The organism is Paenibacillus caseinilyticus (genome assembly GCF_027533645.1).
Taxonomy (GTDB): domain Bacteria; phylum Bacillota; class Bacilli; order Paenibacillales; family NBRC-103111; genus Paenibacillus_G; species Paenibacillus_G caseinilyticus.
On record NZ_JAQAGY010000007.1, the window covers coordinates 230686 to 288041 of the forward strand.

Below are 57356 nucleotides of genomic sequence, written 5' to 3' on the forward strand. Positions count from 1 at the left end.
CAACGGCCGCAATCCTTTTGCGATTCTCTACAGACATCGTTCCGGCTGTCGGATTATGATAATCTGGAATGAGGTAGATGCCTTTAATATTGTCATTCTTACACGCATATTCCAAGGCAGCCGGACTCATTTCACCGTTCTCTGACTTGATCGGTACGATTTGGATACTAAGCATTGCTGCGGCCGTTTTTAAGCCAGGATAAGTATGAGAATCGGCACCAATGCGGTCTCCGGGCTTACATAGACTAGCAAGTGCCGCCGCCATCGCGTTTTGGCCCCCATTAGCGAATACAATGCAATCGGCCGTTGTTTCAAGGCCGCTTCTTCGGATTAGCTTTACAGCCGCATCCTTTTGCCAGAGGCTTTCACCTGCTCGGCCATAACCAAACCATTGTTCATAATTTGGCTCTTGCAGCATACTTTTCAGTTGCAGCAGCAGCGGTTCGTATGAAGCATGATCCGGCAGTGTTGCGCCCATTTCGATTACATGCCTCGGCTTGGTGTCTTCAAGTAAATACGCATTCGACAACGCATCATACGATACGAATGTTCCGCTTCCGACAGCTGCACTTAACAAGCCCTTTAACTCACACACTTTAAACGCTTTTGAAATGGTACTCAAATTCAAATCTAAATAATCGGCCAGTTCCCGCTGGGAGGGAAGTTTTGTTCCGGGTAATAAAACGCCGTTTACAATATCCTGCTGCAGCTGCCCTGCGAGCGCTTTATAAATAGGTTTTTGGATTTTATCAATCGATGGCTTCCAGCTCATGGGATAGTTATCAAAAGAATTAATCGGCATGATCGGCATCCTTTTTCATATGGCTAGTTTTCTTGAAGCGGTATGCTTTATTATAATCCTTGGACCCTCTATTACAATAATCTCCCATGGGTATGGGTTCCCAAAACGCGCAGCTGCACGCCGAAGCCTCCTTAAAATTTGGATACGCTTATGATATGATAGCCTTGAGACAACAGAGATATAGAGAGATGAACAACGTGGATAGGCAACACTACTTGGTGAGGAGGGCTTCTATGCTGCAAGAGTCGATCATGAACAAGGTACGTCTGGAATCCAAAGAAGGGTTGAACCTTCCCCTGGAGCACTTGGACCGGCTGGCGGATTACAGTCCGTTCGTCATCCATGCCCCCAAAGAACCGGCTTATGTGCTGTTCCGCAGCCACCCCGAATCTTATACAGCGCCCATCGTGAAGGAAGGCGGACGCAGGGTAATCGACTGCTCCCGGCTGAGACCGGTCGGCAAGCTGGAGAACGATCTGCTGCAGTCCATGTACCGGCACCGCATTTATACCCTGTATGCTTTCGCTTTCATGTTCACCTACGAGGACAAAGGCCTCATTCTGCTGTGGTCCCAGCAGCTCGAGGATCCGCCCGCCTTCAACCGGGCACAGACGAACGCCCTGCTCGAAGAAGCGCTCGGCCCCGAAGGCGACAGCTCTTATTTCACCTTATCCCGCATCTTCCACCCGGCCCAGCTCATCGAGATCGCACACGAGAACCAGACGATCTCCACCGCAGTAGGCGGCCATTCGTTCATCATGATCATTCCCGTAGAGAAGAAATGGACGCTGTCTCTGCGCAAAAGCAAAAAACCGCCGGCAGACGACTTTGACCTCCTCCGCAGGCAGCTCGCTGTGTATAAAGACGAAGCGGTGTATCTGCAGCGGTATTTCCAAGAAACGGGTCTGTGGACCGAACCGGCCTCCCTGTAACACGGGAAGCCCTGCACCAAAAAACCGGGAAGTCCCCAGGGACTCCCGGTTTTTTGGCATGCTTCGGGCACATCCCAATATTTGGTTGACAATCCCGCTGTATGAGGGATATAGTACACAAGTAGACGGGTGTATGAATGAGTTAATACACACAGACCAGAACCGTAGTAGGAGTTGGGCCGATGAGAATCACATTCAATAACCGCGACCCGGTCTATCTGCAGGTGGTCCGGCACTTCAAAGAACAAATCGTCACCGGCAGGCTGGCCGCTGGCCAGGAGATTCCCTCCCGCAGGGAACTGGCAGGACTGCTCCAGATCAATCCCAATACCGCGCAGAGGGCATATAAGGAAATGGAGGAACAGCAATTGATCATCACCGAAGGCAATTCCCCAAGCCGGATTACGATGGATACGCACATTCTGCATTCTCTGAGGGAAGAACTGATCCACGAGTCGATAGATGCCTTCATCGGGGAGGTCATCAATATTGCGGTCCCTGCGGAGGAACTGCTGCAGCTCGTCAAAGACAAATACGAAGCCCAATGCGCACGCAGACGGGAGGAAGACCCGCATGATTGACGTTAGGCGCCTCAGCAAAGCATACGGCAGCAAACGGGTGCTGGATGAAGTCTCCTTCACGGCGGCGAAGAGTCAAATCACCTGCCTGATCGGGCTGAACGGCACCGGCAAAGGAAATGCGGCCAAAGTGAATCTGCTCCTGGGCTTATCGCTGGACGCCGATTATGTGCTCATGGATGAGCCGTTCTCCGGGATCGACCTGTTCGGCAGAGAACAGATCGCTGGCATATTCACCTCCCATCTCATCGAAGACCGGTGCGTGCTCATGACCACGCACGAGATCCAGGATATCGAGCATCTGATCGATAAGGCAGTCCTCTTGGGCCAGGGAAGGGTGCTGAAGGAATTCAGCGCCGAGGATGTCAGACACCGCGAGGGTAAATCCGTAGTGGATGTCATGAGGGAGGTGTATCAGCCATGAACCGTTACATGCTGCTGCTGGCCTGGGAGATGGACCGCTTCGGCCGTCTGTATGGGGCGCTTCTGCTCGCGGTGCTGCTGTCGCAGACGGGCGGCGTGCTGTGGTTCGCCTACCGGTATATGAATTCGATTCGTGAGAAGATGGACCGGGACTCGTTAACGGCCGCCGAGTACGCCGTCCGCGCCGGTAGAACGAGCTTCGCCGAGTACACGGCCAGCCTGTGGTTCATGGGACCGATTGCTTTGGTCGCCGCCGCCCTCCTGCTCTACGCGTTCCTGATCTGGTACCGCGAATGGTACGGCAAGAGCACCTTTGTCTGCCGTCTTCTCCTGCTGCCGGCATCACGGATGAATATATATCTGGCTAAGCTCGTCGCCTTGTCGCTGTTTGTCCTGGGATTCGTGGCCTTCGAGCTTCTGCTGCTGCCTCTGCTGAACCTGCTGTTCCATTCGGTCATCCCTGGCGAACTGATACAGCCGTTGACCCTCGGAGAGATTGTAAGAAATCACCCGTTGCTGCCAGAGTTCGTGCCGAGGCACTTCATCCAGTTCGTTTTCTATTATCTGACGGGACTAACGGGAACCGCGGTCTTGTTCACCGCGATCCTGCTCGAACGCAGCTTCCGTCTCAAGGGCGCCGCCGCAGGCCTGGTCTACGCCCTGGGATCGGCCCTGCTCTTCCTGTCGCCCTACCTCGCTGCCCTGCTTGGCTATATGGATTATTTCTACCCGAACGAAATCCTGCTTCTGCTGATGGCTGCAGGCCTCCTGACCTTCAGCGGAGCGTTAGGGCTCGCTTCCTATTTATTGAACAATAATGTGTCTGTCTAAGGAGGAGTCCCATGAAGCGTTATTGGAAGCTGGCTGTCCTCGTGCCTGTGATTGTGCTTGGGATCGGCATGTACTATACGCAAGCCGCCGGCGTGTATCCGGAATTTGAATTAAAGACTTTGAGCGGAGATGGGAAGTTAGCCGCGGATCTCACCCTGCAGGGAATGTACAGGAACGAGGAGATGACGGTCGGACAAGACGGCAGCGAGTTCCTCAGCGAGCGGGGCTTCTGGAACAGCATGGTCCAGCCCTATCTTTACAACAGCTCCCGGTATGAGCGTCTGCTTCAGGAGTATCCGGGCTTCCTGAGAGGCAAGAGCCGCCCGGCAGGCTTCTATGAGCATGATGCCGTGCTCGGGTATGCGGATATCCAGATGAAGAGCCGCCCGGCAGGCGGGCATGAAGACTTCCGGTTCGCCCTATCGGTGTACGATAAGGGGACCCGCCATACGTCGGATAGGCACGTGCCCGTGCCGGACGAGGGTCTATACTATGGCATCTTTATCGACAGCGTGCGCTTCGATGGCGGGGTGCTCCGGGTCTTGACTACGAACTTCAGGAAGGGGCCAGGAATCCCGCCTGCCTACCGCAACCCGGAACTCCATCAGTACTCCCTCGATCCTGGCGCCGATAGGGTAACGGAGGACCGGCTGCTTCTTCCAGCCGGCATGGGAGACAGCCGAGACTTGTTGGTCATCGGGGGATCGGATCCGCTGCAGACCGGCCGGTATACTGTATTCCGGCTGACCTATTACCTTCCGGGGAACGGAGACCCGCGCTTCCCCCCAAGCTCATTGGACCGGCGGGAGATCTATGTGTATGACGCCGAGACCGATCGATTGGAGATCGTGCAGAGCGCAAGCTTCGATGACCTGCTGCGCATTCCTAACGATCCGGGAATCTTCCCGGAGGAAGACCGCTTGTACTTTGTGTCGAGACATCCCACTACCCATGTTCTGAGAGTCGTGCACTATGGGCTGGCGGACCATAAAGTGACGAAGGATTACAGCATTCCTATCGATGAAACCCTAACAATCAATAACACGGTCATAGCAAATCAGCGGCTCTACCTCATTATGAAGTCCAGAACAGACGAATTGTCAGGCCCTGAACTGGCCATTGCCGATCTGAATGACGGAACGATGCTGTACCGGGGCACGGTTGTCCGCCAGGATCATGAGCCGCCTTACGATCTCCGTATTCATAACGTTCTGGTGAAGGAAGGCGGACCTTGACGTCCCCCTTCCCCTGTGCCGTCTAGACCCTAACGTTAGTCTGACATCGGCTGCGTGGCAGCCGTTGTTCCATTTCGGGGAGGGTCCTATCGATGCTTTTAGAATTTCCAGCATTCATCCAGCTCTCTCTTCTGGCGGCGATCGCTATCTTTTGTTTCTTCCGAAGGAGCTCGCGGTTCTCGCTTTTTCGCCTGCTGCTCCTGCTTTCCTTCCTTTTTTATCTGTTTCAGGTGATCGAACTGACCTTGTTTCCTATCCCTCTCTCTCACACGGCGGCTTGGGGAGCAGAAGGACTCGCCTCTAATCTTCAACTCTTTTACAGTATCTACGCAGCTATACGGGACCATAACTATATTCAAGTTGTCGGCAACACCCTACTTCTCTTTCCCTTAGGCTTCTATATTCCTTGGTTTACACCGAAGCGATACCGATTGTGGCAGATTACCGGCATCGGATTCGTATGCTCTCTCGGCATAGAGCTTGCCCAGCTGCTGTTCAATGTTCTATTCGGCAGTTACCGGATATTTGATGTAGATGATCTGCTCTTGAACACTGCGGGCATGGTGGCCGGGTATTATAGTTCTTGCCTCATCTTTATTCTGTTCGCGATCCTCAATGTTCCTTTCAGGTCCATGTTTACCAGGAAATCATAGAGCTGGAATCGGTGTCAAAAATCCATTTCTTATATTCAGGGGTAGGTGTATCACTGAAAAGTGCATTATCTCCTTTAAACCATGCTGTTTTTATTTGATTATCCATAGAATACTCTATTAAGTAATAGTCATCTTTTTTTCTTGCAGCTCTCTCATCAAGTTCTTTAAAGGGAGTATATCTTTTTTCTGTTAATTGAATTGTTATTACCTGACCCCCTTTCCTTTCAATGAATGCAACAATTTCCTTTCTATGCTTCTCGTCCTTAGCTTGTAATATGAATATTAAACAAATGCATATTATTATCACGAATGAAGTAATGAAGAACATTTTTTTACTTTGACTTGCGTTGGATTTAGAAAAATGACGAATTAGTATGACTCCTGATATTGAAACCATTATTAATAAACCCAGAAAAAAAAGCCCATAAAAAGGTAGATTCATTTGCCTTCCTCATTATTTTTATATTTTAAGATGAGTTGTAATTCTATATACTCCAAAAATTATTATGTTTAAGTAAATCACTTGAAAGGCGCCATTTCGAAATATATGATACACATGTATACAAAATATAACAATTGGAGGGTTTTATAGTGAACCGTTTTAAGTCTATCTTATTATCTTCTTTTGTGCTGATTTCGATTTTGAGTGCCTCTACCGCCTATGCCCACCCACTTGTTAACATTCATGATTACAACAGCTATAGCTCATATTTAACAGCGTTAACACAACAATATTGGATTGACGGAAATAATGCTCATGATCAATGGGAGCTTGATGCACAAAATGCTCAATATGATGCTGATATTGCTGCTGCAAAAATATATTTTGGTGTTAAATAAAACGCATTTAATAACATAACAGATCGCTACTGGGTAATGATTAGTAAAACACCTGAGGCGGCGATGTTGGTCTCTAAACCCTTATTATATAAGGGTTTTTCTCATTCGTCGTATGTATTTTATTATCAATTATAATGCCCACAAAAAATCACATTCCGTCGTCCCCAATGCGTCTTTCTGATACAGGATCGTTCCGGTCTCCGATTCAGTTATAATCGATTTCTTTAAAGTATTCATATTTCCAATAGGAGTCACTACCCTTTTCCGAATCACTATTTAGTGAAAGAATCAATGGAGCAAGTGAGGTGCCACCACTATTCTTGGGTGACCATTCCAGGCCATTAACTGTCATTTTAATATCGTGATTTATGTGTGCCTGGATGCTCTCTATGCCTCTAGACCCGGCAGCGTAACACGAAGCACCCAATGCGGAGCTGCAAACATATAGGAGTGCAACTTCCTTAAAATGCAACAACACATCCCCTTATACCTACGTTATTACCAAAAATATGTAAACGAAATTTACACGTTCATTGTTACGATGCAGACCAAGAGAAAAAGCCATCCAACTCAGGCTGGATGGCCTTCTACACTTATCAACCTGCAGCAAATTTCAACTCTGCACGGATATCCCGCCCGCCGAAATACCCGGGATCGGCTCCCCCGCTTCCAGCAGCTCCAGCAGCCTGGCGAATAACCGTTCCTCCTCGGCCTTGAACTCGCCGAGACGCGACTTCAGTACCCCATACAATGCCGCGTCATTCTGGGTGATGCCGTACCGGATGTAGCGGTCCCTCAGCTGCTGGGAGCGGCGGGTCAGCAGATCGAATCCCTCCAGCAGCAGGGGGTCAGGTGCGATCCACCCCATCGATTCCCAGTACCGCAGCCGTTCCGACATCGTCTTCTTGTGCTCCCAGAGCAGGTGAAGGTGCCGGGTGCTGCGTCGGCTCAACAGCGCCGGGTCGCCCTCCTCCTCCGCCTGATAGTACCGCTGGAGATAATCGTAGGTCTCGAGGCCATAGACGAGGTCGTCCGTATTGTAGTTCATGCGGTTGACATGGGTCACGCTGCCGAGATAATCCCTTACCGCGTCAGCCGCACACACCGGATCATACCGGTAGAGCTGTTCGGCATGATACCGGTAGAGGTATGTGCCGTGATCCGATGCCTTGCCTTCCGCGATCAGCCGAAGCATCGAATCGACGGCCTGCCGCAGATCCCCGTACGAGATTGCGACCTCGCGGAAGATCTGCTGCCGGTCGAACATCGTGGCGTAGACGACTTCCTCCCCGTCGTCGTACCCGTGCATCATGAGATGATGCGGGAAAGGATCCCCTTGGTAGGCGGCAGCTGTAGGGAGACGGGATTCGTCCAGGAACACGATCGGGTAATAGCCCTTCTCCAGCTGCCCGCGGACGAAGCCGGTCACGGCCCTGCCGTCCATTCCCGAGAGCACGTCATAGTTCAACGCGGAGGTCAGCAGATACGGATTATTGAAATTGAGCTCGTTCGGAATCCCCCGGAAGAAATCGTAGAAGCATTCTATTCTTTCTTCGAGGAAGCGCTTCGTGCAGCCCATCTGGATAAAATTCGTATAGTACCAAGGCTTGGTTTCCTCGTGGGCACTCGTGATCGCCAGTGTATAGGCCCAGCGCAGGAATCCCTTCAGAGGGGGATTCGATATCGGCAGCTTCACGGAGCTCATACGCTTCCGCCTCCCTTCTTCATCAAGTCAGTCACCGATATGCCAGAGCGTCACGGGAAGCGTCCCCTGCGGCTCCAGTTCACCAAGCAGCACGTGCGCCAATGCCCCGAGACTGTCCGGATGCGGATCGCAGCAGGACACCCAGGAGGACGACTCCGCGAATGGGGCAAGATCTGCCGGGTTGCGCAGCGAGATGACGATCAGCCGGGAGCCGGACTGCTCCAGCGAACGGACCAGCGCATTCTGTTCCGGGTGGTTCTTGGCGTCGTACAGGCCGACGACGGTCTGCCCGAAGGTGCGGCTAAGTGCAGCCAAGCCGGCAATCGCCTTCGGATCCAGGAGCGGCGGATGCGGCCGTTCCTCGAGCGGCGCGTGGAGCCCGGCTGCCAGCAGGCTGCCGAGCGACCCCGTGGCCGTCAGTTCGTTCTCCGAATGCGATACGGCTCCCATCTCGGGCAGCAGAAGGAGCGTGCTCGCGTTAGGGTCGAGGCGCCACCCGCCCGGCTCCGGCCCGCCGGCGCTGATCCCCGCTTCCCTCAGCGAGCGGAGTACGTCCAGGGTATCCGGCTGGCAGAGCCGCAGCCGCACGCTGTCCCACGGCGAGCTCTCGTAGGAGAGGGCCCTCCGCCGCTTCAGGTCCAGAATCCGCCTCAGGCTCTCATCGATACGCGCCTCGGTTACCCGGCCTTCGCGGACTGCCGCTTCTACGGCATTCAATCCGCCGGTCTGCTCCTCGAACGTATGGCTGACGAGCAGCAGATCCACGCCGGCTTCGAGCGCCATCACGCAGGCTTCCCCCACGCCGCGCCCGCGGGCTACGGCTGCCATCTCCATGCAGTCGCTGATGATGACGCCCTTGAAGCCAAGCTGCTCCCGGAGCACCCCCGTAAGCAGCGGCCGGGACAGCGTCGCGGGCAGCAGATCCGGAGCCAGCTGCGGGACGGCAATATGTGCCGTCATGATGGCATCTACGCAGGCCTCCACCGCCCGGCGGAACGGTTCGAATTCGACCCGGTTCAGCCGGTCAGGGCCATAAGGCAGCAGCGGCGTGTCGGCATGAGAGTCGGACGCCGTATCCCCGTGCCCGGGAAAATGCTTGGCAACCGCCGATACGCCCGCCTCCTGATGGCCCCGGATCGAGGCTGCGCCCATCCGGCCGACAAGCTCGGCATCGTCGCCGTAGGACCGGATATCGATGATGGGATTGAGCGGATTCACATTGATGTCGACGACGGGAGCCAGATTCATCCCGATGCCGAGCGCGCGAAGCTCCTCGGCCGTGCCATAAGCGGCCTGGTAGGCCAGATCCTCCCTCCCGGCCGCACCGACGGCCATATTCGAGGGGGCCGGAGAGATGCCTTCCCGGATCCGAACCACCATGCCGCCCTCCTGGTCGGTGCAGACGAGCAGAGGAAGCGTACCCCGGCTGCGGGCTGCCTCCTGCAGGTCGCTCGTGAGGCGATAAGCGCCTTCGGCACTCTCCAGGTTACGGGCAAAATAAATGACGCCTCCGATACGCCCTTCCCCGATCAGCTGCAGGATGCCTTCCGAGGGGACAGTCCCCTCGAAGCCCATCACGAACAACTGGCCGATCTTCTCGCGCAGCGTCCCGCGGTGGAGCAGATCCAGCCCGCTGTCGTCTTCCGTGTTCAGCTCTACAGTCTTGTCCAATCGATCAGCACCCCCATCTCTTCCGTCCCTTTGGCTGACAGCCGTTCGTAGGCGGCTCCGGCTTCCAGCGGATGCACGGAGTCCGTGATGAGATGGTTCATGCGAAGCTTCTTCCGGTGCATCCAATTGAAGATGAGCTCCTCCCGCTCCCGTTCCGTCCAGCCTTCGTAACCATCGATCAGCCGTCCGTGAACGCCGATGATCGAGACGGCGTTGAACACGACCTTGGGGCCCACCGTCTGCCGGGACGTCTGGGTCGTATCTCCTAGCAGCACCACCTTGCCGAACTCCTTCGCCATCATGGTGCAGCAGGAGAGGACCTCCGGATTCCCGGTCACCTCGTATACCGTATCGAGCATCCGGCCGCCGGACTGTTCCTTGACTCGGCCTATCGCCTCCTGCGCTTCCTCGGGAATGAGGTCCGTCGCTCCGCTGAGACGGGCCAGCGCCAAGCGGTTAGATGAAGGCGAGATGGCCGTGATGCTTCGGGCGCCGCTCAGCGCCAGGAACTGGATCACGAGTTGGCCAAGCAGTCCCAGGCCGACCACGCCGGCACGCTCCCCTAGCCGGGTCTTTCCCCGGAGCACCCCGAGCAGGGCTACTTTGGCGAGCTGGACGAACGTGCCTTCTTCCTCGCTCACCGTCTCCGGCAGCCTGCTGGCTTCCCTGCTGTCGATGACGAAGAGCTGTCGGTGTCTTTCCTGGCAGACGATCCGGTCGCCGGCACGGATTCCCACGACCTCGGGGCCGGCCCAGAGGACCTCCGCCGTCATGGAATACCCTGGGTGAAAAGGGTACTGCACCCACGAAGCCCAGCCCGTTCCCGAATCGAAGGTTCCCTTCAGGCAGGCAAGCTCCGTACCGGGCGAGATCAGGGATACGACCGCCCGGCATAACAGGTCGCGCGGACCCGGCTGCCGTACCTCTTCCTCCCGCCATTCCACTTCATTGGGCCCCGTGAACACGCAGTTCATTGACCGTAGTGCCGTGCCTGTGACCATCATGACCTTCCCCCTTGTTATTCGTATGATGTACTTACACTTCGACTACGGCCTGCATGGCGCAGGCCGTATACAGGGCTGCTGCCTTGCCTGCCGGAGGCCGTACCGGCTAACTGCTCGCGCTGCTGTAGCTGCGGACGGCCCTGCGCCATAGCAGGCGGACCAGCACCAGGCACAGCAGCGCCCCGGCTGCCGCCCCCGCCATAGCAAGCGGGCTCAGCGAACCGAGCAGGAACATCGGAGCCAGATTCGTGATGAGGAACACCGGCACGACGAACGTGCCGATCCGCTGCACCCATCTGCCGTAGATCGCCATCGGAAAGTTGTTCGCATCCCACACGGCATGCGCCATGTCCGAGACGGCCGACGAGTTCACGAGCCAGAAGGACAGCAGCGCGGGGATGATCATTAAGCAGTACGTGAGAATCAGCGAGATGCCCATGAAGAAGCCGAATCCGGCCAGATGGCCAGCGGTCAGCGGAACATCCAGCGCATGCCAGCCGATGGCGATCATCGCCCCGCCTGCGAGCAGGTCCGGAATCGGCAGCGCCAGATCGACGTACCGGAGCGATGCCATGAACTGCAGCGAGACCGGCTTGGTGATCATGAGATCCAAGGTACCGTCGCGGATATAGCCCGGGATTTTGGTGAAATTCGTCAGGAAGAGCCCGACATAGAGCCCGGTCGCCACCGTGTGCATGCCGATGAACAAGAGCAGCCCCTCGGGCGGGATGCCGTTCACATGCAGATCCGTACGGAAGACGACCAGCACATAGAGCAGCTTCGCCGCCAGATAGACGGTCTCGACGAGCAGGCTCATGAAGAAGTTCCCCCGAAATTCCATTTGTGCAATGAGGCAGTTGCGGACGAACACACCGTACAGGCGAATGTATTTGCCCAGCAGATGAAACGTTAACAACATACGTCAACCCCCTACCGCCACGTATTTTTTGAGGGCGTGACGCCAAGCCAGATGCGCCCCGAGCAGGAAGATGCCGATCCAAGTCCACTGTACAGCCATCCCGGGGCCTAAGGCGCCGTCTGCGATCTTCCCGTTCAAGAGGTTCACCGGGAAATAGACCGTATACGGAAACGGAGTGTACTGCAGCAGCCGGAATGCCGTCTCGCCGAAGATCTCGAGCGGGAACAAGCCCCCGCTAAGTATCGTTACGAGCAATCCGGTAATGACGAAGAAATAAGAGATATCATGAAGATAGAACGCAATCGCACACAGGCAGTACGCGATCAGGAAGTTCAGCAGCAGGGCGCTGAACAAAGCGGCTGCGAACCAGAGAAGCCTTATCGGATCGAGCTGCAGCACGCCCTGCGCCGAAGCGCCCGATAGAATCGCCGCCAGCAGTCCCGCCGTGATGAGATAGAAGACCGCCTTCTGGCCAAGGAACGTCGTCAGGCGATAGCCGAAGTAGCTCACCGGCTGCACGAGATACTTGTTCAGCCCCCCGTTCTTGATATCCTCGGCGATCCCCTGTTCGAACTGGGTCTCCACCAGCCTCGCGACCAGGCCGGCCAGAATCGTATACAGAATCATCTGGGGATACGTATAGGAGAACAGCGCGCCTTCGCCCGAATGCCGGTAGACGGCGGTCCAGATGAAGTACTGCACCCCCGCAGGCACCGCGCTGCTCAGCAGGCTGAGCGCAAAGTGAAGCCGGTACTCCATCGAATGCTGAACGCCGAGCAGGAACATGCCCCGGTAAAGCGGCCATCGTCTCATCCGGCGGCTTCCCCCCGGTACAGCTGCGCGATCCCTTCCTCGATCGGCACGTCTTCGATCGTCCAGTCCACGATGGGAAACTGGTCGAGCAATAGGCGCGAAACCTCCCGGAGCCGGTCCTTCGGCAGCTCGAGCACCGCCTGCAGCCCGTCGCAGCTTCTCACCCGGCCCAGCGCTTTCAGGCGCCGTTCGGCGACGGTCTCCGAGAACTGCAGACGCACCAGCTTCTGCCCGTCGAGCGCTCCGTTGATGCCCTGAAGCTCGCCGTCATAGAGCAGCCGTCCATCGGAGATCACGAGCGTCCGGCGGCAGAGATCTTCGATATCCTTCATATAATGGCTGGTCAGGATGATCGTTGCCCGGAACCGTTCGTTATAATACTTCAAGAACTGGCGGACCTTCTGCTGGGAGAGCAGATCGAGTCCGATCGTCGGCTCGTCGAGATACAGCAGCCGGGGCTGGTGGATCAAGGCGGCGATGAGCTCCATCTTCATCCGCTCGCCGAGCGACAAGCGCCTGACCTGCACATTCAGCAGGTCCCGCACGTCCAGGAGCTCGGAGAGCTCCTGCAATCTCCGGTGATACACGGCGTCCTCCACTTCATAGATGCACTTGTTGAGGTAGATCGACTCGCTCGCCGGCAGGTCCCACCAGAGCTGGTTCTTCTGACCCATCACGATAGAGAACAACCGCTTGAAGCCGTTCTTCCTCTCCCACGGCGTATATCCGAACACCTGCGCCCCGCCCCCGGTCGGATGGAGAATACCCGAGAGCATCTTCAGCGTCGTGGTCTTCCCCGCGCCGTTCGGCCCGAGGAACCCGACGCACTCCCCCGGCCCGATCTCGAAGGAGATCGGCTTCACTGCCTCTTTCACGAGCGTCCGGCGCACGAACAGATTCTTCAGCGAAGGCAGCAGCCCCGCTTCTTTCTTATAGTATGGATAGGACTTATGCAGCCCCTGCACCCGGATCGAATCCATGGGGTCCTCCCTTGCGTCTGACAGATTCTGTAGAAGTCAAATGCCGTTGTTATACAGAAGCACACACTGCGTGCAGATCGGAGTGAGACCGCAGGCCAGGCTCTCCCGGTGCTTCGTGAAGTCTTCGCCGTGGAACACTTCCTTGACGCTCTCCGTATGCAGGTTGCCGAAGCTGAATTCCGGGAAAAATTTGCACGGGTTCACCCGCCCGTCAGGCATGACGTCCATCCGGTTGGCGATCGAGAGGCACTTCGTGCGGTTCATGGCAGGCTTGCCGCCTCCGGTTACAAAATCCCGCACTTCATGCGGCTCGAGGGCCGGCTGGTAACGGATCCGTACATTCCAAGTGCGCTGGTAGATCCGTTCGATATCCGCGAGCAGCGGTTCGATATTTTCCGGAGCGATCCGGAAGGTGAAGGAATGCCAGCTGTTGTGGTGCCCGTCGGAGAAGCGGGAGGCGAGCCATGGAAAATGGGAAGAGAAGTAGCCGTCCATCCGCTCTGCGGTGGACTCGGGGATGTACCAGGGGAAGCAGAAATAGACGGAATCGACGCCGATCTCCTCGAAGTAGGCCATGAAATCATAGAGCTTGCCGACCATCTGGTCGCTGATCGTCAAAGCGATGGAGACTTTGCCTTTATAGATGCCTTGGGCTTTGAGATCCAGGAGCAGCTTAACGGCATCGATGACTTTCTGGAACGTGCCTTTGCCACGGATCGCGTCGTTCTCCTTCTCGAAGCCTTCCAGCGAGATGAGCATCACGAGATTATGCGACATGCGGATGAGGGCGTCCAGCTTCTCCTCCACAAGAATGGCGTTCGAGCAGATGGTAGTATAACGCTCTTCCTTCGCGAGCAGGTCGGCCAGTTCGTCGAACCGGGAATAGAACAGCGGCTCCCCTCCCCAGAGGAATACCCTGGACTTGTTCTCCCGCGTCTCGACAAGCAGCTTCTCCACCACGTCCAGGTCGATCTCCAGGTTCTTGACTTCCCGCTCGTACCCGTGGTGGAAGCCTTCGGGATTCCATTCGAAGCAGTGCTTGCAGCGCAGGTTGCATCCGTTATTGAGCTTGATGCCGATCTCGTAAGGCAGCGGGGCCGCATAGACGGGGTTCGCCCGCGTCAATCTGCCGGATACCGCCATCGGGGCCAGCGTCCTCTTCATATTCTGGAACGTCAACTTATCGAACGTGACTTTCGTTTTGGGCTGCATACCCTTCTTCACTCCCATAAGGTTTGATGGTCTTGCGGTGGCCGGTCAGCCGTCGGCAGCAGGCCTCAAGCTCCGGGAGGGCATATCCGCCTTCCTTCCAGTCCGCATAGCGCAGACCGAAGCCGCAGGATATCCAATACTGCCGGTTCGCTTCTTCATGGCCGCCGAACGGGTCGAGCAGCAGAAGCGGCACGGCATACGCCAGTGAATCGTTCAGTGTGGCTCCACCCGGCTTGCTGACAATGGCTGCTGCTTCGCGGACCAGCCTGGTATAGGCTTCGTAGCCCGGCAGAGGGATCAGCTCGAATCCGGTCCCCCTTCGCTTCACCTGCAGCATGGGCGGATACGTGTGCCTTCCTCCGGCCCCGGGCGACCAGGGACTCCATCCGGGTTCCGTCATGTAATACCGCGTGGATCCGTCCTCCTCACCCGCTTCCGACGGATCGTACACGATCACATCCAGTTCATATCCGGCTTCCTTCAGCTCCTGCAGGGTGTCCCTGTACGTGCCGATGCCCCAGCCTCCGCCGTGTACGAGGAGCCGTCCGGACCGCTCCTCGTAACGAAGCGGAGCATTGTCGATGCCGCACAAGTAGGCAGCAGGGAGTCCGGCGGCGGCATCATACAAATGGACCTGGCGGTACTTCGCATGCAGGTGGCGGTATACCTTGTAGGAAGGGGTGTCGGCGGCGTCCAGACGAAGGAACGCGATATCGACGGGGAAAGGGGCCTGATCTGCATAGGCTTCCAGAATATCCACCCAGAAGCCCGTGAAGGCGACGAACGTGCGTCTTCCCGCAGCCAGCCATTGTCCGGTCAAGTCTGCAGCGGCCTTCCCGCTCAATACCGCCCCCGCGCTGAGCGGCTTGGCCAGCCGGTGGCCCATGAGCGCAGCAGCAAAATTATCGTGAAACGCCTGCCGGGTCGCCTGGATCTTGTCCCGCACTTCCTCACGGTAGTACGCTTCGAGCACCCGTACTTCGGCGTCCACCCCGCGAGAGCGGAGGTATGTATAAGCGTGCATCGCGGGAATATAGGCTCCGAGCGAATTCCCCGAAGCGAGAAGTGTGACAGGCTCTGACAGCACAGGTTCTCCCCCGATCCGGTTAGTTATATACTTTCAGCGAAAGATGGGTCAGCAGTTGGCGGAGCCGGGAAGAGAGCTCGGCCCGATGGACCGCGTCCTTGCCGACCAAGGTGACGTACAGCCGTCCCTTGGGAAGCGAGAGTGTGCCTTTGGGGGCGGTGCCCGATGCGGTACGGAAGTCCGCAAGCGTACGGTTCACCGTTACGGTGCCCGACGATAACGGAATCATGCCGAAGCCCTTCGTATCCGGGTACAGCAGCTGCGCCTCGGCGAGCCCGGTCATCAGCCGGCTGAAGGTGAAGTTCTGCGGCAGACCGAGCGAGACGGAGAGAAGCATGCCCTGCCGGCCATAGCCCTGCAGGTAACGGTCCAGTGCCGCATTGATCAGTCCCATGGACTTGCGCGCATTAATCTCGACGATCGGAACGAGCTCTCCGCCTTGCAGTACCATCGAGTCGAAGCATACATAACCGGTATAGCCGTCACGGTACAGATGACCGAGGGCATCTTGAAGAATGCCGTAATATCCCTGCTCCTCGAGCCAGTGGCGGAACGGCTCGTCCGCCGACTCGGAACCGCCATAATTCATGCCATCGTTGCGCATCCGCTGTACGGACAGCAGGGTGTTCTCCCCTCCCTCCCCAATGAACCACTGGGAGGAAAAATCATCTCTTTTGTCCAGAAAAGGCTCGGCCAGAAACTCCGTCCGGCGTCCGGCGGACTCCTGCTTCCGCAGATGCGCTGCGATCCGCTCGAGCATGCCCTCGCTGCCGATGAGCAGGTTGCCCTTGCCCGATACGCCGAAGGGGTCCTTGATCAGGAAGGCGCCTGATTCGAGCAGCTGCTTCCCCAGCAGCATTAGCGCTTCCGCGCTGTCGACCTGGACTCCGTACGTCCTCTGTCCGATCCGCTCCAGCAGCCGGTGGGAATACAGCTTGGAATTCACTTCTTTGACCACTTCGAGCTTCGGCAGCGCCGTCGTACCGTCGGTTTGGCTCAGGTACGCCTCGACGCCTTCGGTCACGGCATAGGGCGACAGCCTGCCCCCCAGCGCTTCGGGAGGCAGTGCTTGCGGCCGCTCCGCCGCCAGCTCGAAGATGTCCCGCTTGAACTCCCCTTCGGACCAAGAAGCGTAGATTTGCTCGTCCGATTCGTACATGGAGCGGTGACCAGGCAGCAAGCCGAGCCCGTTCAGGTACGCCTGCAGCCCCTCCTCCATCCGGCACCGGGTGACGAGCAGGTCCGACGGGCCGCACAACGGAAAGAGCAGCTCATCCATGCACAGCACTACCGCTTCGCGGTCCTTGTCGGCGATGGCGGGCAGCACCGCGCACTGCGGGTCCCTCCACCGCGATTCGGGATCGAACGTGCCCATGACCGTGAAGCCTCCCTCTGCACTACCTTCAGTGAACCGGGGCATCATGATGGGCATCTTGAGAGGATGGGCAGCTCTTCAGGAATCCGATGAACGCTTCCATCGACTGCAGATGGATGTAATCGAACTCATCGTAATCGATGGCCACATGGATCCTCTCTTCCACCTGAAGCATGAACTGGATCATCTGCAGGGAGTCCAGCCCGATATCGTTGTTGAGATCGGTCTCCATGGTCACTTCATACCTCAGTTCCGGCGCTTCCGGCTTAATCCCGCATAGAATGTCGACGATCGTTTCGAACATGATTACACTCCTTCTTCCTGAAGAATCTGGTTCTTCCATTGACTGCGATTCAGGGAATCATTTGCCATCCCCCGCTTCCTTTCATTATCCCGGAAAGATCTTTTCCAAGTAAGGGGTAAGTTTCCATTCCATAGGGCGAATATCTTCCATTGCCTCTTGATGTGTTGTCCGCCTCTTTTGCGGCTGGTGGGCCCTAGCTAGGTTCGTCTTGGAAGAGCAGTAATATGATGATGTAATACCATAAAAGGAGATGATCTCATGGGAAGATTCCCCCATCCGCCCGGTCCACCGGGGCCTCCGGGGCCAGCGGGTCCGGCAGGTCCGGCAGGTCCGACAGGTCCAGCAGGTCCAGCAGGTCCAGCAGGCCCGGCAGGTCCGACAGGCCCGGCGGGACCCGGGTGTGTGGAACCGCCGCCGACGGCTACCGCCATCGTCTACGTGAACAAAGCCGGCAATGACGCTGTGGCAGACGGCTCCGAATGTTTCCCATTCTTGACGGTTACCGCAGCCATGGCTTCCATTACGGATGCCTCACCGGTCAAGCGCTATGCGATCTCGATCGGTCCCGGCACTTATACGGAACCGCTCGTTCACCTGAAGGCTAACGTACAGCTCATCGGGGCCAGCACCCTGCTGACGAGACTGGCCATCCCGTTCGATATTAACGACCCTTCCTGGTTCGAAACGGGCTTTGTCAACGATAACCGCTCCGGCTTTGTCGACTTGACGCTGCTCACCGCCCCGCTTACGTTCAACTTCGCCAGCGTGAGCAGCTTCAGCGGCAAGCTCTTTTTCGTCAGCGTCAATCTGACCCCTTCACCTACCTTCACCGCCCTGACCACGTCCGTGAACCAGGTGAATATCCGCGACTCCCAGCTTTCCTCCGGCTATACGCAGAACGGGATCAATATGTTCCTCTTCTCGTCCTTCGTTCCCGCCGGGAATATCGTGATCAACTCGCAGGCCACGACGGACACTCAGGTGAATCTGGTCGGCGGGGGCATTAACGGCAATATTGTGATCAACGTGCAGCCCGGCCATATTCCGATTGATCCGCTCAATATTACGAGTTTCGCCATTACCGAGAATATTTTCACCCCATTCCCGAACTCCGGAAGGCTGATTGTGAACGGAGTGACCGGCGTAGCCACAAGGGTGCGGGCCACCTCAGACTCCATCCCGATCGCTTCGCGCGTCACCTTGACCGGTGGGAGCACCTCCCTCATCCGTGTGAACGATGCCTTCGGCGTGGCCTATACGCCCGGGAATCCGGCGGGCTGGACCCTTCCCCCTCCTACTACCGTACAGGAAGCGCTGGACCGCCTTGCTGCGGCGTTTAACGGCATAGGAATTCTCCCTTAGTTCGGAAACTTACCTTGATTCGAAATTTCAAAATACAGCTCTGACTCCAGCACGAACGGCAAAGAGCAGTCCATTCCTTCCAAGGATGGGCTGCTCTTGCCGTTATATAGCTGGTCCTGTCGTTATCGTCTTACCGTCTCTGCATGATAGAGTCTACTCGTTCCGGGTTACAGCCCGCTGTCACCGGGCGCCCTCCCACAGGCCTGACGGTAACCCGAAGGACTCATGCCTTCGAGCCGGCAGAACACCTTGTTGAAGTAACGGCGGTCGCCGTAGCCGACCATCTGCGAGATCTTCATGATGCTGTGGCCGCTGGCGGACAACAGGAGCTTGGCCCGCTCGATCCGCAGCCGCGTGACATGCTCCAGGAACGTCTCGCCGGTCTGCTGCTTGAACAGCACGCTGAAGTGGCTGCCGCTCATGCCGAGGCGCCTTGCCACTTCGTCGAGTCCGAGGTCGCTGCCGAGATGGTCCGCAATGTACTCTTGGGCGGAGAGCACGAGCTGCTTCGCCGACCGGCGGCTGCCCCCCTCCGGGTACAGCGCTACCGTCTGCCCTGTCCCTTCGGTCACTTGAAGCCGGCGCTGCAGCTGCTTCAAGATCCCGGACAGTTCTTCAATCGCCACCATGCAGGGGCATATGCTGACGCTGACAGTCAAGCGCACATGGCTGCGCACCGCTTCGATCAGCACGGCGGACCAGCGTCGTCCCGCTTCTTCGGACCACGTCGCGGGCGAATCCCCCTGGATGAGCACGCACCATTCCCCTTCCCTGGATTGGACGACGCAGTAATCCAGCCCATATGGCAGCAGCGCCACCTCCAGCACATTGCGGACGGCAAAATAATACAGCTTCCGCTCGCTCCCCGTCCATGTCCCCGCAAGGGCGTCATGATCGTCCAAATGCACGAGAAGGAAGGCGAACTCCAGCGCCGCTTCCGCAGGCTCCCCCCCGTGGAACAGCTGGGGCGGTACCTTCGTGTAGTCCATGAGCACATCATGCAGATACTTCTCGTAGGCGGCATGCTTGAAGTGCTTCCACTGCTCCAGCTCCTTCTGCTTCTCCCGCTTGGTCTGCCGGATCTCGTCCGCCATCCGCGCGATGATGCCCTTCAGTTCTTCGTAATGAATCGGCTTCAAGATGAAGTCCTTGGCGCCGAACTGCAGCGCCTTGCGGGCATAGTCGAATTCCTGGAAGCCCGTGAGCATGATCACATGGCAGTCGTACGGCAGCAGGCTCGTCTGCTCGAGGAAGGCCAGCCCGTCCATCTTCGGCATGCGGATGTCGCACAACACGAGATCGGGCAGCAGTTCTTTGACCATCCCGAGCGCCATAGCGCCGTTCTCCGCTTCCCCGACCACATCGATGCCGTAAGAAGCCCATGGAATCACGGTTCGCAGCGTCTCGACGATCAAGGGTTCGTCGTCAGCTAGTAAAGCCCGAAGGATCACTTCGCATCACCTAACTTTTGTTTGGGAATTACACACCGGATGCGTGTGCCGGCGCCCGGAGCGCTGCAGATCCACATCCCATAGCGGGGACCGTAGTGAATGCACAGCCGGTCGGCAACATTCCTAAGGCCCAGGCCCCCCTCGGAAGCGCCGGGCTCCCGGATCTCCCGCAGGGAGCTTCCGCCTCTCCTGCGGGAGATCCGCTCCAGCACCTCAGGCGGAATGCCGGACCCATTATCCTCCACCCAGAGGGAGATCGCCTCCCCCGTATCCTCGGCACGGATCCGCACCAGTCCCTGATGATCGATATCGTCGAATCCGTGTTGGATACTGTTCTCGACCAAGGGCTGCAGCGTGAATTTCAGGATAGAGTAATCCGCCAGCCCACCCGGCATCTCCAGCTCGTACTCGAACCGTTTCCCGAACCGGATCTTCTGAATCTCAATATAGTGCCGCAGATAGCCGATCTCGGTACCGACCGAGATTTCTTCCCCCTCCCGGAAGGAGATGCGGAGGATCGTGCCGAGCCGGTATACGAGCTGGGAGACGAGATCGCCCCGGTTCTTTACCGCTAAGGCGTTGATCGATTCCAGCGTGTTGAAGAGAAAATGCGGTTTGATCTGCGCCTGAAGCAGCAGCAGCTCGGCTTTGTTCTTGCGGGCCTGCTCCAGCTTCACTTCGTCGATGAGCTCCGCCACCCGTTTCACCAGAGAGTTGAAGCCCCGGGTGAGCACGGTCGTCTCGTCCCGGATCTCCGAGTAGATGCGGGCTTCCAGATTGCCCCGTTCCACTTCTTTCATGACACCCACGAAGCGCAGAATAAACTGCGAGTACCGCCGGATGAACAGCATATGGAAGAAGAACGCCGAGAACAGGATACCCGACACAATCATGCCCGACCAGCGGATCATGCGGCCGGTATCGCTCACGACGTAGTCGGAAGGCGTGACGGAGACGAGCGTCCAGTCTTCGATGCCGAGGTCCTTCATGGGCAGCGGCTGTACGGTGACGATGCTCCAAGACCCGCCGAAGAACATTTTTTCGCTGGAATAGACCTGCCCCAGATCGACCGGCGTCCGGGTATACTCGAAGAGGCTGCCGCCCCCGTAGACCTTCAGATTGTCATACAAGATCGTGCCCTGCCGGTTGACGAGCATATAGTGCGTGTTCTTCTCTACTTCGCTGGAATCTTCTACACTGGAATCTTCTACATTGGAATAAAAGCCGAAGATATCGTCGAGCTCGCCGAAGTTGTATTGAAGATACACGTATCCGATCCGCTCGAGACGGATCAGGTCCGCCACCGTGCGGATCTGGGTGAAATAAGAGTTGTCCCCCGTCAGCTCGGGCGCTTCGTGCGGACCGATCCACGTAGACAACCCGCTCCCCCGGACCACCTTCCCGAACAAGGAATGAGACTCTAGCAGCGGGAACGGAACAGGGTTGAATTCGAGCTTCGTGCGGCTGTACGCTTTCCCGTCCAAGGTGTACAAGGCTACCGTGTCCAGCGGGGCATAGGTCAGGAACGTTTGGTTCAGAATCGTGTAGACTCCCTGCGAATCCTGCCCGGTCTCCGGCGCATTCAGGAAGTTCTGCACCGACGGCGACAGCATCCAGTTATCCGAATAATAGGTGGCTTCCTTGAAGACTGTGGCGATGTTGCGGGCCATGGAGGAGATAACCAGCTTCGACTGTTCGGCATACTTCTTCTGGACCGCCTGCTGGAACAGGATCGAGACGACGGTGCCGACCGCCAGGATCGGGATGACCATGAAAATCAGAAAACCGATGAACCCTTTTTTTCGAATGCTAACCTGGTTCCCCTCCTTCCGGGAAGATTACCCTTTCACGCTGCCCGAGGTAAGGCCGGATATGATCTGATCCTGCAGGAAGACGTAGAGGACCACGACCGGAATGACACTGTACATGGTGGCGGCATAGAGCCCCCCGTAGTTCGTGTTCAAGGTATCCTTGAAGGCGGCGGTGCCCACGGCGAGCGTGCGCAGACTTTCTTTGGAGAGCAGCAGATTCGCCATGATGAATTCGTTCCAGTTCCCGAGATAGGAGATGATGAAGACCGTGACCAGGGCAGGTATGCACAGAGGCAGAATGACCCGGAAGAACAGGCCGTATACCTGCAGTCCGTCCGTCACCCCCGCCTCTTCGAGCTCCTTGGGCAGAGAAGCCATGAAGGCACGGATGATCACTACCGACATCGACAGGCCGAAGGTGATGTAGGGCAGAATCAGCGACAGGTACGTATCATAGATCGGGAACCCGAATATCTCCTGAAAGTTGCGGATGAACGTGTAGAGCGGAACGAGCAGCGTGGCTCCCGGTACCATGATCGCAAGCAGCAGACCGGCGCTGATGACCGCATTCATCCGCCGGAACGGCAGCCGGGTCAAGGCATACGCCGTCATCGCCGACAGCAGTACGGTGAAGAAGCTGGCGGCCATACTGACGAGCAGGCTGTTGAAGAAGAACACGCTGACCTTGGAGCTGTGCCACGCATCGATATAATTGCCTATCGTGAAGCCTTGAATCAGCGCGAAGGGTGAAGTGATAATATCCACATGCCGCTTGAACGAATTCTGGAACGCCCACCAGAGCGGGTACAGCGTAAGCAGCACATACAGGATCAGGATGCCGTGGATCAGGAGGCCGCCGACCCGGTTGTTACTCGACATCAGCCTTCCACATCCTTCAATTTGTTGGTAACGACCCCGCTGATCAGCGTCAGGATCACAATGAACAGGAAGATGAGTATGCCCAGGGTATTGGCATAGCCTGCTTCCATGAACTGAAAGCCTACTTTATACATATAGGTAGCCATGACTTCCGTGAGGCCGGCGGGACCGCCGTTCGTCATGACCATGACGATATCGAGCGTCTTCAGGGACCCGGCTATCGAGAGGAGGACGATAACCGAGATGATCGGGCGGATGAGCGGCACGGTAATATGCCAAGCCCGCTGTATCCGGCTTGTGCCGTCGAGCTCCGCCGCCTCGTAGATCTCTTGGGCGATGCCGTAGATCGCTGCGAGCACCAGGACCACGTAGAAGCCGACTCCGTGCCAGGCATTCGTAATTAAGATCGACAGGAGCGCGGTCTTCTCTTCCGCGAGCCAGGCGACCGCCAAGTGGTCAAGTCCCGCAGCACGCAGCGCATAATTCAGTACGCCGATGTCGGGGTGGAACACGACGAACGACCAGAGGACGCCCGTGACCGGGGTCGACAGGATGCTCGGCAGGAAGAACGTCGTCTTGTAGAAGCTCTGCCCGCGCCGCACCTCCGAGATCAGTACAGCCAGCAGGATGATGAGCGGGATCTGGATGAAGACCGCGAAGCCGGTGAAGACGAGATTGTTGGCCAGGGCCCCCAGGAAAGCTTCGTCCTGGAAGGCTCTGGTGAAGTTATCGAGACCGTTGAACACGGGCGTCGTGAGGCCGTCCCACTCCGTGAACCCGTAACGCAAGATGGATGACAGCGGGACGATATAGAATACCGCATAGAGGAGCAGCGTCGGCACGATGAAGAACGCATAGGCCAGCGGTTTATTCAGCGTTTTGTGCATAGGACCGCCTCTCTTACTTGCTCTTCCGATTTTCGGCTTCCTGGGATTTCTGCAGCTTATCCAGCATCTCTTTCATCGTCGTCTTGCCGCTGAACACCTGCTGCATCCCCGCCTCCAGATCGCTCTTCACCTTGGGCTGGACGATGGCGTCGAACGCCGGGAACGTCGTCAGTCCTTCGGTCGTCTTGTTCATCTCCGCGATGATCGGCTTCACGCCCGTCAGGTCCGTCAGCTTCATGGACGGGAAGTATCCTTCCTCGATGAGCTGGCGCTTCTGGTACTTCTCGCTGAAGAAGACTTTGATGAATTCCTTGATCGCCTGGAGTTCGTTCGCATCCGCCTTCGCCGAGAAGCCGATTCCGTTGGAGAACGAGCCGTTGATCGTGTTGTCGCCCTTGCCCCCGAGATTCGGAAGGTTGAAGAAGCCGAGGTGCTCCGTGATCTTGGATTTGTTCGGATCCGCATATGTGCTGTTCGCCCAGCTGCCGTCGAAGGTCATCGCCGCTTCGCCGCCGGCGAACTTCGCCTGGCCTTCCGAATATTTGAGCCCCAGCGCATTATTCGTGTAATAGCCCTTCTTCGCCATGTCCTCGACCATCTCGAACGCCTTGACGACTTCGGGATCGTTCCATTTCGTCTGCCCCGAGACGAACCCCGGCACGACGCCGGGACCCGCCAGGCGCACCATCAGCGTATTCGGGATCATGTTCAGCGTCCAGGCGTCGATCGCACCGACCGCGAGCGGCGTAATGCCCTTCGCCTTGGCTTTCTCGCAGACCACGAGGAACTCGTCCCAGCTCTTCGGCACGTCTGCACCGAGATCGGCGAATATCTTCTTATTATAGAAGAAACCCTGAATGGACCCCGCCATCGGCAGCCCGTAGATCTTCCCGTCGACCGTGAATTCCGAGAGGTCGAGGAACTTGTCCTTCAGCCCCAGCTCCGTGAGGATCGGAGTGATGTCGAGCATGTTGCCTGTCTTAACGAAGTTCCTCGTATCGCTGCCGCCGAACACCTCGTAGATCTTCGGCGGGTTGCCGGAGGCGAATTCTGCCTTGAGCTTCGTCTGCCGGTTGACGGTACTGTCGACCCCCTCCGGCACGAATTTCAGGCCGGGGACACCGCCTTCGACTTCTTTGAGTATATCCATGAACATGGCCAGCCGCTTCTTGTTATTATCCTTGATGAGCGTGTGGCGGAAGGAAACCTGGAACTCCTTCGCAGGTTCGCCTCCCTTCGTATCAGGTAGGGGAGCATTGCCCGTAGGGGCTGTTCCGCCTCCGCAGGCGGATAGAACCAGTGAGGATGTCAGCGTGACGGCCGAGCAGAGTGCGGCGGTTTTCTTATTCATAGGCAGCCTCCTAAGTGGATATGGATTGGTAGTTACGGCAAGATCTGGGCAAGATAAGGGCAAGATAAGATAATGAGATCCGGTAATGAGATAAGGTATGCGGGCGGTATGTAAAAGCAGGCGTGAAGCGCAAGCGCACTACATCTGGGCCGAAGAATCCCGATCCCTGTCCGCAGAAGGCTGCGTGCGTCTGACCCGCTGCAGCATGAGCAGGAATCCGGCGGCACCGGCCAGCGACATCCACATCCCGGTGCCGTACATGACGGCCGGCCCCTGCTCCTGGAACAGCCAGCCGCCGAAGAGCCCGGCGGCGATGCCGGACAGCCCGCCCCAGGTCAGCGCATAGGCAGCTTGGCCCGAAGAGCGGTAAGCCGCCGGCACCAGACTCGCCGTGAGCTGCGTGCCGATGTAATAATAGCCGCCGAAGGTCAGCGAATTCAGCGTTTGGACTGCGAGCAGCTGGTACGGATGACCGGCCGCGGACATCAGCAGCCAGCGCAGCGCGAAGAGCAGGCTGACCAAGATCAGGCCGGTAACCATCGTGACCGCATCCTTCTTCAGATAACGGTCGAGCAGCAGGAAGACCGGGATCTCGAAGATCGACGACAGGAAGGCCGATAAGCCGATGAGAGACGCGTCTCCTCCGAGCTCGGAGATGTAGATCGGGATGAACGCCGCATTCATGGAATTCGGTATGGAGACCAGGACGCCGATGCCCATCAGCATCAGGAACGGCCGGTTCCGGAACAGCCCCCGATACCCTTGGTTCGAGAAGGAAGCCTTCTGCCCGGTGTCCCCCTTCGGCAGCGAGAGGGCGAATATGATGGCGACCGACAGCAGTGCGCTGTAGACGATCCACAGCCGGCCGATACCGAGCATGCCGATCAGGGGCCCTCCCGCTGCCGCGAGCAGCCCCCAGCCGAGCGAGCCCCACAGCCGGAAGGCGCCGAACTTGTGGCGCGTTCCCTCGATGCTGTTCAGAATCAAGGCATTGCTCTGCGAGAAGAGCGGCATCTGAAAGAAGAAGAACAGGAGCATGAACCCGTAGATCCACAGGTATTCTCTTGATGCGAACACGAGCTGCATGACCGCCAGATTGCCGGCCAGCATGACCAGCAGAATACGCTTCACCTGCTGCAGCCGGTCGCTCCAATATCCCCAGAACGGATTCGCGAAGATGGAGATGAACGGACCGCCGGCGATCAAGGCGCCGATCTCCATCTTAGACATGCCTTGGGACAGCAGGTATAAGGGAAAATAAGAGGTATACACCGCAATGGCGCCGTACACGAAGAAGTTAAACGCTTTGATCGCAAGATGGGCGCGCTGCCTGGATTCCCGGTTATGGTTCGGCATCGCCTGCAGCCCCCTTCCTTCAAGCTCCAGCCGGGGTACGAATGGAGTTCTCCACGGTCTCCACCGCGGTGACTTCGCCTCCCTGCCGGTCGGACCGGTAGAGGGCTTCGCTGATCAGCTGGGTCTGCAGGGCGATCTCCGCCGTCGGCAGGAGCGCTACCCTTCCCTGCAAGGCCGCGATCCAGTGATGCTGCGAGGAATCGTAAGCGTCTTCATTCTTGCGGATCCGGTGCCACCGCAGGTCCATTAAGTCCAGATCCACCGTAGAGTCCATGTCCATGTCGCATACGGTGCTGTGGAAGCTGAACGGCTGCGTCACGCCGGGCGATATCTCGGCTGGCAGCCGAATCCCGCCCTTCGAACCGAAGATGCTGCTTCCTTCGAAGCCGCCCGAGTGCACGGCCCAGGATTCGAGAAGATCCAAGGTGAGGCCCCCCTCGAACTTGACGAAGCCGGCCGCGAGCTCTTCCACATCAAAGCCGCTCCGCTCCCTCCGCTCCTCCAGCATCTCCGTCTCCTGGTAGATCTTGCCCGAGATGCTCCGCACCTCCGGATTGCCGAGCAGGTAGAGCATCTGAGCGATGTGGTATACGCCCATGTCCATCAGAGCGCCCCCCGCAGCCGTTGCCTTGCGGGTGAAGTGCGGCGTGCCGTAGCCGTCCACATAGGGCCGGTTGCGCCGCCGGAAACCGTTCGAGCGCGCATGGTATAAGCGGCCGAGCATGCCGCCGTCGATCAGCGTCATCGCCGCCTTCGTCTCCTTGCGGTAGAGCGTTCCCAGCTGGATGTGCAGCATCCGGCCGGACGCTTCCGCCGCTTCGCACATCGCCTTCCCGTCCGCATAGGTGCCGGCGATAGGCTTCTCGCAGTAGACATGCTTGCCTGCCCTCAGAGCATCGATCGTCACCTGCGCATGCAGATGATTATGCAGGCAGACGTCGACGGCATCGAGATCATCCCGCCCGAGCAGCTGGCGGTAATCCGTATAGCGGTGGGCGATGCCGTGCATCTGGCCGATCCGCTCCACCTCGCCCGCGTTGATATCGCAGACAGCAACTACCTGGGCGCCGGGGATCGACGCATACTGGGCGAGATGCATCATGCCGATCTGGCCGGTGCCGATGAGGCCGATCCTTATCTCCCTGCTCATGCCCTGGCCACCGCCCGTTTTACGCTGGCCACAGCCCACTCCAGCTCGATGTGCGTATGGGCCTTGGCGTTATATTCCACACCCCAATAGCCATCATAACCGGCGTCCTGGAGCAGCCTTACCTTCGATGAAGCCTGCGGATCCCTCGCTGTCTCCGCATCGAAGTGCGTATGGTACGCCCACCGTGCGGTGAGGGCGTCTCCTTGCTCCGGATCCGCCTTCCAGCGGCCCATATGGAGCAGAATGCCGTAGGACGGATGATCGACAGCCTCGGCCAGGCGCTTCATCTCGTTAGGATCGAGCGAAGCGCCCATATGGTTCTCCGGCCCGATCTTGTATCCGCCGGCTGCCGCGCGTTCGGCCAGCGCCCTGTATCCCTTGACGACGAAGTCGAACTGCTCCCCGCTCATCTTCTCGCCGCTCGTATAGGCGCCTCCCGTGTCGATCCGCACGCTCCGGGCGCCTAGAATCTCAGCGGCGCGGAGATGCTCGAGCGCATTCTCGTGAAGCCGCCGGCGCAGATCGGGATCAGGGTCCCATAGGTGCGCGCCGTCCACGGCCAGATTGACGACCGTCAATTCCTTCTCCTCCAAGGCTTCCCTAATTTTGCGGATGTAACTCTCATCGGCCAGTTTCAGCAGCGGCCCGCTCCGGTCGGCGAACAAGCCGTTCCAGAGATCGGCCGTACTGAGCCTGTATCTGAATTTCACCGCCTCCAGATAGCCGAAGATGTCGATCTGGCCCGCCATGTACAAGTTGTTGAACGAATAACCTCCGATCGAGATCTTCATGGTCATCCCGCCTCCCCTTACTTGTTTCGTGTACCGAAGCATTTGTGCTTTGATTATATCCCGGCAGCGGGCCAGGGCGGGAGGTGTTCATTTCTTCGATGAGGGGGTAAAAATCACTGGTTGGCGGTTCGGCCCTGCGGTTCCAAGAGTTGCCGCTATCCTGCAGAAGCGCTATGGGGTACAATAACATAACGAGGCAAGCGAAACGTTCGAATCGCGTCAGGTCCGGAAGGAAGCAGCGCTAAGAACGGGACGTTGTGCCTCTTTTTGCTTAAAAATAATTATCCAACGGTATAAAAACAATTGTTCACCACGCATGCGGTATACCCTCATAAAAAGAGTCTGTCCGGTCCCTGTCCGTCTCGGTAAAGAGGGGCACAACCATCCTACGGTAAGCAGCGGCTCCTTTACGGTCATGCTGCTTTTTGGCATGCAGCTCCCTGTTCACCGCCTCCAAAAAATCGCCTAGTCCCCTGCGAAGCTCATTTTCATATCCTGATCCATTCTTACTTATTTTTTATATATGAGCACATGAACCCGCTTTCATCATCGCAATTCTACAAATTTTCACCGTTACATGAAAATAATTTTTATTTGATGAAAGCTATTGTGAAATTCGATGAAAATATGTATGATACTAGGCAAGAGCACGGATATTTCCTGAATATTCAAACTCAGCAGAATTTTTTTCATGCTCTCGTCCCCTTCTAGTCCAATAACCATCTTCACCTGATCACCATCTATTATTCTCTTTATTTTGGGTATATAGCCCTTCACGGGTTTATATAGCAGATCTCTTCCAGAGGAGGTGCTCATCCTATTTTCGAATGCCACCCGGCCTTGCTGCCCCGAAGCAAATGCTTGAAGGGAGGTATTTCGTAACCGATCAAAATTTAAAATGTAACCGCTTTTTTAATGCTTAATTTTCCAATATTATCTATATTTTCGAGGAGGAACAATCATATGACACTTCGTACAAAAGGCAAAACACTCAAAACGCTGGCCGCTGCTGGCGGCATGATGGCACTGGTCGGCGTATCTTCCGTGCTCTTCGCTGACAGCGCTTCCGCTCACGGTTATGTTGAGAACGGCCGTGCAGCCCTCTGTAAATCCGGATCCAACACGGATTGCGGCGCCGTAGTCTATGAACCTCAAAGCTTGGAAGCGCCTAAGGGCTTCCCGGCAGCCGGTCCTGCAGACGGCAAGCTTGCCAGCGCAGGCGGGGTTTTCCCTAAGCTTGACGAGCAATCGTCCAGCCGCTGGTCCAAGGTAAACATCAGCCCGGGCACGAACACGTTCACATGGAAACTGTCCGCAGCGCACGCTACGGCAAGCTGGAAGTATTACATCACCAAGGACGGCTGGAACCAAAATGCGGCCCTTACCCGCGATTCGTTCAACCTGACGCCGTTCTGCTCCGTACCATACGGCGGCAAACAGCCTCCTTTCACTTATTCGGATACATGCAACGTTCCTGCAAAAACCGGCTATCATGTCATTCTTGCCGTGTGGGAAGTAGCTGACACGGCCAATGCCTTCTATAACGTCATCGATGTAAACTTCGGCGGCGGCGGTGGGGGCACGACGATCTCCGCTCCGACGAACCTGGCCTCCCCGGCCAAGACCGAAACCAGTGTGTCCTTGACCTGGTCCGGCGTAACGGGTGCCAGCAGCTATGAAGTCTACCGCAACGGATCGCTGGTGGGCACTTCCGCTTCCGCTTCCTACACGGATTCCGGCCTGACCGCCGGCACGACTTACACGTACTCCGTAGTAGCCGTAGCTTCCGCGGGCAAGTCGTCCCAATCTTCCCCGCTCGCAGTGAAAACAAGTGGCGGAGCCAGCACTTCTTACCCTGCATGGAACGCAGCAACCGCTTACACAGGCGGCAGCAAAGTTTCCTACAACGGTGCGAACTACGAAGCCAAATGGTGGACGCAAGGCGAAACGCCAAGCGCGGCGAGCAGCGTTTGGAAACTGATCCCGTAAGTTTCGGATACAACAAACAGACGGCCTCTGTCTTCGGACAGAAGGCCGTCTGTTTGCGTAGAACGCAATAGGCAAACGGTGAAAACGAGCTTGCGGGTAAACTTTGGCTGGATCTGATTCGTCTATAGCCTAAAGCGTGTTTCTTCGCAGAGAGAGGTCCATGGCTTCGAAAACTGGTTGTCAACCCGCTTATCCAGCAGCGCAAGAAGGAGTCGATCGTTGTGCAGGCATTACGCAAACGCATGGCCTTACTCGCTATATTCGCGATCGTATTCGCGCTCTGCCCGAGCTGTACCGATCTTCCGGACGCAGCCGGTCCGCGCTTCAATCTGACTCCGACCGAACTTTACCAAGGCGATGCTCTTCGGTATAAGGCACTGCTCGGAGCCTGTGCCGGCAGCATCGATATACACGTATCGACAGGAAGAAACCTGCTCGTCGCGTACGAAGTGTGGGAGAACGGGAGCCTCTCCAGAACTCCCTACTCCATGAGTTGGGACGATATCCAATCCCAAGGGGCCAAGCCCTTCGACGGCGAGTTCCTCTATTCCCTGCTCGATCTGACGCAGGATTATCGGGGAGAGCAGCTGCTCGCAAGCTCGTCTCTCGCCGAGAAAGCCCAAGAACCTTCACGGCAGCTTAGAGGACGGATCGACCACTTTCCCGATCGCGCCGTCCTCACCTGCCTTCCGCTGAAGAACCGATTGACCGTACAGTCCGGGGAAGAAGCCTACGCAGCCGTCCTGGCCGCGAGTCCAGGAGACAAACCGCTCCCCTCCGTGAAACTGCCGCAGGAGGCGCTGGTCTTGGCCCCTTGGGCCTTGGCCGTTAAACTGATCGTGCTGGACTAGGCGGAGACCGGCGGTTCACCCTTACGCTGCCCCTATGCGGCATCGCCAATGAGGGGCGGGTTCCCAGGCCATGACCTGACCGGAACCCCGCCCCTTATTCGCATGGACTCTGTAAGCTTACTTCAAAATCAGTTTGACGCCTTCGATCTTCAGCTGATCCATACGAATGACCCAGTCCTTGTAGCGCTGGAACGTTTCATCCGAGAAGCCGAAGATCCGCTGCAGGTCTCTGACGACCCCTTGCTCCTCGTCGTTGTAGTCGCCATCCGAGAAAATGAGCAGCAGAATCTCGGCAAAGAAGATGTTCTTGACTCTCGGATCCGTCACGCCGGCCACAATCTCGGACAGCTCCCGCCCTGCCGGCACGGGATACTCCGATTCCTTCATATCCATCTCGGCCAGATAGGCTCGCAGAAATCCCTGCTCGTTCCGGTTCACGAAGCCGTCGGCACCAGCCACGAGATGCGCCAGTTCCAAGAAGGCTTCTTTCTGTTCTTTCGTCTGCAACAATGCCAAAAACAACACGGCCAGCTCCTCTGTTTGGGTTTACATGAATGACTATAATTCCTCACTTCTTGTCATCGCTCAATCTTACATTCGACCCCGGGGACTGAATTCCTTCCCGGTGCCGTTCGCGGGCGGGATCGGTTGCCGCCTCATCCTTCCTCCCCCGCTCCGCGGGCACAACCACACCCCGCCAAGACGGGGGCTCATTCTCCGCAGCGGAACGATTCCGTCATATCGGCCAGCGATCTTAAGCTGGCGACCACGCTGGCGCGGGCCAGCCAGTAATATACTTCCTGGCCGACCTTCTGGCAGTCGACGATGCCGGCGTCCCTCAGGATCTTCAGATGATGGGAGATGGCCGGCCGGCTGAGCTCGAACCGGGAGGCGATGTCACCGACATTGCTGCGGCCCGTATTGCCCAGCACGGTAAGGATCTGAAGCCGGACGGGATCTCCGAGGGCCGTAAGAAATCGGGTAATGCTCTTCATATCGCTGGGGTCCATGCCTGGTGGCTTCATCCTGCACCTCGATTGCATAATGGATTCAAACTCGGGAGGCCGATACGCCTCCAGCCAGCCTTGGCATCAGCTTCTCTTCACCACTTTGACCTGAATCCCGCTCAGCGGCCTGAGTGTAATGGAAGGTTCCAGCTTGACCGTATGCCCCTCTGCGCGCTCCAGATGATACTTCTGCATTACGGCCGACAGGAGCAGCACCGCCTCCATCATGGCAAAATTGTTGCCGATACATACACGCGGCCCCGCTCCGAATGGAAAATAGGCGTACGGCGGCAAGTTCTTCTCGAATTCCGGGGTCCACCGCTCCGGACGGAATGCTGCGGGGTTCTCGAAATAATCCGGGTGCCTGTGCATCACCCACTGGCTGACAGCCACTTCGCAGCCGGCGGGAAGCAGGTACCCTCCGATCTCCACATCCTCTATCGGCTCACGGGAGATCAGCCACACCGGCGGATACAGCCTCATCGACTCCTTGACGACCGCATGGGCATAGGTCAGCCGGGGAAGGTCATCGTACGAAGGCAGCCGGCCTTCGAGGACCCGGTCCAGCTCCTCCAGCAGCCGGACTTCCGCTTCCGGTTCCTGTGTGAGCAGATAGAAGGTCCACGACAAGGCGTTGGCCGTCGTCTCATGCCCGGCAAGGAACAAGGTCATGACTTCGTCCCGCAGCTGCTCCCGCGACATGCCTGTTCCGTCGTCGTCCCGAGCGAGCAGCAGCATGGAGAGCAGGTCGCCCCGGTCCTCCTCACCCGATTCCCGGCGCCCATCGATGATATTGTAGATGATATGCTCGAGCTGTTCTACGCTCTTCTGCAGCCTCTTGTCCCCCGGAACGGGCAGAGCTACGGGCAGAAGACCGATCAGATGACGCACTACACTGGTGTACTGGGTCACGTACTCGTGCAGCACCTCTTCCAATGCGCTGCCTACCGCACGGCTCTCCCCCTCGGATGCGTGCAGATCGACATCGAAGAGCGTCTTGCCCACGATCTCCATCGTGCATTGCATCGTGTCGGCGTGAATGTCCCTCGTCTCCCCGTCGGTCCACCCCTTCACCATCCGCTCCGCGTAGGCGGTCATCACCTCCGCGTAATGGCGGATGCGGTGCGCATGAAAGGCAGGCTGGGATAGCCGGCGCTGCCGCAGCCAGAAGCTCCCCTCGCTTGTCACGAGTCCGTTGCCGAGCACCCTGCGCATGATGGGATCCCGGTGGTAGCCTTTGGCGAAGGTACGCTGGGTCTGGTTCAGCACCTGCTGAATGTCCTCGGGGCGGCTCAGCAGATAGGTGTCGCGGTGCGGGTCGATTCTCACCCGGACCACAGGTCCGTACTTCTCGGCGCACTGTTCAAAAAAGAGGTGCGGCTCGGAACCGAGAGACAGCAGGTTCCCGATCAAAGGGACGGGCCTCGGCCCGGGTACGCTTGCGCTTGGCTTGGTCATGGACAACTCTCCCCGTTTCTATGCAAAATGGGCCGCCAAATATTCTTTTCTCACTCGCTCCAGCTGTGCGAGATGCCTCTGCGCATGCAGACACAGAAAATACATGTACTGGTAGACGTCGATTCGGCCAAGGCTGCCGACGGACATCATCGTGAGATGCAGCGTCCCCTGCCCGCTGCGCAGCTCCTCCAGGTGCCCGGCACACTCCCCGAACTGCTTCTTCAGCTCCTCCCGGATCTCCCCGGGCGGCTTCCCGCCCGCCGGCTCCATGTGGGCGGGACAGTCCCAACGGAAGGCGCCGTGGGAGGCGATCTCGTCAAGAGGATCCAGATGAGTCCCATCCTCCGGCCGATTCTCCGGTTCGCCGGCTTGTGCCGCCCGCTCCAACGCTTTCTTCGTCCCTTTGCGGATGAGGATCAGCAGATAGTGGTTGGTAAGCGAGACATGCTCCAGGATCTGCAGCGCGCTCCATCCACTCCGAGGGGGATAAGACAGCAGTTCAGGGCTCTCGAAGCACCACAAGTCGAGCTCCCGGGAGGCTGTCTCCAGCGATTCCCTGATTCTATTCCTGGTTCGGTTCATGTTCATCTTGATTCCTCCGCTGCCTCGTTGCGATTCGTTACTCTCATTCTATGCGATGGGCCGCCGCAGTTCAACGGATTGCTTCTGTCCACGATCTGCTCACACTGCATGCCTGCGTGCCGGATGCACAAAAATCCCGCTCCGCTAAACAACTCACGAAGCAGGATCCGGGATGCGTGTATGGGCTTATCTTGAAACCGCAGGCGCTCCGGCCAGCTTCCGGGCCGCCTCTTCTCCGTTCGCGATACAATCCGGAATACCGACGCCATAATACGAGCATCCGGCGAGCAGGACGCCCGGATGCCTCTCAGCGAGCTTCCGCTCCAGCGACTCCACGATCTCGCGGTGTCCGATGTGATAATTGGGCATCGTCTCCTGCCACTTCGTTATATTCCAAGTAACGGGCTGTCCGGTCAGGCCGAGACTCTTCCTCATATCCTCGAGAGCTGCCTGCAGCAGCTCTTCGTCCGTCATTCCCTTGAGCTGCTCGTAGACGGGCTTGGAGTTCTTGTAGAACAGCCGGACGAGCAGGCGCCTTCCCTCAGACGTGTGCTCCCATTTGCGGCTGGTCCAGGTGCATGCATTGCAGGACAGATCGCTGTGCTCCGAGACGATAAAGCCGGTACCGTCCTTCGGGAGCTCGCTGTCCGCCATGTCGAAGCCCATATAGACGCTGATCAGGGAGCTGTTCTTGAGCTTGTCAAAATCCTCGTCGAGCGCCTCATCTTGCAGCAGCTGCCGGGCCGTGCTATGAAGCGTGCTGAGGACGATGTCATGGGCTTCCAGGACAGCTCCGTCCGCCAGGGTGACCAAGTAGCGTTCCCCGTCCCTGCGGATCGTCTCCGCCCGTACCCCCTTCACGATGTCAACTCCGGACCCTGCGAGCCGTTCTTCCAGCCTGTCGATCAAGGCGGAGACGCCATTCTTCAGCGACATGAACTTCTTGCTGCCCGTTCCCTTGAATTTCATCTTATTCTCGGACAAGCCCCGGATGAGGCTGCCGTATTCGTTCTTGTACTCGATCAAATAAGGCAGTGTGGAGGCGATGGTCAGATCCGTCAGGTTCCCCGAATACACGCCGGAGAGAACCGGTGCAATCTGTTTCTCCACAAGCTCCCGGCCTAGAAAATGCTCCAAGAAACTGCCGACCGAATCATTCTTCGTAAACGTTTCGTTCGGGGTATACCAGTCTTTGAGCGCCTCGACTTTGCCTTCGGCCGATACGAGCGTGCTCTTCGCCAGCGACTCGAGGCTCAAGGGAATCCCGAATACCGTGTCTTCGGGAATCTGCTTCAGCTCGCCGTCCACATGAATATAGGACTTGCCCGTGGCGTTATAGACAACCTCCCCGCCTAGACCGAGCTCTTCGATGAACTCTGCCGCATTCTCCTTGCGGGTAACGATGGAATCGGCGCCGGTCTCCATAAGGAAGCCGCCGTCTTGCAGCGTCCGGATTTTGCCGCCGAGCCGTTCGTCGGACTCGATCAGGATAATGCGGACCCCAGCGTTCGGGGCTTGGGTCATTTGGTTCAAATAATAGGCGGCGGACAGACCGGTAATGCCCCCGCCGATGATAACAACTGTTCTCAAAGCAACACACCTCTGGGAATGGATAGATTAGGTTCGGCAGCCTTACTGCATGCAGTAAACTACCTATAGCATACTACGGTTCGGCCTTTCCTCCAAATGAAACAGATCACACACTGGAGTCCCACCGATTCGCAAGCCCCCGCGCTACCCGCTCCGCGTTCCGGGTTCTGGTAAATTCATGAATAACCCCTCCCTGCAATTGGTAAGCTACCGTAGACTCACTTACTTGAGGAGGAACCCATGAAGTATATGTCCAGGCTTGTCTTCTGCATCCTAGTGACCCTGCTGGCCATACAGCCGATGACTGCGGGCGAGGCTGCCGCCCGGTCGACAGGCGGCGATGCGGCCGATTCGATCGTAACGGTCGAATCGATCAATCCGATCACGCTGCAGGTCACGTTCTCCGCACCGATCCCGGCAGCGGAGGTTACCGTGGATACCGCCAAGCAGAACTTCCAGTTCAGCGGCGGGCTGGCCGTGCGCAATGTGCCCCAACTGAAGAACGGGGCCATGGCCACCTATATCGTCCCTACCACCACCCAAGCGCCGGGTACCCTGTATTCCTTGACCTACAAGGGCCAGGAACCGGTCAAATTCACAGGCAACCCGTATAAGATCAAAGTACGCTCCGCCAGCCAGGTCAGCTACGATACCTTGGAGATCGAATCGTCGCTGGAGGACGGAGTGACGGATTACTCCAATATCGTGCAGGCGTATGCCGGCAAGCGGGGCGGGCTTGATTTTGCCGTCGATGAACAGATGCAGCACGCGGGCCGGACCTACCAAGTGATCTCGTCCTTACGGGACAGTTATGTGCTCGTGACGCCCGAAGGCGGAGCGGCGGTCAAAGCGACCTATGTCCCGTACACGCAGAACACGGACAGGCGGCAGGCGCCGAAATTCCGGCTTCCCGAAGGAACCGTCTTCCAAGCCGGCACCAAGTATACGGTAACCTCCGATTGGGCCGATATTGCGGCTCCGTCCTTCACGGCGAAGACGATCGCTGCCCTGGAGATCTCGGGCGTGAAGGCCTTGAACGCCGCCACGCTCGAAGTGACGCTCTCGAGCGATCCGCAGGACGAGCTCTTCGCTTCCCGGCGCCTGCTGCTCTCCGCTCCCGACGGTACCCTGCTCACGGCGCAATATAAAGTCACCACACGCCAAGGAGCTTCCGCCCAGTTCGAGATTCTCGCGGGTGGGCAGATGAAGCAAGGGACGACCTACACCCTGCACCCGGTCGGATACTGGTCCATCCTAAAAGGAACACAGACGGTTTCCTTCTAAGAAGCGCATCTATTGAAGAGATGCTCTCTTCCGGCTGCGCCGCTTTTCTCTTCTGGCTCCAGGCTGCTGCGCCCGCGGGATCCCCGGGTGCAGCAGCTTTTGTTTACCCCAACCGAAAATCCGGTTAAAATAAAACGAATCCCGAGCGGCGAATGTATTGGCGTATTTCATCAGTGGATTCAATCGACGGATTCAATCAATGATCCCTTTGGCAGGTGGCTTATGGTACAAGCTTATCTTTTTCCGATTGCGTATGCTTTTTTACTGTTTCCGGTCGCAGCCTTCTTCTTTACGCTGCCGTTTCTTATCGTCCAGTACCGGCGATACGGTTATATCAACAAGATCCGGTCCTTCCTCCTGTATCTCATGCTGCTCTACCTCATGAATGCTTTCTTCCTCGTGCTGCTGCCTCTTCCGGCGACCCGGGATAATGCGGCGCTGCCCGGTGGAGACCTGCAGCCGATCCCGCTCTATTTTCTGCATGACATTCTGAAGGAAACGTCCGTGAATCCGGCGCAGCCTTCGAGCTATTGGCATCTGGTGAAGGAGCGCGCGTTCCTGCAGGTCATATTCAACGTGGCCCTGACCGTGCCGTTCGGCATGTTCCTGCGCTATTACTTCCGCACGTCCTGGAGCCGGTGCCTGCTTCTGTCGCTGCTGCTCTCCCTCTTCTTCGAGGTAACGCAGGGCACCGGCATCTACGGCCTGTATGCCCATCCCTACCGGATCTTCGATGTAGATGATCTCATCGCCAACACGTTCGGGGGCATGGCCGGCTTCCTCCTCGCCGCATGGCTCTCGGGGCTGCTGCCGCGCATCGAACGGCTCGATGCCGGCGTCGATGTGGCATCGGGGCGCGTCTCCTACACGAGACGGGCGGCAGCCTTCACGGTAGACTTCGTCATCTGGACCGCCTTCTTGGCGCTGCTGGATTTCTTAAGGGCTCCTTATGCCTTCTGGATCTCCAGCGGCCTCTACTTCATGCTGGTCCCGTACCTCTGGAGGGGACGCACCTTCGGCAAGTGGCTGGTGCGGATACAGCTTCGAGGTACCGGAGGACGCATCACGCTGCCGGCTCTGGTCATCCGGTATGGGCTGCTGTACTGGATTTTCTTCGGCGCAGCTTCCTTCTTGCAAGATTCGGGCCTGCTGAGTACGCTGCCTCCGCTTGTGTCCGTAAGCATCCAGGGGCTGCTCTTCCTGGCTTACGCGTTATTCTTCCTGCATCTCCTCTCCCGCCTGTTCAACCCGGGCTCGCTCCTGTTCTACGAGAAGCTCAGCGCTACTTCGCACCGGATCTACTGGACGGAGAAGCCGATGCCGCAGGAGAACGGGACACCGGCGGATGCCGGGTCGCCTGCAATCGATGGAACGGGGAACGGCCCGCCGCCCGCATAGTACCCCGGGCTCGCCTAGTTCCGCTTGTGTTCCTAACCCAAAGCGCCCTGCCTGACGGAGTTCTCATACCTCCGTCAGGCAGGGCGTTTTGGGTGCAGCATGATTAGTCAGATTAGAATTCGGGCACGACGGTCACGGGAACGCCGAGATCCGGCTCTGCGGTCAGCTGCAGCTCGCCTGCTGCGGCTCCGTGGAGTTCGAAGATCACGAGCTCGTTCGTCCCTTGGCGCAGCAGCGGCCCCGGCACATACAGCGTCTTCTGGGGACCGCGCTCCCAGTATCGGCCGAGGTTGAAGCCGTTAACGAAGACGACGCCTTTGTTCCACCCATCCAGGCGCAGGAACGTATCAGCCGGCTCATCGGCCTCGAAGAAGGCTTGGTAGAACGCTGGGCCGCCCACCGCTTCCCCTTCGCCCATCGGCACGAAATCCAGGCCCTCGAGCGAGTCGAGCGGCAGCGGATACATCGTCCAGTCATACTGGAACTGGTTATCGAGACGCACGCCCTCGGTAATTCCCTTGCGGTCATGGAGCAGCGGACCGTAGTTGATCCGTCCCATGTTCTCGACCAGGATGTCGAGACGGGCTCCTTCGGGCGGGATCTCGGCAGCAATCGGCTGCGGGTTCCAGCGCTCCACGACCCCAGCCGGCGTCCCGTCGAGGAATACCTGGGCCCGGTCCCGCACCTCCTGCACATGCAGCTGCTGGCCGGTGCGCGGGCCGCTCACCCTGGCGGAATACAATACGAAGCCGTAGGCTTGCCCGAGCTTCTCCATCGTCTCCGGGCAGGGGCGCTGTACGGGTACCGAGAGCTTACCCAGTTGCGAGAACAACCCGGCCTTCCCCGTGACCCGGACCGTGCCATAGCTGCGTCGGGGGATCGGGGCGGGGAGATCCAGCTCGCCGAGCGGCACATGCTTCGCCAGCATCTCCCGGACGGCATAATATTTGGCCGTCGGCTCCCCCCACTCGCTGAGCGGACTGTCATAGTCATAGCTCGTGATTGTCGGCTCGTACATCTTAATATGGTTCGCCCCGTTGTAGAACCCGAAGTTCGTGCCGCCGTGGAACATATAAAAATTCACATGGGCTCCCGCCTCCAGCATCTCGCCGAACACCCGCGCGGCATCCGCCGCATCCCGCATGTGGTGCTCTTCCATCCAGTGGTCGAACCATCCGTTCCAGTACTCCATGCACATCAGCGGACCTTCAGGCTGATATTCCCGCAGCTTGTCGAACGATTCCCCGGTCCGGGATCCGAAGTTCACCGTAGCGAACACCCCGGGAACCGATCCGCCCTGCAGCATCGAATCCGTCGGTCCGTCGGAAGTGAACAGCGGCACATCGATGCCGCGCCGCACCAGGCTGTCCCGCAGATGCTCGAGATAGGCCCGGTCGCTGCCATAGCTGCCGTACTCATTCTCCACCTGTACCATCAGGACCGGCCCGCCGTTCGAGATCAGCAGCGGCAGGAGGCGCGGGATAAGCTCGTCGTAATAAGCGTCGACCTTGGCAAGATAAGCGGGATCGGAGCAGCGCAGCCGCAGATCCGGCTCCGCCAGCAGCCAGGCCGGGAGCCCGCCGAATTCCCACTCGGCGCAGATGTAAGGGCTTGGCCGGACGATCACGTGGAGCCCGAGCCTCCCCGCCAGGCGGACGAAGCCTTCCAGATCGGCCAGCCCGTCGAAGACGAAACGGCCCTCCTGCGGTTCATGCAGATTCCAGGGAACATAGGTCTCCGCCGTATTGAACCCGCAGGCTTTCAGCTTCAGGAGCCGGTCCTCCCAGTACTCGGGGACGATACGGAAATAGTGGATCGCCCCGGACAGCAGCCGGATCTCCTTGTCATCCAATAAGAACTTGTCTTTCTCTATCCGAAATACAGCCATGGTTTCTCTCTCCTCAATCCTCTATAAGTAAAATGAGTCGCTCTATGAATAACAATGGCCTGTGAGCCACATCCATCCTATGGAATAAGCAGCAGCTGCGGACGGCTGCCTGCCGTACCGTATTCCCGCGAAGCATAATTGGCATACCCGTCCGCCCCGTAATTCGCCTGGCCGGACAGCCGCAGCGAGATCTTCTTGCCGGCGGATAGAGCGGCATTCACTTGGGCGGTGACGTCGATCTCCACCGGGACTCCGGCAGCCGGCACACTCCAGGAGCCGATCAGGGCCGCTGCGGACGGCCGGTTGTTCCAAGTCAGCGTGCTCTCCCCCCAAGCCGAGTCGCTCACGAGATGGGCTTCATGGGTCATGCCGGCCATGCCGGTCAGCGCCGGCACGAGACGCAGCTTCGCCTGGGTGACCGCTCCCGTGACCGGGGCGAGGTCGAAGCGCAGGTAAGACTGGCGCTGATATCCCGCCGCATCGGACTTGACGACGAGCGAGCCGTCCCCGCCGTAATTCGTGCCCGCATAGGAGCCGTCGCGCACATAAGCATCCGCTGCCGCCGTGATGACGGCCGGCAGGCTGAGCTTCACGAGCAGCGAGCGGCCAAGGGTGCCGCCGGGCTTCACCGTGAACTGCACGGTCGGGCTGAGTCGGGTGACCGTCACGAGCGGGTCGGCCGAGATCACGCCGGCGGCGCTGCGGCCGATCTCGATGTGGATCTCGCCCGTGTTCGCCTGCGTCGGATCGGAGACCGCAATGTTCAGCTCCTTGCCTGATTCGGCTGTGGTGACGGAAGCCTTCTTATCCGACGTAATCCAGGCTGAGCCATCCATGTTGACCGTGGCCGGGGCGTCGCTCCAGAAGTTCGCTCCGACCGCCTTCGCCGCCGTGTCGCGCACCGCTTGAACGGATGTCGTGTTCGACAGCACTTGAACACTCGGGTTCGAAGCATAAGCAGACGTCGCCGCAGCGTCCCGGTTCGGCAGCACAACGTAGGCATAGGAGGCGTTCGACGGGTTGGTGCCGTGGTTGAACGCCAGACTGGCGAACGTATTCGTCACGGCAGACGTGCTCTGCCCGCTGTTGATGAGGCTCCAGCTGCCGCTGCGCTGCTCGCGCAGTCCCTGCACGGCTGCTCCACCGGGGAAGAAATACCCGATCCCGCTGCCAGCCGCCGGGCTTGCCAGATGGGCCCACTGCACGCCGGTCATCGCCTCCGACCAGCCGGCAGCAGCCGGCTTCGCCGTGCCGTTGACCGTCAGGGCGCTGCCTGACGAGACGAGCTTGCGGTTGTCGATGATCGTCTCGACCTTGCGGCCGTCGGCTGCCGTGATGCCTGCGCCGAGGGCCGCGATCCGGTCGCCGAAGAAGAACCACGACTTCTTGCCCGCAAGCGACGAGCCCGTCACGGCGGACATCGAGAAGTCCAGACCGGCCGCCCCGTAGGCATCCAGCAGCGAGCTGCCGCCGGCCCATGACTTCGTCCCCAGGTAATGCTTGCTGTTCACAGGAGCCGCCGGCGCATAGCCGTCAGTCGTCGTGCCCGGCAGACGGAACATATGGACAGTAGGCCAGTAGTTCCCGCTGTACTGCTCTTGATCCTCGTTGTACAGCGAGGTCATCCCCGCACCGGTATACCAGCCCTTGCTGTTCTCGCCGTTGATGTACTCGAACGCCGAGATTCTTGTGGAGAACAGCGAGAGGCCGAAGGCGAAGCCGGGTCCATGGTGCACATAGCGGTCCATGCCCGCGAAGACATGGCTGTAGACCAGCGGGGCCGCGGGGAGGATCGAGCTGTTCCCGAGCAGAGCCTTGATGCGCACGATGTCGTAGATGGCCATGTTGCCGTAGTAATTCGCGAATGTCCTGTCCGACTGAATCCAGGCCTTCGCCAGAGAGCGGAATTCCTGCGCGCGGTCCGCCGGCGCTCCCTCGGCCAGGCGGACGATGGAGACGACCGCCGAGCGGCCGGCGGTATGGTCCTGGGATTCCTGCCGGGAGATGGCTCTTCCCCGCACGCTATCCATCATCGCGCCCTGGTAGATCATCGGGCGGTAAGCTTCGCCGACCCACCGGTACACGTTCGCCAGGTTCGGATCCGTGACCTTCCATGTGGAACCCTGGAGCAGATAGAGCAGCTTGGCCAGGTCGCCGAGCATGACGAGGCCATAGCTTCCGGTGTAGGCTATGTCGCTGTGCTGGACGAAGGAGCCGTCCACGTAGAAGCCGTCGCCGTCCTTCACGTACAGGAACGTCTGGCTCATCGCATCCCGCCCCTGGGCGAGCTTCGCGGCGGATTGGCCGACGACGCCGCGAAGCGCCACGATAAGCGCCTTATCGAGCCGGTTCGCTCCGGTTTCGGTGAGGGTCGGCGTGTTCGTCCGCTTCGTCGGATCCGGGCAGAACTTATCGATCGCCTTGAAATAATTCGTCTTCTGGGCCGCCGAGAGGCTGTCGTACATGAGCACCATCATGTCGCCGAGGAGCAGAGGCGCCCCGATCTCCCAGTCCCACCAGTTGCCCGTCTCGCTCTTGGTTTCGTTGTAAGCGTTCGCGTACATCCAATCGAGAGCGCTTACAATATCGGCAGCCAGACCCGCGTTCCCTTCCAGGGAAGAACCGCCGGTAGCATAAGCGGCCGCCATGCTCTTCAGGCGCGAGTAAGACGAAGTGATGGCAGCGGACTGGCTCCAGTCCGACAGGTCGCTCCATAAGGCGGTCCGTCCCGCCGTCTTGTTCAAGGTGTTCCAATACGTCTGCGCCTGCTCCGTCACGGTTCCGATCTGCGCTGCGATGTCGGGATCCGCCTGATTATAGCCGGGCTCGCCGGTCAGCAGCGCCTTCCATTTGCCGCGCAGCGCATCATACTCGTCCGCCGCTGCCGCCGAAGAGCCCCCAAGCGGCAACGAAGTGAAGAACATACATAATACAAGCCAACCTGTCCATACCTTGCTCCAACTTTGTCTCATGGATCAGCACCGCCTTATGGATGTGTAGGTCTTCATCGTATACGATGCGGCGCAGCTGGGAAGTGAAGGATTCTGACTTCCATGTGCCCATTTTTGTGCACATTGTCGGCGGAAGGCCCCGATGTGCACTATATTGACCGGCTTCTGACTACCACAGCCCGGGGTGCTCCCCTGCCAGGCCGCAGACGTCCTCTCGCCTGTGGCTGTCCACTCCGGAGGAAAGGGCAGGGCTCCTACCCTTTGCGGAACTCTCTCGGTGTCACGCCCACGTACTTCTTGAACACTTTGGAGAAATACGTCCGGTCCGAATACCCGAGAGCCAGCGCCACCTGCTCGACGGAGTCGTCTGCCGACTCCAGCCGCTTCGAAGCGATCTTCATCTTGAGCCCGTTGACGTAGTCGGTGAAATTCTCGCCCGTCAGCCGCTTGAAGTAGCGGGAGAAGTAGCTCGGGTTCATATACAGATGCGCGGCCATGTCCACCGAGGAGATGTTCTCGGAGAGCTGGCGGAGAATAAACTCGTCGATCGCCTGCAGCTTCGGCTCGCGGTGCAGCAGCTCTTCGCGGCTGCGCCGCGAGCCGAGCAGCCTGCGGACGCCGACCCCCAGCACCCCGGCAGTATCCTCGAGATAGAGCGTCGCCTCCAGCACCTCGTAATAGTCCGCCTCCGGCACCTCGCCCGGGATTTGCAGCTCGAGCAGGCGCAGCTTGTGCGAGCAGGTCCGCACCAAATCCCGCGGCTCCACCTGCTGCCGGGCCGCAGCCTCCTTGAGACCCAGCAGGCACGCTTCGATCTCTTCGCCCCCCCCTTCGCGGACGGCAGCCGAGAGCTGCTGCCACTCCTTCTCCAGCACCTCCGCCGGAGCCGGTGGACGGACCGGCTCCCCTGCGGCGGCCCACCCCGATCCGGCAGCAGGCACATGATAGGTTTCGAAGGAGGGCCGCTTGTAATAATGTCCGTACTTTGCCTTCTGCATCTGCCTGAAGGCTTCCCCGATCCCGCCGAGCGGCAGTCTCCCGGGCCCGCAGACGCCGGACAGCTCCACCTGGAGATAGCGTCCGCAGGAGCCCCGCAGCTCGTTCCAGAAGACCTGCATATACTCCCGCTCGTTAAAGGCCAGCGTGGGACGGTAGTTCAGGACGAAGAGCAGCATCTCTTCCTGCCGGAACACGCTGATGCCTTCGTATCCGGCGGCGATCTCCGAAGCCATGTTATACAGGCCGTAGGTGATGGCGGGCAAGTCGGCTGCCCCGTACCTGCCGAGGACGGGCGCGTACAGCAGCCTTCCGATAGCAATAAGGTAGGACGGGTATTCCCAGGAGATCCCGAGCCGCCTGGCATAGGCGCGGACCGCCTCCGGCTCGCTGCCCTGAAGCAGCTGGGCCAGCAGCGTTTCTTTGAGGAGGTCGCGGTTGCGGCTGATGTCTTCCTTGTACGCGAGCCCTTCGAGGCGGACGTCGGTTTCCCGGATGCGGGCGGCTGACCTCCGCAGGGTTTCTTCCAGCTGTTCTTTGGTCAGCTCGTCCTTGATGAGATAGTCGTCCGCATCGAGCACCAGCGCTTTCTTCACATACTGGAAGTCCTCATGGCACGTCAGGAAGATCAGACGCACTTCCGGCTTCAACCGGGCGAATTCCGCCGCAAGCTCCAGCCCGTTCATCTGCGGGAGGCCGATGTCCGTGACCACCAGATCCGGCAGCAGCTCCGCGAACAGCCTGATCGCTTTGGCGCTGGAGTACGTCTGGCCGACCACTTGCAGTCCGAGTCCTTCCCAGTCCACCAGCTGCCGCACATACTTGAGCATGGGCACGTCGTCGTCAATCAGCAGTACTTTGAGCATATCCGGTCCCGTTCCTCCTTCTCTTATCGCGGACGGATGGGAAGCTTCCGCGGTCCCCCGCCCTCTCCACAGCCGGACTGCCTGCCGCGCCCGGCAGCCGGATGATCACTTCAAGACCGCCGGCAGCCGGCAGCCCCACCCGCATCGATACTCCTTCGCCGAAGGTCAGTCGCAGGCGCCGCAGCACATTGTAGAGCCCTACCCGCTCGTAGGAGCCAGGCTGATCCCCCGTCCCCGAACCGAGCAGCCCGTTAAGCTCCTGAAGCCGCTCCGGCGTAACCCCCGTGCCGTTGTCGCGGACGCGGATCTCCACCCGTTCCCCCTCGCGTACCGCCGCTACTTCAATACGCGCTTCCCAGTCCAGGTCGGCCAGGCCGTGCACCACAGCGTTCTCCACGAGCGGCTGCAGCGCCAGCATCGGCATGGGATACGCCTCAAGCTCTTCCGGCACCGCTATGTCCAGCCGGATCTTCCGGTCGCTGCGCATCTCCATAATCTCGGTGTAGTGGCGCAGCAGCGTGGTCTCGCTCCGCAAGGTCGCGAGTTCGCCCGCCTTCATATAAGCGCGCAGGAGGCTCATCAGCGACTCGATCTGGCCTCCGTGCCGGCTATCGCCCTCCACCACAAGCGAGCAGCGGACCGAATTCAGCGTATTGAGCAGAAAGTGGGGCCGGATCTGCGCATACAGCGCCTGCAGCTCGAGCACCCGCTTCTGGTTCTGCTCCTCCTCGATGCTCTCGATGAGCTTGTCGATATCGTCGAGCATCCCGTTCACCGCGCCCCCCAGCTCCCCGATCTCGTCCATGCCTGCTGCCTGGTACCGTACTTTGCGGTTCCCTTGGCCGTACTGCTTCGCCAGCGCCTGCAGCCGCTTCACAGGCAGGTGCAGCCGTCTGGCCAGGAAGACCGAGAGCAGCAGAAAGATGGCCGAGAAGAGGCAGATGAGCAGCGCACTCCAGAAGAAGGTCTGGGAGATCTGCCCGGTGATGCTCTCCTTCGGCGTCTCGTACACGAGCTTCCATCCGCCCTTCGGAAGGATGGTCTCGTTGCGCACCTCATCCCCTCCTGCCAGCTCTGCGGCATACGGCAGCGTGGATGTGCCCGCTACCCTTGTACCGTCGGCGCCGAAGAGCGCGAACGCCCCTTGGCTGAACGGCTCGAACAACCGCTCGAAGTAAGCCGGCGAGATGCCGACCATCAGCGTGCCGAGCTCCTGTCCGGACGGCGTATCGCTGCGGATGACCCTGCACATATAATAGTAGCCCGGACTGCCGGAGGCGCCCCCGTCTTCCACAGAGCCCAGCCACTGCAGGCCATCGGAGACACCGGGGCTGATCCGGCCGCGTACGCTCTCGTAATCGCGCCGCATCTGCTCGGTCCCGCTTCCGGTGCTGCCCGTAATGTCCATATAGGGAACAATGAACCCGTGCCCGTTCGCCAGATACATGCGGATATCCTTATTCACCGACTTCATGGCGATGCCCTCGAAGATTTCCTGAATCTGCATATATCGGCGGTAGCCCGAATAATCGTCGATGCCTACCGTATCGGGGAACGGCCGCAGCTGCTCGCGGACAACCGGATCCCTGGCAAAATAATGGGTCGTATAAGACAAATCGTCGATCAGCTCCGTGATATCCTTCGCCATCAGATCCAGCACGGACTGATTCGTCAGCCGGATCTTCTCCATCATGGCGGTCTTCGTGACCTGGAAGGAGAGCACGGACACGGCCAGGATCGGCGCCAGGATGAAGGCGAGGAAAGACACTTGTATCCGTTTGTAGAATGAGCCCCGCAGCATGCCTCAGCCTCTCCCTTCGTCATCACGCATGCGACTCGAATCTTGTCGAATCGCTACAGCCCCATTATAGCCCGAAAAGCCCGCCGCAGGTAAAAAACTTGTCCCCTCCTCCTTGCCCGCCAGCCCAGGCAAACGGTCTGCCCACTCACGCGGCAGCTCTCCGGCGGCTAAAACCAAAGGACACCGGCAGGTGTCCTTTGGCTGAAGCTTATGCAGTACAGCTGTACGGCAGCAAGCGCAACGCAGCCGTGGGGATGCCGCTGGCTAAAGGTATCGTACGTTGAGCACATGAGCTCCAGACCATCGGGCCTGCCATACCGTCCGCCTGGAGCTGATGCGCTTCCCCCTCGCTTCTTACTTCGTGTTCGCCTTGATGACTTTGTTCGCTTCGTCGACAAGCCACTTCTGCGTTTCTTCCGCCGGCTGGTTGTCCAGGATGAACTTGGCGAAACCGTCCGTCAGCACTTTGTCCAGATCCTTCTCGTACGCTACAGCAATCTTCGAAGCCGGCAGCGCTTTGACTTTCTCGTTGAACAGCGTGCTGTTCAGGGACTCGGTATCGTACAGTTCTTTGTTCGTCCCGATCAGGCGGTCCACCAGCGGTTTCATGTCGCCTTTCTTCCAGCCCGGAAGCTCTGTGCGCGCCTCGGACATGTTCGTGGAGAGGAAGCGGGCGAAGAGGAACGCTTCTTCCTTGTGCTTCGACGAGGCGCCGAGCGAGAGGAACTGACCGCCCATGTATACATCCGTCTTCGCGTCCTTCGAAGGCAGCGGCACGGGAGCGAAGGCGGTTTTGAACTTATGCGGGAATTTGGCCGTGTCTCCGACTTCGCTGATCATCCAGTTGCCGGCGAGGATCATCGCCGCTTTCTCGTTGAAGAATTCGGCGCGGTAGTTCAGCTTCGCCCCGATGACGTCGGCATACGTTTTGGCGGACTTGTCCTCCTTCTCCATCGCTCTTCTCAGGCTGAAGAAGTCGCGGAACGAAGCATCTCCGAAGTTCGTCCCCCCTTCTTCCGTGAGGAACGGATGCTGCATGTACACCTGGGCGGTAGGGTTCATGTAGAGCGTCCAGCTGTGGAAGTATGCGCCGTAGCGCTTCGACGGGCCGTCGCCCTTGTTCAGCTTCTTCGCATATTCGCGGAAGTCGTCCCACGTCCAGCCGAGCTTCGGCACCGGCAGCCCCGCTTCATCGAGCGCATCCTTGTTCAGGAGCACGAAGTCCAGCGTCGTATTGTTCTGGATCCCGTAATATTGGTCCTTGTAGCGCGGGTTGACATAATATTCATCCTCGGGATTCACCTTCTCCTTCGCGTAGAGCTCATCGAGCGGCGCCAGCACGCCCTGTTCGGCTCGGGAGTACAGGTTGCGCAGGTTCGGCAGGAGCACGACATCGACCTGTTCGCCGGAGGACAGCAGCACGTCGAGCTTCTTCATCGTTTCTTCCGAGTTGCCCGGCACCAGCGATACCGGCTCCACTTGGATATTCGGATATTTGGCCTGGAACTGGTCGATCATCTTCTTCGTGACCGCGCCGCTGACATCGTTGTCCCAGTTATAATATTTGACGGTCACCTTCCCGGCTGCTCCGCCAGAGCCGGCCTCTGCGGCAGGGGCGGCCTCTTTGGCTCCGCCTCCGCATCCGGCGAGCAGGACGCCGCAGGCCAGCGTACCGGCGAGCAGTTTCGTGGAGCGGTTGATCGTTGTCTGTGTATGCATATGCATCCCCCTAATGTGCTGAATCTTTACCTTGCAGCGCTTACAAGCTGATTATAAGGGCACTTCCGCCTCCCGGCTGTGCAGTATTCCCGTCGATTCGTGCATTATTTTGACTTATTGTGCCGAGAAGCGCATCCGGTCAGCCTTTCACGCCGCCCAGAGAGATCCCTTTGATCACCTGCTTCTGCAGAATGATGAAGATGATCAGCAGCGGGATGATCGCCGAGAGGGACGCCATCATCAGAACCGCGAAGTTATCGGCATAATCGTCCTTGAAGAGCTGCATGCCGAGCGTAATCGGGAAGAGCTCCCTGTCGAGCAGGAAGATCAGCGGATGCTGGAAGTCATTCCAGGTCCAGATGAATTTGATAATGCCTACCGTTGCCAGAATCGGCTTGCAGAGCGGCAGCATGATGCCCCAGAAGATCCGGAAGTAGCTTGCACCGTCGATCTTCGCCGCCTCGATGAATTCGGGGTGAATGCCGATCATGAACTGGCGCATGAGGAAGGTAAAGTAGATCGAGAACATCATCGTGATGATGAGCGACGCATGAGTATTATACAGCCCGAGCCACTTGATGAACAGGAAGCGCGGCACGAGGGTCGCCTGCTCGGGGATGATCATGAACGACAGCAGGATGCCGAAGGCCAAATCCCTGCCCTTGAACTGCAGCTTCGTGAAAGCGAAGGCGGCCATCGAGGAGAAGATGAGCGTGATACAAGTCACGATCAGTGCAAGCTTCAGGGAGTTGAGATAGAACAGATAGAACGGGATCGATCCCATCCAGACTGCCTTGAAATTGCCGATGGCATTCCACGCTTCGGGTATCCACTGGATCGGAAAGACGAGCACGTCCTTCTCGTATTTCATCGCCGCCGAGGTCATCCAGATCAGCGGGACGAGGAAGATGAGCGAGACGGCGCCCATCAGCACCGTAGCGAGAGCTTTTATAGGATGGATTCGCAGTTGCTTCATACCCGGGTTGCCTCCTTGTGGTTAGTAATGGACGCTCCGCTTCTGGATCTGCCAGGAGATGAACGTAATGAATCCTACGATGGCGAACAGGAGCCAGGAGATCGCAGAGGCATACCCCATGCGGAAATTCTGGAAGCCCTCTTCGTAAATGCGGTACACGATCACCGTCGAAGCGTTGTTCGGGCCGCCGCCGGTCAGGAACGCCACCAGGTCGAACACCTTGAAGGAGCCCATGAGCAGCGTGATGAACAGGAACGAATTCGTCGGGCCGAGCAGCGGCAGCGTGATGCGGCGGAACTGCTGAAGCTTCGAGGCGCCGTCGATCTCGGCCGCTTCATAGAGCTCGTCCGGAATGCCGGAGAGGCCGGCCAGGTAGATGACGATCTGGTAACCGATGCCCGCCCAGATCGCGATGATCGCGATGGACAGCAGGGAATACTTCGGATCGGCCAGCCACATCGGGGGCTCCTCGATGCCGATGCCGGTCAGGAACTGATTGATGGGCCCAAGCGAAGGATGGTACAAAGCGCTCCACACCGCACCGACCGCAATGATCGATGAGATGTACGGGATGAAAAAGGCCACTTTGAAATAGCTCTGCAGGTATACTTTGGAATGAATGACAACGGCGAGCCCCAGGGCGAGAACCATGCCCAGCGGCACCGTAAGCAGGGTATATACCAGGTTGTTGCGGAGCGCGGCGGTAATCTTCGGATCCTGGAACAAGTTCACATAGTTGCCCAGACCAATGAACTTCATGGCGGAGAGTCCGCCGACCAGGTTCCAGTCGCATAAGCTTAAGTAGAGCGAGAAGAACACCGGGAATACGTACAAGACGAGAATGCCTATGAGCTCGGGCCCGAGGAACAGCCAGCCGGTCAGCGTTTCCTTGCGCCGGTTATTCCAGAATTTCGATTCGGCCTTGGGGGCGAGCCCCGCTGCAGCCGCTTGTTTCATTGCCATGCCCTGCCACCTCTTTCTATCGGATTCGTTAGGTTCACTATAAGGCTCCGTGGCCATACCTGCCGCGTCCGATTCTGACCGGATTGTGCACTATTTTGACACGGGCGGCCCCCGAAGCCTTGCGCAGGCACAACAAAAAATCCGCGCGGCGCGCGGATTCCACAAGTCAGGCGGCGGGGCGTAAGGGAGAATCCCCGTACACCGAGCCCCTGGTATGCAGTTATGTAAGCCCGGGCGCGACAGCACCCGCCTCCGGAAGGACCCCGGGCGGAAGCGGTGATGCCCTCTTCCCGCGGTACGATTATTCCTTGACGGAGCGGCCGGCTTCCCCTTCCGGCCTCTGCCCTTCGGAGAATTCGGTCCCGGGGGGCAGTTCGCTTCGGATCCACCCGATGGAAGAAGCGTCGCCTTCCGCCTGCTCGGCCGAAGGGGCAGGAACGGACGGCTGCCTCTTGTCCACAGGCCGGGTAATATAGCGCAGCAGCAGCACCAAATAAGCGGCACATCCCAGCAGCAGTACCATCGTCACCGGATAATGCTTAGCCGCATGCAAGAGGCGGTCCGCCAGCACAGGATAATCGGAGCCCGGCGGCGTGAAGATCGTATACTCTTTCCAATCCTTCACACGGACCAGGCCTCCCCCCTGCCATAGGGCCAGAATCATATTCACCATGAGCGCAGCGCCTACGGCGGCCAGCTGAAACATATGGAATATCTCGCGCATGGATTCCCTTCCCTTCGTCACCATTGGGCCGGAGACGGCCCGCTTCCTGCTATACCAGACGACAAAGAGGCCTGCACGGTTGCACGGATCTGGGCAGTTGCACCTGGCCTCCACCGTTGCACGGATCTATGAAGTTGCATTGGGCCTGCCCCGTTGCATCGTCACTTCACAGGATGCACCTGGCCTCCGGGCCGCTGCGCTTCCCAGCCGCGCTCATCCCCGCTTCGCTCTCTGCAGCAGGCCCTGAAGAGGACCACCCGCATCACTCCTCTGCAAGACTCTTCCCTGTTTCGAGCCATGTCTTCATGCCGGACAGCACTACCGGCAATCCGTTCTCCAGGACCTTGGCGGTGCCCGGAGCCTCTTCAAAATCCTCGTGCACGACCGTTACCAGGGTCACACCGTGAAGCTCGGCATGCGGTTCGAGCTCCCACGTCATGCGCGAAGGGGCGTCGCCTTCCGTATTCGGTACTGAGAGGAAGCGCCAGCTCATCACCAGCTTGCGTGGCGGATCTATGGCGAGAACGGTTCCCTCCGCTTTCTTCTCCTCCCCGTTCCAGAGCTCGAAGGGAGAATTGATTTCCCACGTGGACCTGATGGCGCAGTGGAACCAGAACTTCGACGTCTGGGCCGGGTCCGTGAGTGCTTTCCACACTTGTTCGGGCCTTGCTTTGATGGCAATCCGGTTTACATGCTTAGGGCTGGTTCTCATCGTCGTTTCACACTCCAATTCGCTTCTAATGGATAGTAATTGGGCCGCCCAAGGTTCGGCGTATTTGCTCACCCAGCGGTCGTACATTTGGCGCAGGGGCACGGCGTTCAAGTAATGCAGCTTTTCCCGGCCTGCTTTTCGCGTGGTAATCAGCCCGGCGTGCTCCAGTATATTGAGGTGCTTCATGACGCCGAACCGGGACATGTCGAGCGGGGTGCAGAGGTCGTTCAGCGTCCGTCCGTCGGATGCGTGAAGCAGGTCCAAGAGCGTGCGGCGGCTGGGATCCGCGAGCGCCTTGAAGATTTCATTATCCAATCGGAACCCCTCCTTCAGACAAGCTGAATCCAAGCTGCAAATTTATGTTGGCTGCCCCCTATTGACATGTTACCTTAAGGTAACTTATGATAAAGGCATCATCAACAGTGACTATATAGTCACATGTTATCACAAACCGGGATGTTTGTCAGCCGGCGGCATTCATTCAGTCATTCAATCGTTCAATCGTTCAATCGTTCAAATGAAAGGTGATGTTATCCATGAAATTGACATTAATCGCAGGCAGTAACCGCTCGGGGGCGGCAAGCACGCGCCTTCTCCGGCATATCGAAGCCCTTTTGCAAACCGATCCGCAGGTAACGGTGTCGTTCGTTGATTTGCTGGAGCTGCCGCTGCCGTTATTCTCGCCTGACAGTCCGGAGGTTCATCCGAACGTTCTGCGTGTAACGGAGGCCATAGCAGCCGCGGACGGCTTGATCCTTGCGACGCCGGAATATCACGGCTCCATATCCGGGACGCTCAAGAATGCCTTGGATTATATCAACGGGGGGCAGATGGCGGGCAAGGCGGTGCTCTCCTTGAGCTCCGCGGGCGGGCCGCTTGGCGTAAGCTCGCTTTCGCATCTGCAAAGCATCGTACGCAATCTGCACGGCGTGAACTGCCCGGAGTGGATCTCCATCGGTTATGGAACGAACACGTTCAGCCCGGAAGGCGCTCCCCTGGATGAGGGGATGAGAGACAGAATTCAAGCTGCGGTCGGGCAGTTCGCGGAGCTGGTGAGGATGCTTACGGCTCCAGGCCGCGGCGCTCTGCCGACCGGATAAGATGCCTCTTTTTTTGGCTTATAGGTTACCTAATAGTAACGTGTTATGGCGTTAAACAACCAATCGAAGGGGATGGGGAGTCATGAATGCAATAGAACAGAAGAATGCGGATGTGGTGGCCGCTTTTATCGGGGATCGTTCCAATCAGAGCCTGCTTGACCGGACGGACCAGTTTTTTGCCGGGCAGCTCGCGGAGGCCTTCGTTGACAGGCACTATACGGTGGCGGAGCTTCTGACGCAGGGAGAGAAAGTCATCGCAAGAATTTTCATGAGCGGTACGCATGTTGGCCCCTTCGCCGGCTTGGCCCCGACGGGAAAGACCGTGCAGGCGACGCAGTTCCGTGAATTCCGCTTGGCAGACGGAATGATCGCTGAGCACCGCGGCTGGTTCGACACCGCCACACTTCTGCCTCAGATTCAATCCCAGTAAGCAAACAGCCAAACAAGGAGAGGGTTAAAGATGAAGACAGTGGAACAGAGCAATATAGAGACGGTAACCGCGTTCATCGAGGCATTTTGGAATGAGAGCGAGCTGGATAGTACAGACCGGTTTCTCACTGAGGATTATCAAGAGCTTTCTTATCAATCCAAAGAAGGCCTGAAACAATTTGCCGCGAACATATGGAACGCCTTCCCTGATAAACGCTACACGATAGAAGAGATCATCGGTCAAGGAGAGAAGGTGCTCGTAAGAATGACGGTCAAAGGTACGCATCAGGGGATGTTCTTCGGCACCGCGCCTACGGGCCATGCCATCGATGTCACGCTGTACCGTCAATATCGCGTCATCGGCGGCAGGATCGCCGAACATCGCGGATGGATCGACATGGTGACGATGTGGCACCAAATCCGGGGAAAGTAAGTTTCCATCCCTGCTCCGGCAGCGGCCTGTACAGGATAGACTTCGGTAAGGAGCGGCTGTTCCCAAGTCGCTCTGCCGGCATACAAACAAGCCAAAGGGCATCCCTTTGGCTTGTTGTTCGCTGCGCTGTCGTCACGCCTCTGTGGGTCCCGCCTCCGACATGGCCGCAAGCGCCAAGCTAGAAGTTCCTATCCCGCGCCGGCTTAGCGCTTCGTATGAAGCGGCTTCAGCTTCGCCTCTATCGAAGCACGCTGCGGCTCGAGGAACGGTGGCAGCGCTAGGGATTCGCCCAGCGTCTCGAACGGCTCGTCGGTATCGAAGCCCGGTCCGTCCGTGGCCAGCTCGAAGAGGATGCCGCCGGGCTCGCGGAAATACAGGGAGCGGAAGTAATACCGCTCGACGAAGCCCGAATTCGGCAGCCCCGCCCGGTTCAGAATATCGATCCATGCCATAAGCTCCTCCTTGTCATCGACACGGAAAGCCACGTGGTGCACGCCGCCGTAGCCCTGTCTGGCTGCGGGGAGGTCGCTGCGGGGCTCGACCTGTACTTCCGCCCCGGATCCGCCATCTCCCGCCTGCAGGATGATGAGGTCCTCCTGCCCTTCGGCAAGCGCTGGGACCCGCGCTATCTCCTTAAAGCCGAGCAGACGAAGCGCCGCCAGCGTGCCCTCGGGACGCCGGACCGTCAGCTTGACGGGCCCGAGGCCCGTGATGCCGTATTCGGCCGGTACGGGGCTGCGGTCCCAAGGCTTGCCGCCGGCTACGCCGCTGTTCCGCTCATCCGAGACGAGAGACAGCGGCTGGCCTTCCGGATCTTCGAAGAAGATCACTTCGCGGCCCGCATGCCCGGTGATGCCGGAGTGCTTCACGCCCCTCTCGTCGAAGCGCTTCATCCAGTAGGCCAGCGCGGCATCGGAAGGTACGCGCAGCGAGGTCCCGGAGATGCTGTTTATGCCAGGCACACCGCGGGGGATGCCGGGGAAGTCGAAGAAGGTGAGCTCCGTGCCCGGGTTGCCCCGCTCATCCCCATAGAACAGATGATAGGTCGATGTATCGTCCTGGTTTACGGTTTTCTTGATGAGGCGCATCCCGAGAACGTCGGTATAGAACGAATAGTTACCCGGTGCGTTCCCGGTCATGGCGGACAAGTGATGAATGCCTTTGATGTTCATAAGAGGGGTCCTTTCCTGGTTGCAGTATGGGAGAAGGTTCAGCGGCCGCACGCTCCATTCAACGAACACGGCGCGCCCATCCTTCCGGCTCTTCGTATCTTTACCATCCCAGTGTATCTCTAAACTTCTTAAATGTAAATAACTTATTTATTAGAAGTTACTTAATTCGAACTTTAGATCTACATCGAAAAACTTAACTCACAGGGATATGCCCCCCTCCTCCTTTGGATGGCCGCACCAGCCTGTTTTTGGTTCCCCGAGTCATAGATCGAAGCTGCCGGGCATATCTTATCAGAACAGAATGTTCACTCGTCCGCAGACGGCTGTATATACCGCTTTCGGATTGGAGAATATTTACAAAGGTTTTACACCGGGTTCATACCGGCTTAACCCGCAGGCCTTATCATAACTAAACATAGGAGGTGAATTCGTGTATGTACTATGAAGAAGACCGGGTGCCTTACGACGCGCCCGACGAGGATATGTACGACAAAGCGGAGAACTTCGAGAAGTCGGCGGCTTCCGCTGACAACAACGAATAAAGAAAAAAGCACTTGTCCGGGGACAGTGCTTTTTTTCTTTGTGCGGCTGCACTCAGAACCGGGCCAAAACCCGCTTCAGCGCCCGCATCCGCTCCGGGTCGATCTCCTGCGCCGGGTCTGCGCCATACCGGACCCAAGAACCAAAGTGGACCTCCTCCACGCCTGTCTCCCGGAGAAAAGCCTCCAGCCCCTCCAGCCGCAGCCCGCTGCCGGCGAGAATCGAGACCCCTGTCCCCCGGCATCTCTGCGCCAGCGTACGGATGCGCTCCTGCGCATCGAATGCGCTGGGCCTGCCGCCGGAAGTCAGCACCCGCCGGATGCCCGGATAGATCAGCAGCGTCTCCAGCGCGGCCGGCTGGTCTTCGATCTCGTCGAAGGCCCGGTGGAAGGTGACGGACAAGTCCCCCGCCGCATCCAGCAGCCTCTCCAGCGCGGCCTCGTCCACCATGCCCGACTCCGTCAACGCCCCGATGACAATGCCCCGGGCTCCCGACGTACGGATACTGCGGATATCCCGCACCATGCCCTGCAGCTCGTCCGCTTCGTAACGGAACGAGCGGCTGTGCGGCCGCACCATGACATGCACCGGGATGTCCACGGCCGCTGCCGTCTCCCGCACATGCTCCAAGTCCGGCGTCAGCCCTCCCTGCCCGTAATCGGCAATAAATTCAATCCGGTCCGCCCCGTACCGGGCGGCGGTCACCGCTTCCTCCCTAGTCTCAGCGATCACTTCGAGCAGCATCGCTACTGCACCTGCCTTTCGTTGATGTTGCAGATCAGCTTTCCCGGTATATTGCTCTGCCGGAGCCTCGCGAATCGGCGGGGATGGGAGCTTACATCCGGAAGCTTGGACCTGGAACTGCTTGGAAGAGTCCATCCGCAGAGCACCTTATTCGGTCAGCTTCGACCGGAACCCCTCGAGCAGCACCTCCAGCGCAAACCCAAACTCTTGATCTCCGTCCATTGCCGTCGTCCGGGCGGCCAGCCGGATCATATGCGGATACTGCTCCGGAGGGAGCGACTGAAACTGCTGCGCGTAGCGCCTGCTCATCTCTTCCGCATCTTCCGTATGCTCCCGTGCCGCACGGTCTTGTAACCGGATCTCTTCCTCCGCATAGCTCAGCACATGATTCTTGAGCATCGCGGCCAGCCACGGGATGTGAGCGTCCGCGAATCCCGCATCCGCCAGGACGCGGTACAAATATTCGATATGCGACAGACGGTTCGGACTGGCCGCGATCGTCGCCCCCATGATGGGGACTGAGCTCCGGTACTGATGAAGCGTGCGGCGGAAGTTCAGCGCCCACTGCTTGAGCTGCTCCTGCCAGGGCAGCCCCTGATCCGGGAACGGCACTTCCAGGCTGATCCGCTCCGCCAACAGATGCAGCAGCTCTTCCTTGTCCTTCACATGGTAATAGAGCGAAGCCGCTTTGACGCCGAGGCTGTCCGCAATCCCTCGCATGGTGATCTGCTCGAGGCTCATCTCCTGCAGCATCTCCAGAACGGCAGTCACGATCCGCTCC

General features: G+C 58.4%; 52 protein-coding genes and 1 other RNA gene (2 of these 53 only partly in view). 16 read left to right on the plus strand and 37 right to left on the minus strand.

The genetic code is table 11. The features are described 5' to 3' along the window. On the minus strand, positions 1-802 hold the 5' portion of the coding sequence (locus tag O9H32_RS13145; protein ID WP_269866628.1) for an aminotransferase-like domain-containing protein. Its footprint begins 587 nt before the window's first position; the window shows 802 of its 1389 coding nt (coding positions 1-802); the start codon lies at positions 800-802; the stop codon falls past the left edge of the window. Positions 803-1035: 233 nt separating this feature from the next. Between O9H32_RS13145 and O9H32_RS13150 the strand changes: the two genes are divergently transcribed. The 6 genes from O9H32_RS13150 to O9H32_RS13175 all read left to right on the plus strand — a co-directional run bounded on the left by O9H32_RS13150 (position 1036) and on the right by O9H32_RS13175 (position 5454). Beyond that, positions 1036-1734, plus strand: coding sequence for a hypothetical protein (locus O9H32_RS13150; protein ID WP_269866548.1), 699 nt, complete (start codon positions 1036-1038; stop codon positions 1732-1734). Between the two features lie 182 nt (positions 1735-1916). Further along, positions 1917-2315 (plus strand): GntR family transcriptional regulator, encoded by a 399-nt coding sequence (locus O9H32_RS13155; protein WP_269866549.1) that lies wholly within the window; start codon positions 1917-1919, stop codon positions 2313-2315. Then, on the plus strand, positions 2308-2736 hold the full coding sequence (locus O9H32_RS13160; RefSeq protein ID WP_269866550.1) for an ATP-binding cassette domain-containing protein: 429 nt from the start codon (positions 2308-2310) through the stop codon (positions 2734-2736). The genes O9H32_RS13155 and O9H32_RS13160 overlap by 8 nt, the downstream gene beginning before the upstream one ends. Further along, a complete protein-coding gene (locus O9H32_RS13165) occupies positions 2733-3566 on the plus strand; it encodes a hypothetical protein (RefSeq protein ID WP_269866551.1) in 834 nt (277 codons plus the stop codon). Before O9H32_RS13160 ends, O9H32_RS13165 begins: the two co-directional genes overlap by 4 nt. Before the next feature lie 11 nt (positions 3567-3577). Further along, positions 3578-4801, plus strand: coding sequence for a hypothetical protein (locus tag O9H32_RS13170; protein ID WP_269866552.1), 1224 nt, complete (start codon positions 3578-3580; stop codon positions 4799-4801). A gap of 92 nt (positions 4802-4893) precedes the next feature. Beyond that, positions 4894-5454 carry a VanZ family protein gene (locus O9H32_RS13175; RefSeq protein ID WP_269866553.1) on the plus strand — a complete coding sequence of 187 codons (561 nt, stop codon included), beginning with the start codon at positions 4894-4896 and terminating at the stop codon, positions 5452-5454. On the opposite strand, the gene O9H32_RS13180 is transcribed toward O9H32_RS13175, so the two are convergent. Then, positions 5438-5896 (minus strand): hypothetical protein, encoded by a 459-nt coding sequence (locus tag O9H32_RS13180; protein ID WP_269866554.1) that lies wholly within the window; start codon positions 5894-5896, stop codon positions 5438-5440. The two genes, O9H32_RS13175 and O9H32_RS13180, sit on opposite strands and share 17 nt — an antisense overlap. Before the next feature lie 149 nt (positions 5897-6045). On the opposite strand from O9H32_RS13180, the gene O9H32_RS13185 reads away from it, so the two are divergent. Further along, a complete protein-coding gene (locus O9H32_RS13185) occupies positions 6046-6294 on the plus strand; it encodes a hypothetical protein (RefSeq protein ID WP_269866555.1) in 249 nt (82 codons plus the stop codon). A 613-nt stretch (positions 6295-6907) separates the two neighbouring features. Here the strand turns inward: O9H32_RS13185 and O9H32_RS13190 are convergent. The 10 genes from O9H32_RS13190 to O9H32_RS13235 all read right to left on the minus strand — a co-directional run bounded on the left by O9H32_RS13190 (position 6908) and on the right by O9H32_RS13235 (position 17364). Then, positions 6908-7999: a hypothetical protein gene (locus O9H32_RS13190; RefSeq protein WP_269866556.1), complete on the minus strand. Its 1092-nt coding sequence runs from the start codon at positions 7997-7999 to the stop codon at positions 6908-6910. Positions 8000-8026: 27 nt separating this feature from the next. Further along, on the minus strand, positions 8027-9670 hold the full coding sequence (locus O9H32_RS13195) for a glycoside hydrolase family 3 protein (RefSeq protein WP_269866557.1): 1644 nt from the start codon (positions 9668-9670) through the stop codon (positions 8027-8029). Beyond that, positions 9655-10674 carry a zinc-dependent alcohol dehydrogenase gene (locus O9H32_RS13200; protein WP_269866558.1) on the minus strand — a complete coding sequence of 340 codons (1020 nt, stop codon included), beginning with the start codon at positions 10672-10674 and terminating at the stop codon, positions 9655-9657. Before O9H32_RS13200 ends, O9H32_RS13195 begins: the two co-directional genes overlap by 16 nt. Positions 10675-10780: 106 nt before the next feature. Continuing rightward, positions 10781-11593 (minus strand): ABC transporter permease, encoded by an 813-nt coding sequence (locus O9H32_RS13205; protein WP_269866559.1) that lies wholly within the window; start codon positions 11591-11593, stop codon positions 10781-10783. Positions 11594-11596: 3 nt separating this feature from the next. Then, positions 11597-12406, minus strand: coding sequence for an ABC transporter permease (locus O9H32_RS13210; RefSeq protein WP_269866560.1), 810 nt, complete (start codon positions 12404-12406; stop codon positions 11597-11599). After that, positions 12403-13386: an ABC transporter ATP-binding protein gene (locus O9H32_RS13215; protein ID WP_269866561.1), complete on the minus strand. Its 984-nt coding sequence runs from the start codon at positions 13384-13386 to the stop codon at positions 12403-12405. Before O9H32_RS13215 ends, O9H32_RS13210 begins: the two co-directional genes overlap by 4 nt. Before the next feature lie 36 nt (positions 13387-13422). Next, positions 13423-14598 (minus strand): radical SAM protein, encoded by a 1176-nt coding sequence (locus O9H32_RS13220; protein ID WP_269866562.1) that lies wholly within the window; start codon positions 14596-14598, stop codon positions 13423-13425. Further along, positions 14567-15685: a hypothetical protein gene (locus tag O9H32_RS13225; protein ID WP_269866563.1), complete on the minus strand. Its 1119-nt coding sequence runs from the start codon at positions 15683-15685 to the stop codon at positions 14567-14569. The genes O9H32_RS13220 and O9H32_RS13225 overlap by 32 nt, the downstream gene beginning before the upstream one ends. Before the next feature lie 19 nt (positions 15686-15704). Next, on the minus strand, positions 15705-17117 hold the full coding sequence (locus tag O9H32_RS13230) for a hypothetical protein (protein WP_269866564.1): 1413 nt from the start codon (positions 17115-17117) through the stop codon (positions 15705-15707). After that, on the minus strand, positions 17089-17364 hold the full coding sequence (locus O9H32_RS13235; protein ID WP_269866565.1) for an acyl carrier protein: 276 nt from the start codon (positions 17362-17364) through the stop codon (positions 17089-17091). The genes O9H32_RS13230 and O9H32_RS13235 overlap by 29 nt, the downstream gene beginning before the upstream one ends. A 258-nt stretch (positions 17365-17622) precedes the next feature. Here O9H32_RS13235 and O9H32_RS13240 point away from each other — a divergent pair, with 258 nt between their 5' ends. After that, positions 17623-18726, plus strand: a complete 1104-nt coding sequence (locus O9H32_RS13240; RefSeq protein ID WP_269866566.1) for an exosporium leader peptide — start codon at positions 17623-17625, stop codon at positions 18724-18726. Positions 18727-18893: 167 nt separating this feature from the next. Here the strand turns inward: O9H32_RS13240 and O9H32_RS13245 are convergent, their stop codons facing one another. The 8 genes from O9H32_RS13245 to O9H32_RS13280 form a co-directional block, all read right to left on the minus strand. Next, positions 18894-20177: a response regulator gene (locus O9H32_RS13245; protein WP_269866567.1), complete on the minus strand. Its 1284-nt coding sequence runs from the start codon at positions 20175-20177 to the stop codon at positions 18894-18896. Continuing rightward, on the minus strand, positions 20174-21949 hold the full coding sequence (locus tag O9H32_RS13250) for a cache domain-containing sensor histidine kinase (RefSeq protein ID WP_269866568.1): 1776 nt from the start codon (positions 21947-21949) through the stop codon (positions 20174-20176). The genes O9H32_RS13245 and O9H32_RS13250 overlap by 4 nt, the downstream gene beginning before the upstream one ends. A gap of 66 nt (positions 21950-22015) precedes the next feature. After that, positions 22016-22867 carry a carbohydrate ABC transporter permease gene (locus O9H32_RS13255; RefSeq protein ID WP_269866569.1) on the minus strand — a complete coding sequence of 284 codons (852 nt, stop codon included), beginning with the start codon at positions 22865-22867 and terminating at the stop codon, positions 22016-22018. Then, positions 22867-23754, minus strand: coding sequence for a carbohydrate ABC transporter permease (locus O9H32_RS13260; RefSeq protein WP_269866570.1), 888 nt, complete (start codon positions 23752-23754; stop codon positions 22867-22869). Before O9H32_RS13260 ends, O9H32_RS13255 begins: the two co-directional genes overlap by 1 nt. 13 nt (positions 23755-23767) lie before the next feature. Then, positions 23768-25105, minus strand: coding sequence for an ABC transporter substrate-binding protein (locus O9H32_RS13265; RefSeq protein ID WP_269866571.1), 1338 nt, complete (start codon positions 25103-25105; stop codon positions 23768-23770). Between the two features lie 138 nt (positions 25106-25243). Then, positions 25244-26461: an MFS transporter gene (locus tag O9H32_RS13270; RefSeq protein ID WP_269866572.1), complete on the minus strand. Its 1218-nt coding sequence runs from the start codon at positions 26459-26461 to the stop codon at positions 25244-25246. A 19-nt stretch (positions 26462-26480) separates the two neighbouring features. Beyond that, positions 26481-27611: a Gfo/Idh/MocA family protein gene (locus O9H32_RS13275; protein WP_269866573.1), complete on the minus strand. Its 1131-nt coding sequence runs from the start codon at positions 27609-27611 to the stop codon at positions 26481-26483. Then, positions 27608-28402 carry a sugar phosphate isomerase/epimerase family protein gene (locus O9H32_RS13280; RefSeq protein ID WP_269866574.1) on the minus strand — a complete coding sequence of 265 codons (795 nt, stop codon included), beginning with the start codon at positions 28400-28402 and terminating at the stop codon, positions 27608-27610. Before O9H32_RS13280 ends, O9H32_RS13275 begins: the two co-directional genes overlap by 4 nt. 183 nt (positions 28403-28585) lie before the next feature. Between O9H32_RS13280 and ffs the strand changes: the two genes are divergently transcribed. The 3 genes from ffs to O9H32_RS13295 all read left to right on the plus strand — a co-directional run bounded on the left by ffs (position 28586) and on the right by O9H32_RS13295 (position 31242). Then, positions 28586-28681: signal recognition particle sRNA small type (ffs, locus tag O9H32_RS13285), an RNA gene on the plus strand. Positions 28682-29365: 684 nt separating this feature from the next. Then, on the plus strand, positions 29366-30391 hold the full coding sequence (locus tag O9H32_RS13290; protein WP_269866575.1) for a lytic polysaccharide monooxygenase: 1026 nt from the start codon (positions 29366-29368) through the stop codon (positions 30389-30391). A gap of 242 nt (positions 30392-30633) precedes the next feature. Then, complete coding sequence (locus O9H32_RS13295) at positions 30634-31242, plus strand: hypothetical protein (protein ID WP_269866576.1); 609 nt, start codon at positions 30634-30636, stop codon at positions 31240-31242. 117 nt (positions 31243-31359) lie between these two features. On the opposite strand, the gene O9H32_RS13300 is transcribed toward O9H32_RS13295, so the two are convergent. From O9H32_RS13300 to hemG, 5 genes are all read right to left on the minus strand, one after another. Beyond that, a complete protein-coding gene (locus O9H32_RS13300) occupies positions 31360-31749 on the minus strand; it encodes a tellurite resistance TerB family protein (protein WP_269866577.1) in 390 nt (129 codons plus the stop codon). 203 nt (positions 31750-31952) lie between these two features. Then, positions 31953-32237, minus strand: a complete 285-nt coding sequence (locus tag O9H32_RS13305) for an ArsR/SmtB family transcription factor (RefSeq protein ID WP_269866578.1) — start codon at positions 32235-32237, stop codon at positions 31953-31955. A 96-nt stretch (positions 32238-32333) separates the two neighbouring features. Next, positions 32334-33707, minus strand: coding sequence for a cytochrome P450 (locus O9H32_RS13310; protein WP_269866579.1), 1374 nt, complete (start codon positions 33705-33707; stop codon positions 32334-32336). 18 nt (positions 33708-33725) lie between these two features. Continuing rightward, complete coding sequence (locus O9H32_RS13315) at positions 33726-34295, minus strand: DinB family protein (RefSeq protein WP_269866580.1); 570 nt, start codon at positions 34293-34295, stop codon at positions 33726-33728. A 180-nt stretch (positions 34296-34475) separates the two neighbouring features. Next, positions 34476-35879 (minus strand): protoporphyrinogen oxidase, encoded by a 1404-nt coding sequence (hemG, locus tag O9H32_RS13320; protein WP_269866581.1) that lies wholly within the window; start codon positions 35877-35879, stop codon positions 34476-34478. A gap of 240 nt (positions 35880-36119) precedes the next feature. Between hemG and O9H32_RS13325 the strand changes: the two genes are divergently transcribed. Together O9H32_RS13325 and O9H32_RS13330 are read left to right on the plus strand one after the other, a co-directional pair. Then, a complete protein-coding gene (locus tag O9H32_RS13325; protein WP_269866582.1) occupies positions 36120-37163 on the plus strand; it encodes a hypothetical protein in 1044 nt (347 codons plus the stop codon). A gap of 222 nt (positions 37164-37385) precedes the next feature. Next, the gene (locus O9H32_RS13330; RefSeq protein WP_269866583.1) at positions 37386-38561 is read left to right on the plus strand and encodes a VanZ family protein; all 1176 of its coding nucleotides are present in this window, start codon (positions 37386-37388) and stop codon (positions 38559-38561) included. Between the two features lie 112 nt (positions 38562-38673). Here the strand turns inward: O9H32_RS13330 and O9H32_RS13335 are convergent, their stop codons facing one another. The 9 genes from O9H32_RS13335 to O9H32_RS13375 all read right to left on the minus strand — a co-directional run bounded on the left by O9H32_RS13335 (position 38674) and on the right by O9H32_RS13375 (position 52472). Then, on the minus strand, positions 38674-40449 hold the full coding sequence (locus tag O9H32_RS13335; protein ID WP_269866584.1) for a glycoside hydrolase family 35 protein: 1776 nt from the start codon (positions 40447-40449) through the stop codon (positions 38674-38676). A 77-nt stretch (positions 40450-40526) separates the two neighbouring features. Beyond that, the gene (locus O9H32_RS13340) at positions 40527-43373 is read right to left on the minus strand and encodes a polysaccharide lyase family 8 super-sandwich domain-containing protein (protein WP_269866585.1); all 2847 of its coding nucleotides are present in this window, start codon (positions 43371-43373) and stop codon (positions 40527-40529) included. 281 nt (positions 43374-43654) lie between these two features. Then, on the minus strand, positions 43655-45262 hold the full coding sequence (locus tag O9H32_RS13345) for a response regulator transcription factor (RefSeq protein ID WP_269866586.1): 1608 nt from the start codon (positions 45260-45262) through the stop codon (positions 43655-43657). Beyond that, positions 45240-47063 carry a sensor histidine kinase gene (locus tag O9H32_RS13350; RefSeq protein WP_269866587.1) on the minus strand — a complete coding sequence of 608 codons (1824 nt, stop codon included), beginning with the start codon at positions 47061-47063 and terminating at the stop codon, positions 45240-45242. The genes O9H32_RS13345 and O9H32_RS13350 overlap by 23 nt, the downstream gene beginning before the upstream one ends. A gap of 354 nt (positions 47064-47417) precedes the next feature. Beyond that, positions 47418-48782, minus strand: a complete 1365-nt coding sequence (locus O9H32_RS13355; protein ID WP_269866588.1) for an ABC transporter substrate-binding protein — start codon at positions 48780-48782, stop codon at positions 47418-47420. A gap of 139 nt (positions 48783-48921) precedes the next feature. After that, positions 48922-49758, minus strand: coding sequence for a carbohydrate ABC transporter permease (locus O9H32_RS13360; RefSeq protein ID WP_269866589.1), 837 nt, complete (start codon positions 49756-49758; stop codon positions 48922-48924). A gap of 21 nt (positions 49759-49779) precedes the next feature. Continuing rightward, complete coding sequence (locus tag O9H32_RS13365) at positions 49780-50721, minus strand: carbohydrate ABC transporter permease (protein ID WP_269866590.1); 942 nt, start codon at positions 50719-50721, stop codon at positions 49780-49782. A 301-nt stretch (positions 50722-51022) separates the two neighbouring features. Further along, positions 51023-51445 (minus strand): DUF4306 domain-containing protein, encoded by a 423-nt coding sequence (locus O9H32_RS13370; RefSeq protein WP_269866591.1) that lies wholly within the window; start codon positions 51443-51445, stop codon positions 51023-51025. 262 nt (positions 51446-51707) lie between these two features. Continuing rightward, the gene (locus tag O9H32_RS13375; RefSeq protein WP_269866592.1) at positions 51708-52472 is read right to left on the minus strand and encodes an ArsR/SmtB family transcription factor; all 765 of its coding nucleotides are present in this window, start codon (positions 52470-52472) and stop codon (positions 51708-51710) included. 221 nt (positions 52473-52693) lie between these two features. Here O9H32_RS13375 and O9H32_RS13380 point away from each other — a divergent pair, with 221 nt between their 5' ends. The 3 genes from O9H32_RS13380 (at position 52694) to O9H32_RS13390 (ending at position 54119) form a co-directional block, all read left to right on the plus strand. Then, the gene (locus tag O9H32_RS13380) at positions 52694-53257 is read left to right on the plus strand and encodes an NADPH-dependent FMN reductase (RefSeq protein WP_269866593.1); all 564 of its coding nucleotides are present in this window, start codon (positions 52694-52696) and stop codon (positions 53255-53257) included. Positions 53258-53339: 82 nt separating this feature from the next. Beyond that, the gene (locus tag O9H32_RS13385) at positions 53340-53687 is read left to right on the plus strand and encodes an ester cyclase (protein WP_269866594.1); all 348 of its coding nucleotides are present in this window, start codon (positions 53340-53342) and stop codon (positions 53685-53687) included. A gap of 30 nt (positions 53688-53717) precedes the next feature. Further along, positions 53718-54119 carry an ester cyclase gene (locus O9H32_RS13390; protein WP_269866595.1) on the plus strand — a complete coding sequence of 134 codons (402 nt, stop codon included), beginning with the start codon at positions 53718-53720 and terminating at the stop codon, positions 54117-54119. 203 nt (positions 54120-54322) lie between these two features. Here the strand turns inward: O9H32_RS13390 and O9H32_RS13395 are convergent, their stop codons facing one another. From O9H32_RS13395 to O9H32_RS13405, 3 genes are all read right to left on the minus strand, one after another. Further along, positions 54323-55291, minus strand: a complete 969-nt coding sequence (locus tag O9H32_RS13395) for a ring-cleaving dioxygenase (protein ID WP_269866596.1) — start codon at positions 55289-55291, stop codon at positions 54323-54325. A 594-nt stretch (positions 55292-55885) separates the two neighbouring features. Then, positions 55886-56575 carry a copper homeostasis protein CutC gene (locus O9H32_RS13400; RefSeq protein ID WP_269866597.1) on the minus strand — a complete coding sequence of 230 codons (690 nt, stop codon included), beginning with the start codon at positions 56573-56575 and terminating at the stop codon, positions 55886-55888. A gap of 147 nt (positions 56576-56722) precedes the next feature. Further along, positions 56723-57356 carry the 3' portion of a TetR/AcrR family transcriptional regulator C-terminal domain-containing protein gene (locus tag O9H32_RS13405; RefSeq protein WP_269866598.1) on the minus strand. 71 nt of this gene lie beyond the right edge of the window, so the window shows 634 of its 705 coding nt (coding positions 72-705); its start codon lies beyond the right edge, outside the window; the stop codon is at positions 56723-56725.

What these genes read in the sequence shown, in the direction of transcription:
- O9H32_RS13150 (WP_269866548.1), top strand. Translation starts at nt 1,036, where the DNA reads ATGCTGCAAGAGTCGATCATGAACAAGGTACGTCTGGAATCCAAAGAA.
- O9H32_RS13155 (WP_269866549.1), top strand. Translation starts at nt 1,917, where the DNA reads ATGAGAATCACATTCAATAACCGCGACCCGGTCTATCTGCAGGTGGTC.
- O9H32_RS13160 (WP_269866550.1), top strand. Translation starts at nt 2,308, where the DNA reads ATGATTGACGTTAGGCGCCTCAGCAAAGCATACGGCAGCAAACGGGTG.
- O9H32_RS13165 (WP_269866551.1), top strand. Translation starts at nt 2,733, where the DNA reads ATGAACCGTTACATGCTGCTGCTGGCCTGGGAGATGGACCGCTTCGGC.
- O9H32_RS13170 (WP_269866552.1), top strand. Translation starts at nt 3,578, where the DNA reads ATGAAGCGTTATTGGAAGCTGGCTGTCCTCGTGCCTGTGATTGTGCTT.
- O9H32_RS13175 (WP_269866553.1), top strand. Translation starts at nt 4,894, where the DNA reads ATGCTTTTAGAATTTCCAGCATTCATCCAGCTCTCTCTTCTGGCGGCG.
- O9H32_RS13180 (WP_269866554.1), bottom strand. Translation starts at nt 5,896, where the DNA reads ATGAATCTACCTTTTTATGGGCTTTTTTTTCTGGGTTTATTAATAATG.
- O9H32_RS13190 (WP_269866556.1), bottom strand. Translation starts at nt 7,999, where the DNA reads ATGAGCTCCGTGAAGCTGCCGATATCGAATCCCCCTCTGAAGGGATTC.
- O9H32_RS13200 (WP_269866558.1), bottom strand. Translation starts at nt 10,674, where the DNA reads ATGATGGTCACAGGCACGGCACTACGGTCAATGAACTGCGTGTTCACG.
- O9H32_RS13205 (WP_269866559.1), bottom strand. Translation starts at nt 11,593, where the DNA reads ATGTTGTTAACGTTTCATCTGCTGGGCAAATACATTCGCCTGTACGGT.
- O9H32_RS13210 (WP_269866560.1), bottom strand. Translation starts at nt 12,406, where the DNA reads ATGAGACGATGGCCGCTTTACCGGGGCATGTTCCTGCTCGGCGTTCAG.
- O9H32_RS13215 (WP_269866561.1), bottom strand. Translation starts at nt 13,386, where the DNA reads ATGGATTCGATCCGGGTGCAGGGGCTGCATAAGTCCTATCCATACTAT.
- O9H32_RS13220 (WP_269866562.1), bottom strand. Translation starts at nt 14,598, where the DNA reads ATGCAGCCCAAAACGAAAGTCACGTTCGATAAGTTGACGTTCCAGAAT.
- O9H32_RS13230 (WP_269866564.1), bottom strand. Translation starts at nt 17,117, where the DNA reads ATGCCCATCATGATGCCCCGGTTCACTGAAGGTAGTGCAGAGGGAGGC.
- O9H32_RS13235 (WP_269866565.1), bottom strand. Translation starts at nt 17,364, where the DNA reads ATGTTCGAAACGATCGTCGACATTCTATGCGGGATTAAGCCGGAAGCG.
- O9H32_RS13240 (WP_269866566.1), top strand. Translation starts at nt 17,623, where the DNA reads ATGGGAAGATTCCCCCATCCGCCCGGTCCACCGGGGCCTCCGGGGCCA.
- O9H32_RS13250 (WP_269866568.1), bottom strand. Translation starts at nt 21,949, where the DNA reads ATGGTCATCCCGATCCTGGCGGTCGGCACCGTCGTCTCGATCCTGTTC.
- O9H32_RS13255 (WP_269866569.1), bottom strand. Translation starts at nt 22,867, where the DNA reads ATGTCGAGTAACAACCGGGTCGGCGGCCTCCTGATCCACGGCATCCTG.
- O9H32_RS13260 (WP_269866570.1), bottom strand. Translation starts at nt 23,754, where the DNA reads ATGCACAAAACGCTGAATAAACCGCTGGCCTATGCGTTCTTCATCGTG.
- O9H32_RS13265 (WP_269866571.1), bottom strand. Translation starts at nt 25,105, where the DNA reads ATGAATAAGAAAACCGCCGCACTCTGCTCGGCCGTCACGCTGACATCC.
- O9H32_RS13270 (WP_269866572.1), bottom strand. Translation starts at nt 26,461, where the DNA reads ATGCCGAACCATAACCGGGAATCCAGGCAGCGCGCCCATCTTGCGATC.
- O9H32_RS13275 (WP_269866573.1), bottom strand. Translation starts at nt 27,611, where the DNA reads ATGAGCAGGGAGATAAGGATCGGCCTCATCGGCACCGGCCAGATCGGC.
- O9H32_RS13280 (WP_269866574.1), bottom strand. Translation starts at nt 28,402, where the DNA reads ATGAAGATCTCGATCGGAGGTTATTCGTTCAACAACTTGTACATGGCG.
- O9H32_RS13290 (WP_269866575.1), top strand. Translation starts at nt 29,366, where the DNA reads ATGACACTTCGTACAAAAGGCAAAACACTCAAAACGCTGGCCGCTGCT.
- O9H32_RS13295 (WP_269866576.1), top strand. Translation starts at nt 30,634, where the DNA reads ATGGCCTTACTCGCTATATTCGCGATCGTATTCGCGCTCTGCCCGAGC.
- O9H32_RS13305 (WP_269866578.1), bottom strand. Translation starts at nt 32,237, where the DNA reads ATGAAGAGCATTACCCGATTTCTTACGGCCCTCGGAGATCCCGTCCGG.
- O9H32_RS13310 (WP_269866579.1), bottom strand. Translation starts at nt 33,707, where the DNA reads ATGACCAAGCCAAGCGCAAGCGTACCCGGGCCGAGGCCCGTCCCTTTG.
- O9H32_RS13315 (WP_269866580.1), bottom strand. Translation starts at nt 34,295, where the DNA reads ATGAACATGAACCGAACCAGGAATAGAATCAGGGAATCGCTGGAGACA.
- O9H32_RS13325 (WP_269866582.1), top strand. Translation starts at nt 36,120, where the DNA reads ATGAAGTATATGTCCAGGCTTGTCTTCTGCATCCTAGTGACCCTGCTG.
- O9H32_RS13330 (WP_269866583.1), top strand. Translation starts at nt 37,386, where the DNA reads ATGGTACAAGCTTATCTTTTTCCGATTGCGTATGCTTTTTTACTGTTT.
- O9H32_RS13335 (WP_269866584.1), bottom strand. Translation starts at nt 40,449, where the DNA reads ATGGCTGTATTTCGGATAGAGAAAGACAAGTTCTTATTGGATGACAAG.
- O9H32_RS13340 (WP_269866585.1), bottom strand. Translation starts at nt 43,373, where the DNA reads ATGTTCTTCACTTCGTTGCCGCTTGGGGGCTCTTCGGCGGCAGCGGCG.
- O9H32_RS13345 (WP_269866586.1), bottom strand. Translation starts at nt 45,262, where the DNA reads ATGCTCAAAGTACTGCTGATTGACGACGACGTGCCCATGCTCAAGTAT.
- O9H32_RS13350 (WP_269866587.1), bottom strand. Translation starts at nt 47,063, where the DNA reads ATGCTGCGGGGCTCATTCTACAAACGGATACAAGTGTCTTTCCTCGCC.
- O9H32_RS13355 (WP_269866588.1), bottom strand. Translation starts at nt 48,782, where the DNA reads ATGCATACACAGACAACGATCAACCGCTCCACGAAACTGCTCGCCGGT.
- O9H32_RS13360 (WP_269866589.1), bottom strand. Translation starts at nt 49,758, where the DNA reads ATGAAGCAACTGCGAATCCATCCTATAAAAGCTCTCGCTACGGTGCTG.
- O9H32_RS13365 (WP_269866590.1), bottom strand. Translation starts at nt 50,721, where the DNA reads ATGGCAATGAAACAAGCGGCTGCAGCGGGGCTCGCCCCCAAGGCCGAA.
- O9H32_RS13370 (WP_269866591.1), bottom strand. Translation starts at nt 51,445, where the DNA reads ATGCGCGAGATATTCCATATGTTTCAGCTGGCCGCCGTAGGCGCTGCG.
- O9H32_RS13380 (WP_269866593.1), top strand. Translation starts at nt 52,694, where the DNA reads ATGAAATTGACATTAATCGCAGGCAGTAACCGCTCGGGGGCGGCAAGC.
- O9H32_RS13385 (WP_269866594.1), top strand. Translation starts at nt 53,340, where the DNA reads ATGAATGCAATAGAACAGAAGAATGCGGATGTGGTGGCCGCTTTTATC.
- O9H32_RS13390 (WP_269866595.1), top strand. Translation starts at nt 53,718, where the DNA reads ATGAAGACAGTGGAACAGAGCAATATAGAGACGGTAACCGCGTTCATC.
- O9H32_RS13395 (WP_269866596.1), bottom strand. Translation starts at nt 55,291, where the DNA reads ATGAACATCAAAGGCATTCATCACTTGTCCGCCATGACCGGGAACGCA.
- O9H32_RS13400 (WP_269866597.1), bottom strand. Translation starts at nt 56,575, where the DNA reads ATGCTGCTCGAAGTGATCGCTGAGACTAGGGAGGAAGCGGTGACCGCC.